At 67.4% G+C, this 57,671-nt stretch carries 48 protein-coding genes and 2 tRNA genes (2 of these 50 only partly in view); 19 read left to right on the forward strand and 31 right to left on the reverse strand.

Features of this window, described 5'->3' with window-relative positions:
* The 3 genes in view from JF543_RS09780 to JF543_RS09790 are tightly spaced (at most 39 nt apart) and all read right to left on the reverse strand, a layout consistent with a single transcriptional unit that may run on beyond the window.
* Positions 1-565, reverse strand: the beginning of a protein-coding gene (locus JF543_RS09780) for a bifunctional 3'-5' exonuclease/DNA polymerase (protein ID WP_206824307.1). The gene continues 1,169 nt to the left of window position 1, outside the view; 565 of the gene's 1,734 nt are visible here — the first part of the coding sequence; it begins with the start codon at positions 563-565; its stop codon lies beyond the left edge, outside the window.
* A 39-nt stretch (positions 566-604) separates the two neighbouring features.
* Positions 605-1,336 (reverse strand): zinc ribbon domain-containing protein, encoded by a 732-nt coding sequence (locus JF543_RS09785; RefSeq protein ID WP_179410720.1) that lies wholly within the window; start codon positions 1,334-1,336, stop codon positions 605-607.
* 10 nt (positions 1,337-1,346) lie between these two features.
* Complete coding sequence (locus tag JF543_RS09790) at positions 1,347-1,754, reverse strand: YchJ family protein (protein WP_179410719.1); 408 nt, start codon at positions 1,752-1,754, stop codon at positions 1,347-1,349.
* A gap of 69 nt (positions 1,755-1,823) precedes the next feature.
* Here JF543_RS09790 and JF543_RS09795 point away from each other — a divergent pair, with 69 nt between their 5' ends.
* Positions 1,824-2,663 carry an aldo/keto reductase gene (locus tag JF543_RS09795; protein WP_206823910.1) on the forward strand — a complete coding sequence of 280 codons (840 nt, stop codon included), beginning with the start codon at positions 1,824-1,826 and terminating at the stop codon, positions 2,661-2,663.
* Between the two features lie 13 nt (positions 2,664-2,676).
* Here JF543_RS09795 and JF543_RS09800 read toward each other — a convergent pair whose 3' ends face one another.
* The 6 genes from JF543_RS09800 to JF543_RS09825 all read right to left on the reverse strand — a co-directional run bounded on the left by JF543_RS09800 (position 2,677) and on the right by JF543_RS09825 (position 8,576).
* The gene (locus JF543_RS09800) at positions 2,677-3,390 is read right to left on the reverse strand and encodes a GAP family protein (RefSeq protein WP_206823916.1); all 714 of its coding nucleotides are present in this window, start codon (positions 3,388-3,390) and stop codon (positions 2,677-2,679) included.
* Positions 3,391-3,406: 16 nt separating this feature from the next.
* Positions 3,407-4,786 carry a hypothetical protein gene (locus JF543_RS09805; protein WP_206823918.1) on the reverse strand — a complete coding sequence of 460 codons (1,380 nt, stop codon included), beginning with the start codon at positions 4,784-4,786 and terminating at the stop codon, positions 3,407-3,409.
* 88 nt (positions 4,787-4,874) lie between these two features.
* Positions 4,875-5,222 carry an SHOCT domain-containing protein gene (locus tag JF543_RS09810; RefSeq protein WP_206820443.1) on the reverse strand — a complete coding sequence of 116 codons (348 nt, stop codon included), beginning with the start codon at positions 5,220-5,222 and terminating at the stop codon, positions 4,875-4,877.
* A gap of 1 nt (position 5,223) precedes the next feature.
* The gene (locus JF543_RS09815; RefSeq protein WP_206823919.1) at positions 5,224-5,655 is read right to left on the reverse strand and encodes a DUF6325 family protein; all 432 of its coding nucleotides are present in this window, start codon (positions 5,653-5,655) and stop codon (positions 5,224-5,226) included.
* A 14-nt stretch (positions 5,656-5,669) separates the two neighbouring features.
* Positions 5,670-7,343, reverse strand: coding sequence for a solute carrier family 23 protein (locus tag JF543_RS09820; protein WP_206823920.1), 1,674 nt, complete (start codon positions 7,341-7,343; stop codon positions 5,670-5,672).
* Between the two features lie 111 nt (positions 7,344-7,454).
* The gene (locus JF543_RS09825) at positions 7,455-8,576 is read right to left on the reverse strand and encodes an AI-2E family transporter (protein WP_179410712.1); all 1,122 of its coding nucleotides are present in this window, start codon (positions 8,574-8,576) and stop codon (positions 7,455-7,457) included.
* Positions 8,577-8,721: 145 nt separating this feature from the next.
* Here JF543_RS09825 and JF543_RS09830 point away from each other — a divergent pair, with 145 nt between their 5' ends.
* Positions 8,722-9,195, forward strand: a complete 474-nt coding sequence (locus tag JF543_RS09830) for a DUF6325 family protein (protein ID WP_179410711.1) — start codon at positions 8,722-8,724, stop codon at positions 9,193-9,195.
* A 28-nt stretch (positions 9,196-9,223) separates the two neighbouring features.
* On the opposite strand, the gene JF543_RS14630 is transcribed toward JF543_RS09830, so the two are convergent.
* Together JF543_RS14630 and JF543_RS09840 are read right to left on the reverse strand one after the other, a co-directional pair.
* Positions 9,224-11,698 (reverse strand): LuxR C-terminal-related transcriptional regulator, encoded by a 2,475-nt coding sequence (locus JF543_RS14630; protein WP_347401133.1) that lies wholly within the window; start codon positions 11,696-11,698, stop codon positions 9,224-9,226.
* 131 nt (positions 11,699-11,829) lie between these two features.
* On the reverse strand, positions 11,830-12,939 hold the full coding sequence (locus JF543_RS09840) for a DUF998 domain-containing protein (RefSeq protein WP_179410710.1): 1,110 nt from the start codon (positions 12,937-12,939) through the stop codon (positions 11,830-11,832).
* Between the two features lie 135 nt (positions 12,940-13,074).
* Here JF543_RS09840 and JF543_RS09845 point away from each other — a divergent pair, with 135 nt between their 5' ends.
* Entirely contained in the window at positions 13,075-14,205 is a 1,131-nt protein-coding gene (locus tag JF543_RS09845) for an AI-2E family transporter (RefSeq protein WP_206824310.1), read from the forward strand.
* Here JF543_RS09845 and JF543_RS09850 read toward each other — a convergent pair.
* Positions 14,165-14,237: transfer RNA gene (locus JF543_RS09850), tRNA-Val, on the reverse strand. The two genes, JF543_RS09845 and JF543_RS09850, sit on opposite strands and share 41 nt — an antisense overlap.
* Positions 14,238-14,391: 154 nt before the next feature.
* On the opposite strand from JF543_RS09850, the gene aceE reads away from it, so the two are divergent.
* The 6 genes from aceE (at position 14,392) to JF543_RS09880 (ending at position 22,005) form a co-directional block, all read left to right on the forward strand.
* Positions 14,392-17,118 (forward strand): pyruvate dehydrogenase (acetyl-transferring), homodimeric type, encoded by a 2,727-nt coding sequence (gene aceE, locus JF543_RS09855; protein ID WP_206549777.1) that lies wholly within the window; start codon positions 14,392-14,394, stop codon positions 17,116-17,118.
* Between the two features lie 27 nt (positions 17,119-17,145).
* Positions 17,146-18,336, forward strand: a complete 1,191-nt coding sequence (locus JF543_RS09860) for a PucR family transcriptional regulator (protein WP_179411836.1) — start codon at positions 17,146-17,148, stop codon at positions 18,334-18,336.
* A 115-nt stretch (positions 18,337-18,451) separates the two neighbouring features.
* Positions 18,452-19,372, forward strand: coding sequence for an ACP S-malonyltransferase (locus tag JF543_RS09865; protein WP_224817899.1), 921 nt, complete (start codon positions 18,452-18,454; stop codon positions 19,370-19,372).
* On the forward strand, positions 19,369-20,370 hold the full coding sequence (locus JF543_RS09870) for a beta-ketoacyl-ACP synthase III (RefSeq protein WP_206823921.1): 1,002 nt from the start codon (positions 19,369-19,371) through the stop codon (positions 20,368-20,370). Before JF543_RS09865 ends, JF543_RS09870 begins: the two co-directional genes overlap by 4 nt.
* Positions 20,371-20,435: 65 nt before the next feature.
* The gene (locus JF543_RS09875; RefSeq protein WP_087130211.1) at positions 20,436-20,684 is read left to right on the forward strand and encodes an acyl carrier protein; all 249 of its coding nucleotides are present in this window, start codon (positions 20,436-20,438) and stop codon (positions 20,682-20,684) included.
* Positions 20,685-20,766: 82 nt separating this feature from the next.
* A complete protein-coding gene (locus JF543_RS09880) occupies positions 20,767-22,005 on the forward strand; it encodes a beta-ketoacyl-[acyl-carrier-protein] synthase family protein (protein ID WP_179410706.1) in 1,239 nt (412 codons plus the stop codon).
* Positions 22,006-22,146: 141 nt separating this feature from the next.
* On the opposite strand, the gene JF543_RS09885 is transcribed toward JF543_RS09880, so the two are convergent.
* Positions 22,147-22,650: a DUF3145 domain-containing protein gene (locus tag JF543_RS09885; RefSeq protein ID WP_179410705.1), complete on the reverse strand. Its 504-nt coding sequence runs from the start codon at positions 22,648-22,650 to the stop codon at positions 22,147-22,149.
* Positions 22,651-22,793: 143 nt separating this feature from the next.
* The gene (locus tag JF543_RS09890; protein WP_179411835.1) at positions 22,794-23,567 is read right to left on the reverse strand and encodes a hypothetical protein; all 774 of its coding nucleotides are present in this window, start codon (positions 23,565-23,567) and stop codon (positions 22,794-22,796) included.
* Between the two features lie 173 nt (positions 23,568-23,740).
* Here JF543_RS09890 and JF543_RS09895 point away from each other — a divergent pair, with 173 nt between their 5' ends.
* Together JF543_RS09895 and JF543_RS09900 are read left to right on the forward strand one after the other, a co-directional pair.
* Complete coding sequence (locus JF543_RS09895) at positions 23,741-25,738, forward strand: DUF262 domain-containing protein (RefSeq protein ID WP_206823922.1); 1,998 nt, start codon at positions 23,741-23,743, stop codon at positions 25,736-25,738.
* 29 nt (positions 25,739-25,767) lie between these two features.
* The gene (locus tag JF543_RS09900) at positions 25,768-26,994 is read left to right on the forward strand and encodes an alpha/beta fold hydrolase (protein WP_242522213.1); all 1,227 of its coding nucleotides are present in this window, start codon (positions 25,768-25,770) and stop codon (positions 26,992-26,994) included.
* 13 nt (positions 26,995-27,007) lie between these two features.
* Here the strand turns inward: JF543_RS09900 and JF543_RS09905 are convergent, their stop codons facing one another.
* The 3 genes from JF543_RS09905 to JF543_RS09915 form a co-directional block, all read right to left on the reverse strand.
* Positions 27,008-28,021 (reverse strand): YihY/virulence factor BrkB family protein, encoded by a 1,014-nt coding sequence (locus JF543_RS09905; RefSeq protein ID WP_206823923.1) that lies wholly within the window; start codon positions 28,019-28,021, stop codon positions 27,008-27,010.
* Positions 28,022-28,099: 78 nt separating this feature from the next.
* A complete protein-coding gene (locus tag JF543_RS09910) occupies positions 28,100-28,708 on the reverse strand; it encodes a hypothetical protein (protein WP_206823925.1) in 609 nt (202 codons plus the stop codon).
* A gap of 65 nt (positions 28,709-28,773) precedes the next feature.
* Positions 28,774-35,193: a DUF7507 domain-containing protein gene (locus JF543_RS09915; RefSeq protein WP_206833849.1), complete on the reverse strand. Its 6,420-nt coding sequence runs from the start codon at positions 35,191-35,193 to the stop codon at positions 28,774-28,776.
* A 658-nt stretch (positions 35,194-35,851) separates the two neighbouring features.
* Between JF543_RS09915 and JF543_RS09920 the strand changes: the two genes are divergently transcribed.
* Both JF543_RS09920 and glpK read left to right on the forward strand, forming a co-directional pair.
* Positions 35,852-36,610: an MIP/aquaporin family protein gene (locus JF543_RS09920; protein ID WP_242519434.1), complete on the forward strand. Its 759-nt coding sequence runs from the start codon at positions 35,852-35,854 to the stop codon at positions 36,608-36,610.
* A 151-nt stretch (positions 36,611-36,761) separates the two neighbouring features.
* Complete coding sequence (gene glpK / locus JF543_RS09925; protein ID WP_206823932.1) at positions 36,762-38,276, forward strand: glycerol kinase GlpK; 1,515 nt, start codon at positions 36,762-36,764, stop codon at positions 38,274-38,276.
* A gap of 109 nt (positions 38,277-38,385) precedes the next feature.
* On the opposite strand, the gene JF543_RS09930 is transcribed toward glpK, so the two are convergent.
* Positions 38,386-38,459 (reverse strand) — tRNA-Ile (locus JF543_RS09930).
* 29 nt (positions 38,460-38,488) lie between these two features.
* Complete coding sequence (locus JF543_RS09935) at positions 38,489-39,028, reverse strand: gamma carbonic anhydrase family protein (protein WP_206549710.1); 540 nt, start codon at positions 39,026-39,028, stop codon at positions 38,489-38,491.
* A gap of 140 nt (positions 39,029-39,168) precedes the next feature.
* Between JF543_RS09935 and JF543_RS09940 the strand changes: the two genes are divergently transcribed.
* Positions 39,169-39,654: a Dps family protein gene (locus JF543_RS09940; RefSeq protein ID WP_179410697.1), complete on the forward strand. Its 486-nt coding sequence runs from the start codon at positions 39,169-39,171 to the stop codon at positions 39,652-39,654.
* Positions 39,655-39,722: 68 nt separating this feature from the next.
* Here JF543_RS09940 and JF543_RS09945 read toward each other — a convergent pair whose 3' ends face one another.
* The 6 genes from JF543_RS09945 to JF543_RS09970 form a co-directional block, all read right to left on the reverse strand.
* Entirely contained in the window at positions 39,723-41,210 is a 1,488-nt protein-coding gene (locus JF543_RS09945) for an amidohydrolase (RefSeq protein ID WP_347401134.1), read from the reverse strand.
* On the reverse strand, positions 41,207-41,848 hold the full coding sequence (locus JF543_RS09950; RefSeq protein WP_206823933.1) for an FMN-binding negative transcriptional regulator: 642 nt from the start codon (positions 41,846-41,848) through the stop codon (positions 41,207-41,209). Before JF543_RS09950 ends, JF543_RS09945 begins: the two co-directional genes overlap by 4 nt.
* Positions 41,849-41,887: 39 nt before the next feature.
* Entirely contained in the window at positions 41,888-43,366 is a 1,479-nt protein-coding gene (locus JF543_RS09955; protein ID WP_179410695.1) for an alanine/glycine:cation symporter family protein, read from the reverse strand.
* Positions 43,367-43,457: 91 nt separating this feature from the next.
* The gene (locus JF543_RS09960; protein WP_206823934.1) at positions 43,458-44,471 is read right to left on the reverse strand and encodes an Fpg/Nei family DNA glycosylase; all 1,014 of its coding nucleotides are present in this window, start codon (positions 44,469-44,471) and stop codon (positions 43,458-43,460) included.
* A gap of 1 nt (position 44,472) precedes the next feature.
* Positions 44,473-44,991, reverse strand: a complete 519-nt coding sequence (locus JF543_RS09965) for a ribose-5-phosphate isomerase (protein ID WP_206549706.1) — start codon at positions 44,989-44,991, stop codon at positions 44,473-44,475.
* 36 nt (positions 44,992-45,027) lie between these two features.
* Positions 45,028-46,221 carry a ferrochelatase gene (locus JF543_RS09970; protein WP_206823935.1) on the reverse strand — a complete coding sequence of 398 codons (1,194 nt, stop codon included), beginning with the start codon at positions 46,219-46,221 and terminating at the stop codon, positions 45,028-45,030.
* A gap of 156 nt (positions 46,222-46,377) precedes the next feature.
* Between JF543_RS09970 and pepN the strand changes: the two genes are divergently transcribed.
* From pepN to JF543_RS09990, 4 genes are all read left to right on the forward strand, one after another.
* Positions 46,378-48,930, forward strand: coding sequence for an aminopeptidase N (gene pepN / locus JF543_RS09975; protein WP_206820430.1), 2,553 nt, complete (start codon positions 46,378-46,380; stop codon positions 48,928-48,930).
* Positions 48,931-49,003: 73 nt separating this feature from the next.
* Positions 49,004-50,086, forward strand: coding sequence for a mechanosensitive ion channel family protein (locus JF543_RS09980; RefSeq protein ID WP_206549703.1), 1,083 nt, complete (start codon positions 49,004-49,006; stop codon positions 50,084-50,086).
* On the forward strand, positions 50,083-50,529 hold the full coding sequence (locus JF543_RS09985) for a globin (protein WP_179410689.1): 447 nt from the start codon (positions 50,083-50,085) through the stop codon (positions 50,527-50,529). Before JF543_RS09980 ends, JF543_RS09985 begins: the two co-directional genes overlap by 4 nt.
* A 2-nt stretch (positions 50,530-50,531) precedes the next feature.
* The gene (locus JF543_RS09990) at positions 50,532-52,193 is read left to right on the forward strand and encodes an FAD-binding dehydrogenase (protein WP_206823936.1); all 1,662 of its coding nucleotides are present in this window, start codon (positions 50,532-50,534) and stop codon (positions 52,191-52,193) included.
* On the opposite strand, the gene JF543_RS09995 is transcribed toward JF543_RS09990, so the two are convergent.
* Positions 52,190-52,891 (reverse strand): hypothetical protein, encoded by a 702-nt coding sequence (locus JF543_RS09995; protein WP_206823938.1) that lies wholly within the window; start codon positions 52,889-52,891, stop codon positions 52,190-52,192. The genes JF543_RS09990 and JF543_RS09995 overlap by 4 nt on opposite strands.
* 18 nt (positions 52,892-52,909) lie before the next feature.
* On the opposite strand from JF543_RS09995, the gene JF543_RS10000 reads away from it, so the two are divergent.
* Positions 52,910-53,782: an acyl-CoA thioesterase gene (locus JF543_RS10000; protein ID WP_179410686.1), complete on the forward strand. Its 873-nt coding sequence runs from the start codon at positions 52,910-52,912 to the stop codon at positions 53,780-53,782.
* 35 nt (positions 53,783-53,817) lie between these two features.
* Here JF543_RS10000 and JF543_RS10005 read toward each other — a convergent pair whose 3' ends face one another.
* The 5 genes from JF543_RS10005 to msrA form a co-directional block, all read right to left on the reverse strand.
* Complete coding sequence (locus JF543_RS10005) at positions 53,818-54,285, reverse strand: acyl-CoA thioesterase (RefSeq protein WP_179410685.1); 468 nt, start codon at positions 54,283-54,285, stop codon at positions 53,818-53,820.
* Positions 54,286-54,378: 93 nt separating this feature from the next.
* The gene (gene ettA / locus JF543_RS10010; protein ID WP_179410684.1) at positions 54,379-56,058 is read right to left on the reverse strand and encodes an energy-dependent translational throttle protein EttA; all 1,680 of its coding nucleotides are present in this window, start codon (positions 56,056-56,058) and stop codon (positions 54,379-54,381) included.
* 108 nt (positions 56,059-56,166) lie between these two features.
* Positions 56,167-56,697: a DUF6993 domain-containing protein gene (locus JF543_RS14420; RefSeq protein ID WP_224817917.1), complete on the reverse strand. Its 531-nt coding sequence runs from the start codon at positions 56,695-56,697 to the stop codon at positions 56,167-56,169.
* Between the two features lie 92 nt (positions 56,698-56,789).
* Positions 56,790-57,341: a single-stranded DNA-binding protein gene (locus JF543_RS10020; protein WP_206823940.1), complete on the reverse strand. Its 552-nt coding sequence runs from the start codon at positions 57,339-57,341 to the stop codon at positions 56,790-56,792.
* A 152-nt stretch (positions 57,342-57,493) separates the two neighbouring features.
* Positions 57,494-57,671: the 3' portion of a peptide-methionine (S)-S-oxide reductase MsrA gene (gene msrA, locus JF543_RS10025; RefSeq protein ID WP_206823942.1), read on the reverse strand. Its footprint extends 344 nt past the window's final position; the window shows 178 of its 522 coding nt (coding positions 345-522); its start codon lies off the right edge, out of view; the stop codon is at positions 57,494-57,496.

A 57,671-nucleotide genomic window follows, 5' to 3' on the forward strand; every position in this document is an offset into this window, starting at 1 on the left:
CGACGCTCCAGGGCAGGCCGGCGGCGGTCATCTCCTCTGCCACCAGCGCACCGGCGGACTCCGCCGCGCACAACAGGCGCAACCGGCCATCGGCGCTTGTGCGCAGAGCCGTGAGCTGGGCGACCCATTGGGCGTGCACCGCATCGAATTGATCGGCCGGCGCGGGTGCGCCGAGATCGACGTCGAACAGGCCGGGTTGGCCGGTCTCGCTCTCCGCCTCGTCGGTACGCATCCACAGCGGCGAAGGCGTCAACGGCGCGTTCAGCGCGGCCGTGTCACGGAGGATCGCATGACACAGCACCAGATCATGAGCTCGTCGCGGGCGCACACCCGCGGCCAGGAGCCGTGGCGCGAAGGAGCGCAGACTGCGCACCGTCCAGCGCGGCGCGAGCTCCGCTTCGATCTGCCGGACGCGCGCAACGAGTTCGGTGTCCGCGACGTGCTCGGGTTGCGCATCCGGGTTCTGTTCAGTGCACAGCGCGATCTGCCATCCACCGTCCGGTGCGCGCCCCACGACCGCATGCACCGGATCGGGGCTCAGGTGCGTCTGCCGGGCATCCGACATCACCGCGTCACGGTCGAACGGCGCGTGCGTGGCGTCGGATCACAGCCCCGACTCGTCCGTACGCACGAGGATGCCACCGCACTCGGGGCACGAGACGACGTCGTCGGAAGCCGCGCGGCGCACCTCGTTCAGATCGGTCCCGGCCAGCATCATCTGACATCCCTCGCAGACGCCCCGGCGCAGCAGACCGACACCCACGCCGCGAGATGCGCGCCGTTCGTAATCGGCGAGCAGCTCCGGTGCAACCGACGCAGCCAATGCCGCACGATCGCGCGACAGATGCTCGCACTCGGTCGCGGCCGCCGCCATCTCGGCCTTGGCCGCGGCGGTCAACTGGGCACCCTCGGACTGCGTCTGGTCGATCAGCGCCTGCTGTGCGTCAACGGCGGCCTGTGCCTCTTCGACTCGCCCCATCACGTCGAGCTCGTCATCCTCGAGCGAACTGATCCGGCGCCCGAGGCTCTCGATCTCGTTCTCAAGCGCCTGCGCCTGCTTGGGGTCGGTCGCCGCCGCCAGACGCTCGGCGTCACGGTCGCGGCGCTGTGCGGCCAACGCGACGTCCGACTCGAGCCGACGCAGATCGGCACGGGCGTCGTCGAGGGTTCCGGTCAGCGCCGTGAGTTCGCCCAGCTGCTGCTTGCGGACCGCCGCGAGCTCATTGATGCGAGCGCCCTGCGCCGGTGTCTTGCTCGCCCGCTCCGCCTGGCCGATCTTACGATCCAGGTCGGCGATGTCGAGCAGGGTGCGCTGGTTCTCAGGGGTGGCCTTCACAGTGTCAAATCTATCTGCTGGCGACGATGCCGTCGACGTAGAACCACGAGCCGTCCTCACGCACGAAGCGGCTGCGCTCACGCATCGACCCGCGTTCGGCGCCCTGACGATAAAACGCCTCGAACTCAACCACGCCCTCAACATCGAATGGCCCGCCGCGTTGCTGATCGAGGATGTCGAGACGGTACCAGCGCACGTCGTCATCCAGCTCGAGGTCATCGGGGCGTGTGCTCGCATGCCAGGTGCGCAGCAGATGACCGGCATCGCCGATCGCGAACGCCGTGAAACGAGAGCGCATCAACCGCAGCGCACCAGGAGCCTCACCCGACTTCAGCACCGGGCCGCAACACGCACCGAAGAGGTTCCCGCTCGTGCACGGGCAACGCTGATCGTCGGTGGGCAGCGAGGATTTCGACATGTGACCATCGTCGCATCCTGCTCTCCCGCTCGGCGCGTAGGCTGACCGAACCCGCCGAAAGGAGCACCCATGACCGAGGTCCCGTTCTTCACCGCCCACAACGGCTTCCGGATGCCGGCGATCGGCCTGGGCACGTACCGCCTCAACGGAGATGCGGGTGCCGCAGCCGTCACCGCCGCGATCGCACTCGGATACCGCTTGATCGATTCGGCGTTCAACTACGAGAACGAAGGCGCCGTCGGCGCCGGCATCGCAGCATCCGATGTGGATCGCTCCGATCTCATCGTCACGACCAAGCTGCCCGGCCGCCACCACGAGAGCGCCCGGGCTCGCGTGAGCATCGAGGAGAGCCGGTACCGCCTCGGCCTCGACGCCACCGACCTGCACCTGATCCACTGGCCCAACCCCGCGCGCGATCTGTATGCACAGGCGTGGCAAGCGCTCGTGGACGCGCAACAGCGCGGCACCGTCCGCCAGATCGGCGTGTCGAACTTCCTCCCCGAGCACCTGGATCGCATCGAGCGCGAGTCCGGCGTGCGGCCGGTGACGAACCAGATCGAGGTGCACCCGTACTTCCCGCAGGAAGACGCCGTGCGACTCCATGCCCAGCGCGGCATACTCACGGTCGCCTGGAGTCCCCTCGGGCGGGCCGGAGAACTACTGGCAGAACCGGTCATCGTCGACATCGCATCCACGCATGGCATCACGCCGGCACAGACCGTGCTCGCGTGGCATGCGGCGAGAGGCACGGTCTCGATCCCGAAGGCCTCGTCAGCCGCCCATCAGCGGGCGAACCTTGCCGCCGCCGCAGTGGTGCTCTCACCCGGCGAAGTCGAGGCCATCACCGGGCTGGGGCGACCCGACGGGCGACTGTTCAACGCAGACCCCGCGCATCACCAGGAACTGTGACGCGTCCCGTCGCTCACACCCAGATCTGCACGGCCTTGACGATCTGCAGCACGCCGACAATCGAGAGCACCCCCGCGCTCAGATAGCCGTTGTGCTTCAGCATCCACCGACGCAGCCCGCGCAGCATCGGTTCGGCGCGCTGGCGCCGAAACAGCACGATCAGCACCGGAACCGCGACCGGCGCCGCCGCGGCGACTACGAACCCCAGACCGAGCATCACCCGTTCGCCGCCACCGGGTGTGGTGTGAATGATCGCCAGTGCCGCCGCGGCGACCAGCGAGATGTTCATCGGGTTCAAGAAGATCGCCGCGCCCAGACCGAAGGACCGTGGTGGCGTGTACCGGGCGACGCTACGAACAAGACGAGGAAGCTGCGGCGCCGCGGCCGCAAGCTCGTCCGGAGTGCGGGCCGCGGCGACGAGCTCGATCACCCGTCGCGCGCGCAGATAGATCCAGCCCGCACCGCCGAGGCAGATCGCGCCGATCACGATGTGCAGCACCGCCACCCAACCCGGTTGGCGATACGGTCCCAAGTCGCCGGCCGCCACCAGCAGCAGGATGCCCGCCGTCAGCAGGAAGGCGATGCTCAGCATCCACCCCGCCAGGTAGGCGATGCCGTTGCGACGAGGACGCCGCGAGAGCAGGATGCCGATCAGCCCCAGCACGGCCAGCGGACTCGCCATCACCCCGAGCGCCACCGGGATCAACTGCCACACCGCGCCGATCATGCGCGACTCCGATCGATCAGCCCATCTTCGCGCTGGGCACGGGCTCCGATTCCGTTTCGTCCTCGTCAGCGTGCGCGACGTCGTCGCCGTCAGCCGCCGCGTCGCCTTCCGGTCCGTCCTCTTCCGGTGTTCCGCTGCGCACCAGTTCCACGATGATCAGCAGCACACCGAATCCAGTTGCCGTCCACAGCACGGTCGCGAACGAGATCGGACGCGCCATCATCAGCACGACCAGTGCGATCACCAGTCCCGCCACCAGGATCGCGCCGCGATAGCGTTCCACCGCCGCACCGAACCTGCCGGTAGAGAGACCTCGGTGCTCGGCAGCCGAGCGCACGGCGGTGAATCCGCTGCCGAGCAACCCGCGCACAGCGACGGCCGGGCGGCTCGTCCCCGCGAACCAGGCCCAGATCGCGACCACGACACCGAAGAACGCGAGCGCCATGATCGTCGACCGCAACAGCACCGTGAGGCCGTCGAACAGCGCATCGGCCGCGTCAAAGGTCATCGTCGACGGTGCGACGGCTCGGGCGAAGAAGCCCCGCCCGATTCCTACCCCGGCCGCGAGCAGCAGGAACATCGCCGCGAACGACGCCGACGTCCACATCAGCGCACGCGTGCGGTCCTTCGCGAGTGCGACGCCGAGCACGAGCAGCCCGAACACGATCCATGGCAGCCAGAACCCGACCGACACGGCGATCTGATACACCGTGCGCACCAGCACGAGGGCATCCGCCTGCGCAATAGGCACGGTGCGGTCGATCACCGGGATCAGCCCTGCGATACCGACCCCACGATCGGTGAGCGTCTGCTTGACCTGAGCCACGAGAACGCCGAGGTCGATGGCCAGCACGCCGTCGTCGGTCAGCTGCAGCGCGGTGCCGGGCTGGTCCTGCATGATCGCGACCGCCCGCTCATGGGCGAGCCGCAGCGACTGCGTCCAGATCACGGCGAACTGTTCAGAAGCCACCAGGTCGTGGACGACCCCGTCGATAAGCGAAACAACTCCACGGGCTGCGGGGGCCTGTAGCAACGTCAGAGCCGACTCCGCGCGCGGCGGCAGGTCGAGTCCCCGAAGGCCGTCGAAGACGTCCTCGACGACGGCATCGACGTCGATGTTGTCGAGGATCGCTGCGTTCACCTGGTCGGCGACAAAGTCCTGCACGTCAGGGTCCGATGCCAGCGGCGCGAACGTGGCCACGAAACGATCCGTGTCCACCAGCTGCACGCGCGCCCAGGTGCCGACCGCGGCAACGGGCGCGAGCAGCACACCAAGGACCAGCGCGATGACGGCGACTATGCTCGTCGCCGCAGGGCGCCGACGCGGGCGCCGCAGTCCCGCGTTCTCCTTTTCGAGTTGTTCAACCCTGGCTCTCAGATCTTCCAGCTCGCCCATCTGATCTCCTCTTTCCGGTGCGGACCGCGCGACGGCATCCACGAAGGCGCCGACCAGGCGAACGACCGGTCGGACGCCTCGCGACGTGTCAGCTCAGCAACTTCTGCTTGGCTGCGGCGAACTCGTCATCTGAGAGCACTCCCGCATCGTGGAGCCCGCTCAGCTGCTGCAGCTTGGCGATCATATCGCCACCCGCGTCAGCGGCCGGGGCCTGCGGGGCGGGGGCCACCGGTGCCGGCGCGTACTGTGCCGCGGCCTGTTGCGCCGCGGCATCGATCTGTGCCTGCTGCGCGGCAGCCTGATACTGCTCCTGCTGGGCGCGCTCCTGCTGTCTGCGTGCGGCGCTGCCCTGCACAGCGCTGGCGGTACCGGCGACGACGGCTGTTCGAGCCGCCAGACCGATCAGACCGGGCCTGCCTACTCTTCTCAATGGCATCTCACTCACCTTCCTGTTCGAGAATGTCGATCATCGCGTTCACGACCGGGGCGGGGACCCGCTCGGTGCGCAGCACCTCACCGCCCGACGCCCGCAGCTTCGCCGCCAAGGTGCGGGCGAAGGCGAGCTCGAGTACGACCACGGCTGCCGAGGTGCCGGCAGGCACGTGCTGGGCCAGCGTCATGATGTCCTCTTCACCGGCCAGTCCGTCGGCGAGCGGGTGTGCTTCACCGAGCAGGTCTGCCTGGTCGACGTCGAGATCGCGCGTCTCGACGTCACCACCGGCGGTCTTCGTCAACAGGACGAAGTCGAGCAGGCGCACGGCGCCTGAGGCGAGCAGATCTCGTAGCGCCTGGAACGTCTCGGGGTCGGGGCCTTCGCCTTCGAACCCGACCAGATAGAACTCGACGGGTCCGTAACGGAAATCGTTCATGTGGTTCTCCTGTCTCACTGCTGTTCGCGGAGCTGATTTCGCGCGTCATCGGTGCGCAAGGCGTCCAGTGCCGCGCGGTTGGTCTCGAAGATGTGTTGGCCGGCGAGGATGCCGAGCCGCTCCAAGCGCGGGCGCGCGGCCGCCCGGAGCCGGCTGAACGACAGCGTCACGCCCTCTGATCGGAGCCAATCCGTCAGCCCCTCAAAGGACTCCGCGGCAGTGACGTCCGCATCGGTCACCGCTTCCATATCGATCACGACGTGCTGCACGACGCCGGCGCCGGGGGCGCGCACGGCGCGGCGTACGGCTCCCGCGAACGCGTCGCCGTTGGCGAAGAACATCGGCGCGGCCATCCTGATCACGACGACCCCGGGGGCCGTCATCGCGCCGGTTGCGGCGGGATCGAGAAGGGATGCCGTGGGCGAACCATCGGCGGCGAGCACATCGATTGCGGGGTTCGACGCCCGCTTGGCGATGTTGACGAGGGCGAGCACGAAGGCGACGAGGATGCCGGCGATCGAACCGACGAACAGCGTGGTCAGGAAGCACACCGCGCCGATGCTGAACTCGAAACGATCCTGGTGCCAGAGTGCGCGGAACTCACGGAATCCCAGCAGCGGCAGGATTGCCACGCCGACGATGGCGCCGATCGCCGGCGACGGGATGTCTTCCAGTAGCCCGGTACCGAAGAGCAACAGCAGCAGCGTGCCGACTGCGAGTACCAGCGAGGGCAACTGCGTGCGCGATCCCGCCTGGTCCATAGCGGCGGTTCGACTTGTCGATGAGCCGACCGCGAAGCTGCCCTGCGCGCCCGCTGCCACGTTCGCGACGCCGAAGGCGAGCAGGTCGCGATTGGGCGAGGTCCGATAGTGCCGCTTCTCTCCGTACGAGCGCGACACGAGCAGTCCTTCTGCCGTGGTGACCATCGTCAGTGCCAGCGCGGATGGGATCAGCAGCAGCCAGGTTTGCCAGTCGAGCATGGGCCAGGTGAGCTGCGGTGCTCCGGCGGGCACCTCACCGAGCACGGCGACGCCTCGGTCGCCGAGGTCGGCGACCAGAACCACGACCGTCGCGACGATCATCACGACGAGGGCCCACGGCACCATCTTCAGGAATCTCTTGCCCGCGAGCAGCACGACGACGGCGAACACCGAGATGGCCAGGGCGTAGAGATTCGTGCTGCCAAGGCCGCCGAACACGCCGACCACCTTGTCGACGAATTCCCCGCCCGAGTCGATCGAGATGCCGAGCATCTTCGCCACCTGCGAGACGAGGATGTCGAGTGCGAGTCCTCCGACGAACCCGATCAGGATCGGCTTCGACAAGAAGTTGGCGAGGAAACCCAGCTTGAACACGGCCAGCAGCACGAACAGGATGCCGCAGATGATCGCCTGTGCCATCGCCATCGCCAGGTAGTCCTCGGAGCCCGCTGCGGCAAGACCGCCGATCGACGACGCCACCAGGGCTGCGGCCGCGGCATCGGGCGACGCCACCAGTTGCCGCGACGAGACCACCAGCGCGTACACGATGGTCGGCACGACCAGCGCATACAGCCCCGCCGTCGCCGGCAGGCCCGCGATCTGTGCATAGCCGATGTTCAACGGAATTGCGATCGCGAGCAGGGTGACGCCGGCGAGCATCTCGCGCACGATGTTCTTCGAGGTCAGTCCGGTCAGTGGTCTGTGCACCCCGTCACCTCTCTACCTCGCCATCGCGCGCCGACTCGATCACGTGCGTGGTGCCATGCTGGCACCGCGGTCGCCCACACGGACGGCGTGCATCACCCTGGCCGGGTGATCTCAGTCCTCGGGGGCGGTGACCTGGCTGTTCTGCCTCGGGATCCAGACCTGGCGGATGATGATGAGCACCGATGCCGTGATCGGAATCGCCACCAGGGCGCCGAGCAGACCCATCAGCGTCGCCCCGATCATCGCTCCGATGATCACGAGCACCCCGGGCACGGCAACCGCCCTGCCCATCACGCGCGGGGTGATCACGTACGCCTCGACCTGGATGTACGCGAGGTAGGCGATCGCGAAGACCACCGCGGCGACGGGGCTGACGAACAGCGTCGCGATGCTCCCGATCACGAGGAAGAGCACAGATCCGATCATCGGCACGAGCGTGATGAAGAACGCGGCGAGCGCCAGCACGACGGGGGCCGACGAACCGAGCGCAAGTTGCAGCACCAGTACGACGACGGCGTTGAGCGACGAGAGCGTGATGGCACCGGCGACGACGCCTCCCACCGAACGGGTGATCTCGTCGAGCAGGTGCGAGAACCTGTCTCGACGGTAGAACGGGACGAGAGCGGCGAGCGCGTTCTTGATGGACTGCAGCGACGAGACGAAGTAAAGCGTGAGGACGACCACCATCATGAAGCTGGAGACGGCGCCGATGACGCCGAACCCGACCCGCAGCACGCCACCCGAGATGGCGAGGAATGAACTCAGCGAGGCGATCGACTGCAGCGCGTCGGCGATGACTGCCTCCAGGTCGACCCCCAGGCTGCGTTCAAGATTCAGGTACCAGTCCGCCTGCTGCATGGCGGCGATCGTCTGCGGTGCCGCGTTGACTGCTGCTGAGATCTGCCGCACGGTCGCGGGAACGACGAGGAAGACGACGATCGCGACGATCCCGAGGAAGAGCACGGCGACGATCGTCACCCCGACAGGTCTGGTTAGTCCGCGACGTTCCAGCGCGCGCACGGCAGGATCCAGCCCGAGCGCGAGGAACAATCCGAGAAAGATCGAGATCAGCACCGTCGAGATGCCGGCGATCGTCGCGGCGAGCGCGATCGCCAGGAGGACGCCCACGGCGACGGTGAACCCCGACAGCAGAGGGTGCGCGGGCAGGAAGCGCAATGCACGGGAGCGCTCGTGCGCGCGTTGCGATGGGACGGCGGTCTTCTTCTGCCTCACGCGCCTCACGCTACTCAGCGGGTGAGACCGTGGATCGTCGCGTCGCCCGATCAGGGTGAGCAGCAGTCGTGTCTGGTTCGGACGGGATGTCACCATCGCAGAATCCTGTGATGCGAGCCCTGTGATGCGGAGGGGGACCCGAGACATGCCGTTGGGACAGACCACGCTGATGCTCGCCGGAGTCGATGATGAACGGCCCGATGCGGCTCTGTTGCGCGCGCTCGTGAGTGGCGCGGTCAGCGGCGAGATCCGCTTGCTGGACTTGGTCATCGTGCGGCGTCGCACCATCAGCAGCGGCGTCCTCTACGAGGTCGACCACGACGACCTCGCGCTGATGGGGCTCCCACTCGCGGTGCCGGGCATGATCGGTGTCGATGATGCTGCCACGCTGTGCGCGCATGTGAGCATCGGTGCTGCCGCGGCGCTCATCCTTGTCGGACATCCCGCCGTTGCACAGCCTGCGGATTGGCCGCCGACCGCGCTGCGTGCTCGGCTCATCGGCGTCTGGCCGGTCCCGGCATCTGCCGCAGACCTTGTGCTGGAGGCAGCGCGGGCCAGGGCGGTGTCCGGCGCTGTGCCCGGCCGGCGTGCGTTCCGATCACGCCGGCCGGTGGCGTGAACGCAACGGTGGGGCGCACCGCAACTGATCAGAGACCGACGCGCACGGCGTCGCGACGCGACGACACGTCGAGTTTGCGGTAGATCGAGCGTTGATGGGTCTTGATGGTGTTGACCGAGACTCCAAGCTCCCGCGCGATCTCCGGCAGAGTGCGCGAGGTCTGCAATTGCCGGTACACCTCTCGCTCCCGATCAGACAAGACCCCGGCAACGGATCCAGCCGCGTCGTCCGCGAGGCACTCGCTGATGAAGTCCTCGTACTGGGTTCCGTGATGCACATGCTCGCCGAGCAGTCGGCGCACGGCGGTCTCCCGCACTCCGAACGGCAGTCGGATGCCCTCGGATGCGGCCACGGCGAGCGCAGCTTCACAGACATCGTGCGCGGCCTCGTGATCGCCCTTGTGTCTTCTCATCACCGCCGCTGTGATGAGCGTGCTGACCTTGATGTACGAGACCTCGGCGAACGTGCGCAGCGAGCGCAGTTGGATGAGCGCCTCACTGTACTCCTCCGCACGACGGAGCACGCCGGACAGTGCGAGCGCGACCAGCGGGAGGTCCGTGCGACGCACGTGTCGACGCGCGATGCGCAGTGCACGATCGCGGTTGCCGATGGCCTCTTCGAGCACAGCTATGGCCGTCTCCCGGATCACACCCCACGGCACACCGTGCAGGGTCTCGACCGGGATCTCCTGCGCTCCGATCGCGGCGCGTCGGCAGGCCGCGACGTCGCCGCCCTCCGCGGCGGCGCACGCGAGCATCAATCGCGCCACGGATGTCACCGACGGGTCGGCATCCCCCGCCGTCAACGCGGCGAACAGCTGCGAGGTCGTCGTGGGATCACCGGAGAGGTGGGCCACGAGTCCTTCCGCCATGATCGAGCTCACATCGAGACCGCCGCGCGCTGAACTGGCATCGATCGAGTCCGACATGGCGTTGATCTCGTCAAGCACATGTCGTGCCCGGCGCAGGTGTCCTGCCCACATATGTCCGAAGGCGACTCCACCGAGCGCACGCGGCCAGAGATCCGGCTCCTGCCCCCGCATCTCCCTCGCCACAGCCGCGAAGTGCTCGGCCGGGAGCACCGGATTGGTGGGGTGACGGATCTCCGCCCATGCGAGGAGGGTGTTCACGGCGACCTGATCTGCGAGTGCGGGGGCGGCCGCACCCGCGAGCATCCTCTCGCGCACCCGTTCGTGCGCAGCGGACACGCGTTCGGGCTCATCCGAGATGACGAGACGTGCGATGTCGAGCACGACGTCGTCGTCTGCCGCGCCGGACGTCGCGATCTGCGCCTGCCCGCGCACGAAGAGGTCGTGTGCCAAATGATGGTCGCCGAGCATGTCGGTGGCGCATGCGCGGATCAGGAGTAGCTCAGCATCCTCGGCCAGGTGCATCATGATCCGCGTCGCGGCGGTCTCAACCTCGGCCGCATTTCCGTTCATGCTCAAGCCGAGCCAGCACCCCAGAAGCGTGCTGCGTGCAGCGCCGATATCAGTGGCGCGCATCGAGTGCGATATCGCGGTGATCGGCTCGGGGCGGCTCAGGTGCGCGGCTGCTCGACGGTGGAGCTCGACCAACCGAGCGGGATCCTCGGCGGCGAGGAGCGATGAACATGTCTTCGAAAAGGTCGCATGCCACCGATAGCGCGTGCCCTCGGGGACCGCGAACCTGTCGAGGAACAGTCCGAGACGCGCGCATTCCTCCAGCAACCGCGCGGCATGCTCCTCGCCCGTGACCTTGGCCGCGAGGTCTGCGTCGAGAACAGCGCAGACGCTGGCATCGAGCATGAACCGAGCCAACGCAGGGGGCAACGAAGCCAGCACGTAGTCGCGCACGTAGTCGGCGAGGAAGGCCGATGCCGACGTGGCGTCCGAGTCCGGCCGTGCTCCGGCGATCATCACCATCGAGACGGCGATCGGCCATCCCTGCGTCTCCTCCAGGATCGCGACGGGGGTGAGCGTATGCGATCCGGCAGCGTGCAGCTCAGCAATCTCGTCCGCTGTGAACCGCAGCACATCCGCGCACAGGAACAGGTCGGGCGCTATGAGCCGTTCGCGAGCGGAGGTGACTTCGAGCAGTGTGGTGCCGACCAGCACGATACGCAGCTTCTCGGGCATCTGCTCCAACAGCATCCCGAGCAGCCCCTCGCGCCACGCTTCCCCGGCACGATGCGCGTCATCGACCACCAACTGCACGACACCCTCTGCAGACTCCAGACTGTCGATGATGGCAGCGTAGGCGCGACGCGGATCGAACCTGGTCGTATGCGAAGGCGCGCCGCCCCGCCCATCCGTGGCGACCGCCAGCGCGTCGAGCACGCCGCGCGCCAGGCGACGTGGATCCGCGTCGAGCGCGTTCAGCGTGAGCCAGGCGAGCCGGTCAGCGTTCGCGCCCCACTCAGCGACTGCGGTGGTCTTGCCGTAGCCGCTCGGCGCACTCACGATGCAGAACGAGTAGCGGGCGAGCGCCGCGTCGATCGTGGCGGTGACGCGTGGGCGGCGCACGTTCTCAGGCCGAGGCATCGGGGCGCGGAATCGCACGTTCGATCCCACCGGAACACTCCCCCGCGCAGGCGCCATGCGAACAACCTACCCAGAAGCGCGTGTCCTGCCCAGAGCACGACGCCCGGTGGCTCTCACGAAGCGGTTCGCTCCGCGGCCTCGCTCGCGTCCGACACGGCATCGGCGGCGCTCGCATCCTGTGCGAGAGCCGCCACGGTGCGGATCAGCAGGATGATCCACGCGAACACGACAACACCGGCGACGAGCTCGACGGCGGTCAACGTGTAGTAGCCGGTCGCGAACAGCACCGCGTGCAGCACGATCACCGCGATGAACAGGTAGCCGATCGACAGGAACGTGCGAGACACACCGGGTAGCCACCATTTCAGTCCGACCACCAGCACACCGAAGGCCACGGCCATGCCCGAAGCCACGCCCGTGTGCAGCGCGAAGTACTGATCCACCGGGAACAGTCCCACCATGCCGAGGAAAACACCCACGATGATGAGGCAGGTGCGCACCGCGACGACTCCGCGCCCGGATTGCCCAGGAATCGCGTTTGTCGCGTAGCGGGCGAGAGTCGTCACCAGAATGCCCGCGATGATCAGCGTCAGGTTGAACGTGCGCGCCGAGAGGTCATCGGTCATACCCAGGGCGCTGAGGTTGTCCTTCCACCACGTCGGGTCGCTCGCGGTGAGCATGCTTGCGAGCACTCCCACCACGAGGAACAGGGCGAGCACGACGGCGAGCAGCTGGAGGTCCAGGTGGGTGGCCGAGACGAAGACGACATAAGCGGTGAGCGCTGCCGCTGCACCCGAAAGCAGCAGCACCGGCAAGGGGAAGACCACCGCTCCGATGAGTCCGGCCTCCAGAATCACCGCCACCAGCGTCCAGCCCAGCAGCGCGATCACCGCGTGTGCGAAGGCCAGCGCGGCGACGTCGACGAGATCCAGCGCCGCTAGCCGTTCGCGTCTCTGCGGTTCCGCCACCACGATCCGTCCGAGCACGAACACCACGGCGGCGGTGGCCGCCGCCGAGACAGCGGCGAACTGGCCGAGCGAGCCCGCTCCGGCGATGGGTGCGGGCCGAAAGCCGAAGACCGGTAGGGCGATCAGCGCCACGAGTACGAAGGCGAAGATCGAGATCTGCAGGCCGATGGCCTCTCGTGCGCGCTCCCTCGTGCCCTCATTGGCGCTCGAACGCGCAACAGTCAGCAGGTCGGGGCGTACGGAGCGAGTCGGCATACCCACATTCTCGCGGGCATCCGATCGCCGTGCGAGACGCGTCATCCCACCCGGGCGAGTGCAGGGCGTTACCCTGACGAGGTGACGACCACCCCCGCACAAGACCCCGCACCGATTCTCTCGCCCGCGACGCGGGTGCTTCTGCTGCTGGCAGCCGCGACCGTCACGCTCGTGGGCGTGCACCTGGCGCAGGATCTGATCACGCCCCTCGCGCTCGCTCTGGTCATCGTGATCATCTGCGAGCCGGTGCGGGGCCCGCTGGAGCGGCGCGGGTGGCCGCGTTGGGCGGCATCGACCACCGTTATTGCCCTCGCCTACCTCGTTCTGGCGCTGATGGGCCTGTTGTTGTGGATCGCCGGGGCGCAGTTCGTGCGCATGATCGAGGATCTCGCGAGCGCCGGGATGCCCCAGCCGCTCGACGAGCTGATCGCCCTGCTGCAGACGGCCGGTCTCGGCGCGGGTCTCGCGGAGGCCGCATCCGGACTGCTGGACCCCTCGCTGCTGCTGGGCATCGCCCGCAGCGCATGGAGCGCGACGCTCGGTACCGCGACGGCGCTGTTCTTCGTCTGCGCGTACGTGATCATGATGGCCGTCGACGGATCGCGGTACCGCGACGCCCCCCGTCTGTTCGGTGCGGCCAAGGGGCCGACCATGGCGCGCATCTCGAACCTCACCTCGGGCATCCGCCGCTACTACGTCGTCAACGCCGTCTTCGGAGCGATCGTGGCGATCATCGACGGTCTCGCCCTGTGGTGGCTCGGGGTGCCCGCGCCCGTGGTCTGGGCGGTTCTCGCGTTCGTGACGAACTTCATCCCCAACATCGGCTTCATCGTCGGGCTCGTGCCGCCGGCTATTCTCGCGTTCCTGGTCGGCGGCTGGCCGCTGATGCTCGGTGTGGTCGCGATCTACTGCATCGTCAACGTCACGCTGCAGGTACTGATCCAGCCGAAGTTCGTCAGTGACGCGGTGGGGCTGAGCCTGACGATCACGTTCTTCTCGGTGGTGTTCTGGACGTTCGTGATCGGCCCGCTGGGTGCGATCCTGTCGATCCCGCTGACCCTGTTCAGCCGGATGCTGCTGCTCGAGTCCGACCCGCGCGCAACGTGGTCGCGCTGGCTCTCCGGGGATCGTGACGCGGTCCCCACCGCGAAGACGTCGGATGCCGCAGGCACGGCTTCCGGCGATGACGCGACCTCCGACAACGACGCGGAGTCCGGTGATGATGTGGGCCCTGCCGGGATCGAACCGACGACATCCACGGTGTAAACGTGGCGCTCTACCAGCTGAGCTAAAGGCCCTGACCCGTTCAGTGTATCGGTGATCGGTTGCGTCGTCGTACGCCCGAACGGATATAGGCTGAGGACAGCGCGCGTTGTGCCGAGCCGACAAGGCTCCCCGTGTCGCTCCCCCGTTTCCTTGGCACGACCTGCCAGATCGACGAAAGGCTCCACCGTGACTGTTCACGATCAGGACCCGTACTCCCAGGCACCACTGGACAGCGACCCGGAGGAGACCGGCGAGTGGCAGCAGTCGCTCGATGAGCTGGTGGATGCCAAGGGGCACGGCCGCGGCCGCGAGATCATGCTCAGCCTGCTGAAGCGCTCGAAGGAGCTGCACCTCGGCGTGCCGATGGTTCCGACCACCGACTACATCAACACGATCGCCCCCGAGAACGAGCCGACCTTCCCCGGTGACGAAGAGGTCGAGCGTCGTTACCGCAGCTGGATCCGCTGGAACGCGGCGGTCACCGTGCACCGTGCGCAGCGCCCCGGCATCGGTGTGGGTGGGCACATCTCGACCTATGCGTCGTCCGCCTCGCTGTACGAGGTGGGCTTCAACCACTTCTTCCGCGGTGCCGACGCTGAGGGCGGCGGAGACCAGATCTTCATCCAGGGCCACGCCTCACCCGGCATCTACGCCCGGTCGTTCCTGGAGGGGCGCCTCGACGAGCAGCAGCTCGACGGGTTCCGGCAGGAGAAGTCGCGCGCGCCGCACGCACTGTCGTCGTACCCGCACCCGCGTCTGATGCCGGAGTACTGGCAGTTCCCGACGGTGTCGATGGGCCTGGGTCCGATCAACGCCATCTATCAGGCGATGTCGAACAAGTACCTCGAGAACCGCGGTATCAAGGACACCTCGGCCTCACACGTCTGGGCCTTCCTCGGCGATGGCGAGATGGACGAGATCGAGAGCCGCGGCCAGCTTCAGGTCGCCGCCAACGAGGGCCTCGACAACCTGACGTTCGTCGTCAACTGCAACCTGCAGCGCCTCGACGGCCCGGTGCGCGGAAACGGCAAGATCGTCCAGGAGTTGGAGTCGTTCTTCCGCGGCGCCGGCTGGAACGTCATCAAGGTCGTCTGGGGCCGGGAGTGGGACGACCTGCTCGCCCGCGACACCGAGGGCGCGCTGCTGAACATCATGAACTCCACGCCCGATGGCGACTACCAGACCTACAAGGCCGAGTCGGGTGCCTACGTGCGTGAGCACTTCTTCGGCAAGGACGAGCGCGCGCTCAACCTGGTCAAGGACCTCAGCGACGACCAGGTGTGGCAGCTGCGCCGCGGCGGTCACGACTACCGCAAGGTGTACGCCGCGTACCAGGCCGCTCTGGCTCACAAGGGTCAGCCCACCGTCATCCTCGCCAAGACCGTCAAGGGTTACGGGCTCGGACCGCACTTCGAGGGTCGCAACGCGACCCACCAGATGAAGAAGATGACGCTGGAGAACCTCAAGACCTTCCGCGACACCATGCACATCCCGATCACGGATGCGCAGCTCGAAGAGAACCCCTACCTGCCCCCGTACTACCACCCGGGTGCGCAGGACGACACGATCCAGTACATGCTCGAGCGCCGCAAGAACCTCGGTGGCTTCCTGCCCGAGCGTCGCGCCACGCACGTGCCGCTGTCGCTGCCCGGAGACAACTCCTACGCGCTGCCCAAGAAGGGCTCCGGTACGCAGGAGATCGCCACGACGATGGCGTTCGTCCGACTGCTCAAGGACCTGCTGCGGTCGAAGGACTTCGGTCACCGCATCGTGCCGATCATCCCCGACGAGGCCCGCACCTTCGGTCTGGACGCATACTTCCCGACGGCGAAGATCTACAACCCGAACGGCCAGCAGTACACCTCGGTCGACCGCGAGCTGCTGCTGGCGTACAAGGAGAGCCCGCAGGGCCAGATCGTGCACGTCGGCATCAACGAGGCGGGGGCCCTCGCGGCGTTCACCGCGGCGGGAACCTCGTACGCGACGCACGGCGAACCGCTGATCCCGATCTACATCTTCTACTCGATGTTCGGCTTCCAGCGCACCGGCGACGCCCAGTGGGCCGCTGGCGACCAGATGGCTCGCGGCTTCATCATCGGCGCCACCGCCGGGCGCACCACGCTCACCGGCGAGGGCCTGCAGCACGCCGACGGCCACTCGCCGTTGCTGGCGTCGTCCAACCCGGCGACGGTGTCGTACGACCCGGCATACGGCTACGAGATCGCCCACATCATGCGCTCGGGCCTGGAGCGCATGTACGGCGGCAACCACCCCGACCCGAACGTGATGTACTACATCACCGTGTACAACGAGCCGCTCGTGCAGCCGGCCGAACCCGAGGATGTCGACGTCGACGGCATCATCCGCGGCATCCACCGCGTCTCCGTCGGCGAAGGCGAGGGTCCGCGCACCCAGCTGCTCGCCTCGGGCGTCGGCCTGCCGTGGGCCTTCGAGGCCCAGCAGCTGCTCAAGCAGGACTGGGGCGTCGCCGCGGATGTGTGGTCGGTGACCTCGTGGAACGAGCTGCGCCGTGACGGCCTCGCCGTCGACGAGCACAACTTCCTGCACCCCGACGAAGAGCCCCGCACCGCGTACGTGACGCAGAAGCTGCAGGGCTCAGAGGGCCCGGTCATCGCCGTCAGCGACTACATGCACGCCGTGCAGGACCAGATCCGTCCGTGGGTGCCCAGCAGCTACTACACCCTGGGCGCCGACGACTTCGGGTTCTCCGACACGCGCGCCGCGGCTCGTCGCTACTTCAAGATCGACGGGCCCTCGATGGTCGTGCGCGCTCTGCAGGCGCTCGCCGACGAGGGCAAGATCGATCGCGCCCGGGTCGGCGAGGCGATCGCGAAGTACCGCCTGTTCGATGTGAACGCCGGATCGAGCGGGAACGCGGGCGGCGAGAGCTGACACGTGACCGGATCCTCGAACCCGGCCATGGATAAGGCCGCCACACTCGCCTGGTTGCGCAAGATCTCGGGCGATATCGCCACGGTCACCATCAAGCGGCTCGAGGACACCCTTCCCTGGTACGCCGACATGCCACCGGCCCGCCGCTCTGCGGTCGGGCTGGTGGCCCAGGCCGGGATCACCTCGTTCATCCAGTGGTACGAGGACCCGACGTCGACGCCGTGGATCGCGGCCGATATCTTCGCCGCGGCTCCCCGTGAGCTGCTGCGCAGCGTGAGCCTGCAGCAGACCCTGCAGTTGATTCGCGTCACCGTCGAGGTCACTGAGGAGCGCGTCGCCGGGCGCGGCGAGGATCTGCGCGAAGCGATCCTGCTGTACTCCCGCGATGTCGCCTTTGCCTCGGCCGACGTGTACGCTCGCGCCGCCGAAGCCCGCGGCCTGTGGGATGCCCGACTCGAAGCGCTGGTCGTGGACTCGATCCTCACCGGCGAGGCCGATGAGGAGTTGCCCAGCCGCATCGCCGCGCTCGGTTGGCACGGTCATGGCGAGGTATGTGTGCTCGTCGGCACGACGCCGCCGCAGTTCGACGTCGATCTGGTGCGCCGCACGGCGCGCCGGCTCTCGGTCGATGTGTTGATCGGGGTTCAGGGCTCCCGATTGGTGCTCGTGATCGGTCGCGCCCGTGTGCCGGGCAAGGAGGTCGACGAGGTCGAGCTGCCGTTCAGTGAGATCGCCCAGCGCCTGGAGCCGTCGTTCGGTCCGGGGTACGTCGTGCTCGGCCCTCCCGTCACCGCTCTGGTTGATGCCGGGCAGAGCGCTCGCGCGGCATTGGCCGGCTTCGCCGTTGCGCGCGCGTGGCGCGGAGCCCCCAGACCCGTCGAGGCCGACGATCTGCTGCCCGAACGCGCACTGGCCGGAGACACGCTGGCGAAGCAGACCCTGATCGAGCGGATCTTCCGCCCGCTTGAGGCGCACTCCCCCGATCTCGTGACGACGTTGTGGAGCTACCTCGACAACGGCCGCTCGCTGGAGGCGACGGCGCGCGAGCTGTTCGTGCATCCGAACACCGTGCGCTACCGGCTCAAGCGGGTCACCGAGGTGATCGGCTGGGATGCCACAGGCCCGCGCGAGGCGTTGATTCTGCAGACAGCGCTGATCCTCGGATCCATCGGCGCCGTCGACCCGGCGCGGCGGCGCGCGACGACGCGTCGGCGCTGATCACACGAACGAGGCGCTGATCGCACGAACGATCTGTGCGCCACGCACAATCGATGCGTCGATTCTTGTGATGGTTCATCCACCGTCTCGCGCGATTCGTTGGCAAACTGGATGGGTGATTGTCGCCGCCTGCCCTGGACAGGGCTCACAGACCCCCGGTTTTCTCGCTCCGTGGTTGGAGCTCGATGGCGTGCCCGCACAGCTGGCTGCCTTCTCGGAGGCGGCTGAGGTCGACCTGATCGCGCATGGCACCGAGTCGGATGCCGATACCATCCGCGACACGCGTATCGCGCAACCGCTGATCGTCGCCGCCTCGATCGTCGCCATGACGCAGCTCGTGCAGCGCGCGGGCCGCACGGCCGATGGTCTGGCGGGGCACTCGGTCGGCGAGATCGCGGCGCTGAACGCGGCGGGTGTGATCGATGCAGACAGCGCAATGCGTCTGGTGGGCATCCGGGGTCGGGCGATGGCGGATGCTGCTGCGCAGACGCCGACCGGCATGAGCGCTGTGCTCGGCGGGGACGCCGATGTCGTGCTCGCCCTGCTGTCCGAGCTCGGTCTGACCCCCGCGAACTACAACGTGGCGGGCCAGATCGTCGCCGCCGGCGAGCTTCCCGCGCTGGCCGAGCTGGCTGAGCGCGCACCGCGCGGCGTGCGGGTCATGCCCCTGCAGGTCGCCGGCGCGTTCCACACCTCGTACATGGCCCCGGCCGTAGACACCCTGCGCGCCGCGGTTGACGATGTCACGCCCCAGAACCCGACGCACACGCTCTGGTCCAACCGAGATGGCGCCGCCGTCTCGTCGGGTCAGGACGCCCTCGACCGGCTCGTCACCCAGGTCTCGTCCCCGGTGCGCTGGGACCTGTGCATGGAGTCGTTCACTGCGGCCGGCATCACGGGCTTCATCGAGCTGGCACCCGCCGGGGCGCTCGTGGGCCTCGCCAAGCGTGGACTGCGCGGCGTTCCCAACGTCGCGGTCAAGACCCCCGAAGACCTCGATGCGGCTGCAGAGCTGCTGAACGGAGCAGCAGCATGACCGGCATCACCGCCCCGCCATCGGGCCCCGCGTACACCCGCATCTACTCGGTCGGCGCGGCCCGGGGCGAGAACGCCGTGCCCAACGACGACTTGGTCGGCCCAATCGACTCCAGCGACGAGTGGATCCGCCAGCGCACCGGCATCATCACCCGCACCCGCGCGATCGCCGAGACATCGGCCGTCGACCTGTCGGCGGCGGCCGCCGCCGAAGCGGTCGCGCGCTCCGGCGTCGACCCCGCCGAGATCGACCTCGTGATCGTGGCGACGATCAGCAACCCGAAGCAGACGCCGTCCGTGGCGGCGATCGTCGCAGACCGGATCGGCGCCACCCCGGCGGCCGCCTACGACATCAACGCTGCCTGCGCCGGTTACGCGTACGCCGTTGCCCAGGCCGATGCTCTGATCCGCACCGGGACGGCCCGCCACGCGGTCGTCATCGGTGCCGAGAAGCTCTCCGACATCGTCGACCCCACCGACCGCAGCATCTCGTTCCTGCTCGGCGACGGCGCGGGTGCTGTCGTGATCGGCCCCAGCGAGACGCCGGGCATCTCGGCGACCGTCTGGGGGTCGGACGGCTCCAAGGCCGACCTGGTGGGCATGAACCACACCCTCGTGGAGTTCCGCGATGGCACCGCGCCATGGCCGACGCTGCGCCAGGAGGGCCCGCGCGTGTTCCGCTGGGCCGTCTGGGAGATGGCGAAGGCCGCGCGCGAAGCGCTCGAGAAGGCCGGTATCGAGGCATCCGACCTCGCCGCCTTCATCCCGCACCAGGCGAATCTGCGGATCATCGAGGAGTTCGCCAAGCAGCTGAAGCTCCCCGAGACGACCGTCATCGCCCGCGACATCGAGACGACGGGCAACACGTCGGCCGCGTCCATCCCGCTCGCGACGCACCGCCTGCTCGAGGAGCACCCCGAGCTCAGCGGCGGGTTGGCACTGCAGATCGGCTTCGGCGCAGGTCTCGTCTTCGGCGCACAGGTCGTCGTGCTGCCCTGACCGGGCGCCCCTTTTCCCTAGACTGTTCACCGGTTCCGAAACCACTCCGAGAAAGAGGAAGAAACATGGCTCTCACCAACGACGAGGTCCTCGCTGGCCTTGCAGAGCTCGTCACCGACGAGACCGGCATCGACGCATCCGAGGTCGCGATGGAGAAGTCGTTCACCGACGACCTCGACATCGACTCGATCTCGATGATGACGATCGTCGTCAACGCCGAGGAGAAGTTCGGCGTCACCATCCCGGACGACGAGGTCAAGAACCTCAAGACCGTCGCCGACGCCGTCAACTTCATCGTCGCCGGCCAGGAGTAAGACCCTGCGGATGCCACCCCCGCGGACCGCGGGGCGTGGCATCCTCCTTCCCTGATCCCTCCCCTCCTCACGAAGGACCCCCATGACCAAGCGCATCGTCGTCACCGGTATCGGCGCCACGTCCGCGTTGGGCGGCACCGCCCCCGAGAACTGGACCAACCTGCTCGCAGGAAAGCCCGGTGCCCGGACGCTGACCCACGAGTGGGTCGACCAGTACGAGATCCCGGTGAAGTTCGCCGCTGAGGCCATCGTGCGCCCCGAGGAGGTCCTGCCGCGCCACGAGGCCAAGCGTCTCGACCCGTCCACGCAGTTCGCACTGATCGCGGCGCGTGAGGCATGGGCGGATGCCGGAGAGCCCGACGTGGCCCCCGAACGTCTCGGCATCGACTGGGCGACCGGCATCGGCGGCGTGTGGACACTGCTCGACGCCTGGGACACCCTCCGCGAGCGCGGCCCGCGGCGTGTCATGCCGCTGACGGTGCCGATGCTGATGCCCAATGCGGGCGCCGGAAATCTCTCGCTGCACTTCGGAGCGAAGGCGTACGCCCGCACCGTCGTCAGTGCGTGCGCGTCGAGCACCGAGTCGCTGGTGAACGCGTACGAGCACCTGCAGGACGGCTTGGCCGATGTCGTGATCGCCGGAGGCGCCGAGTCGGCGATCCACCCGATCACGATGGCGTCGTTTGCTTCGGCCCAGGCGCTCTCGCGCCGCAACGACGACCCCGCCGGTGCCTCACGTCCTGGCGCGATTGACCGCGACGGCTTCGTGATGGGCGAGGGCGGTGCAGCCATGGTCCTCGAGACCGAGGAGCACGCCAAGGCCCGCGGCGCGAAGATCTACGCCTACCTGGTCGGTGGCGGCGTCACGGCCGACTCGTATCACATCACCGGCAACGACCCGGAGGGCGCCGGCGCTGCCCGCGCCGTTGAGCAGGCGCTCGCTCAGGCCGGCGCGACTGCCGACGATGTGGCGCACATCAACGCCCACGCCACCTCCACCCCGGTCGGCGACCCCAACGAGTACGAGGCTCTCAAGCGTGTCTTCGGAGACCGCATCGATGAGATCCCGGTCTCGGCGACCAAGGCATCGACCGGCCATCTGCTGGGTGGTACCGGCGCGCTGGAGGCCGTCTACACGGTGCTCGCCCTGCGCGACCGGGTCGCACCGCCCACCATCAACATGTCTGAGCCCGACCCGGCTGTGCCGTTCAAGCTGTCGGGTGAACCGCAGCCGCTCGGCGACGGCGATCTGCTGGCGATCAGCAACTCGTTCGGCTTCGGCGGGCACAACGCCGTTGTCGCGTTCCGCAGCGCCGACTGAGTCGGCCACGCATGACTGAAGCCCCCTGCTTCCCCGCAGGGGGCTTCAGTCGTCTCACGGAGGATTCGTTTTCTCGGCTTCCGGGAGCGACTCACCGGACCCCGGTACTCGCGCCTCCTCCGCAGGTTTTCATGATCCGACTCAGCCGACTTTGTGCAACCAGACCACGCGTGCATCGTCACCGGCATGCCGGAACGGTTCCAGTTCCTGGTCCCACGCGGAGCCCAGCGCGACGTCGAGTTCACGTTGCAGTTCGATCGCGCTGCCGGCGGCGATCTCCATCGCGTAGCGGATGCGGTCCTCACCGATGACGATGTTGCCGGACGCATCGGTCTGCGCGTAGTGGATGCCCAGATCGGGGGTGTGCAGCCAGCGTCCGCCGTCATTGGCGGGCGTGGGGTCCTCTGAGACCTCGAACCGCAGATGCTCCCACCCGCGGATGGCTGTCGCGAGAGCAGCCCCCGTACCGACCGGACCGTCCCAGTGGAACTCGGCCCGGCGCGTACCCTGTTGCACGGGCTGATCGCTCCAGTCGAAGCTGACGGCGCGCCCGATGGCGCCTCCGACCGCCCATTCGAGGTGCGGGCAGAGCGCGCGTGGCGCGGAGTGGATGAACACCACCCCGCGTGCGTATCCCGTCGCCATGATCTCTCCGTTTCATCAGGTACGTCTTCCCCTACGACCTGAACCGAGAATCCGGCGAACTATGTGGTTGTACGGCGATTATCACCCAGATCCGGGCGAATCACAAGCATGTGATCCGCCCGGATCCTCAGGCGTTCAGAGGCTCAGGCCTCGCTCATCGCGAGCTTGACCTGCTGGCCCTTCGCGGCATAGTAGGCCGCGCGCGCGGCATCCTTGCGAGCCTGCTCGGCGTAGCCCGCCTCGAGCACGTCCTGCGCGACCTCGACCTGGGTGTGCTGGTCGGTGCCGTTGTACTTCTCAATGTAGGCGTCGAGCTCGGGGCCCGACTCCCACGAGGTGATCAGGCAGTAGCGCGGCTCGGTACCGTTGTGCGTCGCGGCGTGCCACAGGCGCTGCGTGTCGACGATCAGCTGGGCGCCGGCGGGCAGGGCGATCCGGTACTCGATGCTCGGGTCGGTGCGGTTCTCACGCAGGACGAAGTAGCTGTCCTTGTCGTCGGTGAGGTTGAAGAAGCCGCGGACGACCCATCCGGTGCCATCCGGGTTCAGACGGTTGTTGTCGTCCTGGTGCAGGTTGTACAGGCACTCGCCGTACGGGGTCGGCTGCAGCTCGATGATGCGGCAGCGGCCGACGTTCGCACCGGGCTCCTGGGCGCGTGCGGTGAGGGTCGGAGCGATCGCGGTCTGCGAGTCGATCCAGACGCCGTCCTTGTCGGTGCGCGGCGGCTTGTGGTTCCAGAAGCCGTTGCACTCGATCTCGCCCTTGGCGCTGGCGAGAGGGGCGAAGCGGGTGTCGCCGGAAGACTTCCAGTCGACGTACTCGATGTCGAGCCATTCCTTGGGGTCCATCTCGGCGCCGTAGCTGTCGAGGATCACGAACCCCTTGTCTTCAAGGGCTGCGGACTTGATGTATCCCATGATCTGAGTCATGTCCTTTCGTAGCGGGCCAGCACGTTTTAACAGGCCCTACTTAGGCAAGCCTACCTGCGCACCCTGGACACTCCCCAGAGCCCGGCCAGGAAAAATCTGGCCACGGCTAGACTCGATGCGGCGGGTTCCGTCACACCGCCGCTCGGAGGAATCACCCAGTCATGGCAACGGCGACGAATGTCGAAGCGACCGCAACCGGCACCATCGAGTGGCTCGCCGCTCCCACGACCAACATCGTCGTCCCGGTGTATCAGCGTCAGTACCGCTGGGACATCGGCGGATGCGAGAAGTTGCTCTCGGACATCCGTGCGGTCGCCGCGCAAGATGACGAGCACCGGCACTTCATCGGCTCCATCCTGTCGGGCCGCGACGCCTCGGGCGGCGACCTGATCCTGATCGACGGGCAGCAGCGCATCACCACGGTCATGCTGCTGATCGCCGCGCTGCACCACGCGGTGCAGGGCAGTGATCCCGCGATGGCCACCGAGCTCGAACGCGTCCTCGTCCGCGCCGATGACGCGTCCCGCACCAAGTTGCGCCCGCACCACGCCTGGGCCGAGTTGTACGAGTCGGTCGTGCTCGACCGGCGCGATGACGCCGACCGCGAGTCGCGCTTCGACGATAACTACGCCTTCTTCCGCAGTCAGGTGCATGCCGATGAAGCCGCTGTGATCTGGCGCGGTCTGCAGAAGCTCGAACACGTCTCGATCACGCTCGGCGCCAGCGCCAGCGCCCAGCAGATCTTCGAGAGCCTGAACTCGACCGGGCAGCCGCTGCGCGACCACGAGCTCATCCACAACTACATCCTGATGGGCCTCTCCCACGCCGAGCAGCTGAGCATCGAGCAGGAGTTCTGGCTGCCCATCGAGCAGGCCACCGGTGAGAGCATCGGCGCGTTCTGGCGTCACTTCCTGGTGATGACACTCGGCCGCGAGATCGACGTCTCGGGCGAGCACGGCGTGTACGCCGCGTTCCGCGGCTCGTTCCCCCGACTCGACGCCGCGCGTCTTCGTGCGGATGCCACCGTCTGGCGCGAGTATGCCGAGATCTACGGCATCCTCCTGGACCCGCAAGGCGAATCGGATGCCGGCATCCGCCGTCATCTGCACCATCTGAACACCTTCGGGCGGGCGACGTACCCCCTCGTGATGAGCGCGTACGGCGACCACCGTCGCGGCGCGATCACGCGCGACGAGCTGATCGAGGTGCTGGAGTGGACGCAGGCGATGTTCCTGCGCCGCGCGATCGTCGGCCTGCCGACCGACCGGCTCATCGCACGGTTGTGCCGCGCCCGTCAGACGGGACGCGATGAGCTGATGCGCGCCGTCGCGCGCATCACGCCGTCGGATGAGCGCGTGAGCGCCGTGCTCAAGTATGGGGAGCTCCCCCACCCCGCGTACGTGCTCGGCCGACTCGAGCAGGTCGATGACCTCGACGCCTACGACATCGAGAGCATCGTGCCGGCGGTCCCCGCCGACGGCTGGAGCGGAGACGGTTCCCGGGTGTGGAAGGACTACAGCGACGACGAGCAGAACAGCCATCGTGCGCTCGCACCGACGCTGGGAAACCTGACGCTGCTGGAGTCCGCGCTGACCGAGCGCGTGTTCGGTGCCTCGTTCCCCACCAAACGCGACGATGCCTATGCGCGCAGTGCGGTGCCCGCCACGCGGGAGCTGGCCGCAGTGGCGAGCTGGAATACCGCGGCGATCACGGCGCGCACCGTCCGCCTGATCGACGAGTTCGTGACGATCTGGGCACGCCCGGCGCTGCCCGAGATCGACGACGACGGACTCACCCCGGTGCTCGATGCCGTGCGGCGGCGCGGGTGGCCGATGGGGTGGGAGCGCGAGTTCGACTACTGCGAGTATCGGGGCGAGCACTGGGAGATCAAGGATGTGCGCGCCCTGTTCAACCGTGTCTTCCGACGCGCATGGACCGATGATCCGTCCGCGGCGCTCGCCTACAGCGCGAAGCACGGCGGGCCGATCTACGACGAGATGGCGTGGAAGGGTCAGTGGGACTCGCTCGATGCCGCGCACCACTTGTACATGGGGTGGGATTCCCACTACATGATGACCGCACTCCAGGGGGTGCTGGAGGAGTCCGGTATCGCCGCCGAGGTGTTCGTGAAGTACTCCTACGTAGGGAACGTGATGTGATGCGCACTGCTCAGACAACTGTCCGCCGGATGCAGGATCTCACCGTCGCCGAGCATCGGTTGACGGTTCCGCTGGTATGGGCGGATGCCGATGACGAGCGCACTCTTGAGGTGTTCGCCGCTGTGATCTCGCGCCCCGGCGGAGAGGACCTGCCGCACCTGGTCTTCCTGCAGGGTGGTCCGGGGCACGAGGCTCCTCGCCCGTTTCACGCACCGTCAGCGCCGGCCTGGTTGGACACAGCGCTGCAGCACTTCCGGGTCGTCATGCTCGATCAGCGCGGCACCGGACGCTCCACGCCGGTCAGCGACGACCTGCTGTCGCTCGGCGATGAGCGCGCGGCCGAATACCTGACCCACCTGCGCGCGGATTCGATCGTGCGCGACGCCGAGGCACTGCGCGAGGCTCTGGGCATCGAGCGGTGGAGCCTGCTCGGCCAGTCATTCGGCGGCTTCACGACGCTGGCGTACCTCTCCACCGATGCGTCGTCGTTGCAGAGCGTGTTCATCACCGGCGGGCTCAGCACCATCGACCGCCACCCCGATGAGGTGTACGCGCTCTGCTACGAGAAGATGCAGACAGCATCCGAGCAGTACTACCGACGCTTTCCCGAGCATCGCGAGCGGATGCGCGCGCTGGTCGATCTCGCCGCCGCAGGCGAACTCGTGCTGCCCGACGGCGAGATCGTCTCGGTCTCGCGGCTGCGCTCGGTCGGTTCGGCGCTGGGCACCAACGATGGCTGGCAGACGCTGTGGTCACTGCTCGAGCTTGACCCGCGCACGAACGCGTTCCGCTACGACCTCGCTGCGGCGATGCCGTACGGCGGCCGCAATCCGCTGTACTACGTGTTCCACGAGTCCAGCTACGCCTCGGGGCAGGCGACGCGGTGGTCGGCAGAGCGCATGACGCCCGTCGCCTTCGATGAGGACCCCACTCTGTTCACCGGCGAGCACATTCAGAGCTCGTGGACCGAGACGGTTCCGGCGTTCCGGCCCTGGCGCGGTGTCGCCATGCGTCTGGCTGAACACGAGTGGCCGAAGATCTACGACGCGGAGGCGATTGCGGCGTCGGGCGTGACCGGGGCTGCCGCTGTGTATCTGAATGACGTCTACGTGCCGTACGAGTTCTCGATGGAGACCGCACGGCTGCTGCCCGGTGTGCACCCGTGGGTGACCAACGAGCACGAGCACAACGGGCTGCGTTCGGGACCCGTGCTGCAACGTCTGATCGACATCGCTGACGGCCGCGCGGTGCGCTGACGCCGCGCGGCCGTCAGCGGCGCGAGCGTCGCAGACGGCGGGCGGCCTGCTCCTCCTCGACGTCGCGGGCCGCGGCTCGTTCGATCCGCTCGGTATCGCGGAGCGCGACCTGCAGGTCGCGCTCCGCGGGAATCCCCGCGCGCAGTTCGCGCACGCGCTCCAGTTCGGCGTCGAACAGCGCTCCGAGTAGGAGCGCCATGTTTCCGATCCAGAGCCACAGCAGAAAGATGATCACGCCGGCGAACGACCCGTAGATGCGGTCGTAGTCGGCGAAGTTGCTGACGTAGAAACCGAGACCGGCGGATGCTACAGCGAACACGGCCACCGCGATGATCGCGCCCACGCTCACCAGCCGGAAGTGCGCGTGGGCGATGTTGGGCGCGAAATAGTACAGAATCGCGATGATCAGTACCACCAGCAGGACGAGAACGGGCCACCGCGCGAAACGCCAGGTTTGGAGTGCCAGGTCGCCGACACCGAAGGTGCGACCGAGCGTTTGCACGAGAGGCCAGCTGAGCGCCGCGACACCGCCCGCGGCCGACACCAGCGCGAATACCGCCGCCGTCACCAGCAGGTGCACGGGCTTGGCCTTCCAGGGCATCCGCCCTTCCGGCACACCGTAGATGCGATTGATCGCCCGTCCGAGCGCTGTGACGTAGCGTGCCACTGACCACAACGCGATCGCCAGTGCCGAGACGAGCACCCACCCCGACCCCGCGGCGGTCGCCGCCTCCTGCAGCGGGCCATCGATACCGGCGTACACATCCGGGGGCAACATCTCGCGTGCGGCATCCAGCGCCGCGCGCATACCGTCATCCTTATCGCCCCCCAGGCTGATCAGTGAGAACACCGCGATGAGCGTCGGCACGATGCTGAGCAGCGCGTAGAAAGTCTGCCCGGCTGCGGCATCCGGCGCGGCCGTGCGGAAGAAGCCGCGCGCGACGCGTCTCAGGATGAGACCGGCCGCGTCACGGCGACCTGCATGGGCTGATCCGGTCGCTCGTCCCGCCTTCTGCTCACGACTCATCTCATCAGTGTGACGTCAGGATCGCGCCTCGCAAAGTAGCACGATGAGCAAGCCCTTGTCTTACGCCCGGCACCCTTCCTATACCTGCACCTCAGCGCGACGCCGCCGCAGCAGCAGAATGAGCGCGATCGCGACCATCGCGAGCACGACCGTCAGCCCGGTGCCACCCCAGAACAGCACGGTCGGCCATGAGCTTGCGACGGTCTGCTCATCATCGACGCCGTCGATCAGGTCAGCAGATGCAGTGCGCACGAGCGGGCGCGTCGAATCACCGAGGTAGACACTCAAGAGCGCGGTCGCACGCCGCTCGCCGACGGGGATGTCGCCGACTGTCACCGGGATCTCGATCGCCGTCGCCTCTGCCGCGGCGAGTGTGAGCAACCAGGTCACCTCGTTGTCCTCGAACTCAGCGCCAGCGAGAGATCCAACCGTCACGAACTCCGGTGGGGTCAGCACCACCCTCACCTGCAGCGCCTCACCCCGGTTCGTGATCTCAGCGCTGTAGGTGAGCTCGTCCCCGGCGCCCAGGGACTCCACGCCGCTGGTCAGCGTCACCGCGATGCTCGGCGTGGCTTGCTCGTCGGCCGCGGCGTGGGCGGCACCGATCCCGGTCGACCCGAGCATCGCGAGCAGGAATGTGAGTACGGCCGCACGGGAGACGACCCTTGAGAGATGTGTGAGTGACATGTCACGGATTCGGTGACGGGTGGATCCTTCGGGTTCCACCCGTCACCTGTCCCTTCGCTTCTCGATTATGCGTTCGTGTTGTGACGGCGACTACCGAGGAGCAGAGAGAGTCCGGCGAGGATCGCAAGCGCCGCGATCCCCAGCCCGCCACCCAGGATCCACGGATTCATGCCCGTGGTCGCCAGGGGCGGTGCGCCAGGAACATCTATCTCCGTCAGCGTCTGGCAGGCATCCAGACAGGACTGTCCGTCACCGGGAACGACCGAGTTGACGAGTTCCCGGTCCCCGGACGCGGCTTCGTTGACCGTGACGCTGTACGAGATCGTGACGACCTCGCCGACGGCGAGCGGACCCGACCAGTTGAGCGCCGGCTCGGCGTAGGTCGCACCGGCCGTCGCGTCGTGGTTGTAGGTCGCGTCGTCGAGCACCTCAGAGAGGTCGTCGGCGAACGACGCGGGCGCCGCCTCGGTGTAATCGACTGCTCCGGTGTTCTCGATCTCGATCGTGTAGCTCACAACCTGGCCGAGCCCCGTCGAGGTCGCGTCGACGGTCTTGGTGACGACGTAACCGCGCACCGGAGTGACAGTAGTGCACGACCCCTCATCGAGGCACGCACCGCCGACACCCGGGACTACCGCATTGACCAACCGGAGATCTCCGCTGCGCTCTTCCGCGACTGTCACTGAGTAGGTGACGATGACGCTCTCCTCCACAGGGATCGTCAGAGCCCACGAAAGAACCGGGTCGGCGTACATCGCGCCGTTGGATGCGTCACCGTTGTACGACGCATCATCGAGGACGTCGGAGAGATCATCGGTCAACTCGGCCGGGTTCTCCGCCGTGAACGGCAGGGCACCCGTGTTCGTCACGACAACCGTGTAGGTGAGCACCTGACCGCTGCCGACCGTGCTGCTCGAGGCCGATTTGTCGACGGTGAAGGAGCGAATCCTGTCCGTGGTCGAGCATTCCTCCGCCGAATCGCAGCCGCCGCCGACACCGGTGGGCACGACCGCGTTCGTGAGCACACCGTCGCCATTCCCGCCGGCGAGAACAGTCACCGAGTAGCTGATCTCGACGGTTGCTCCGGTGGCGAGAGCACCCGACCACGTCAGCGCGTCGCCGACAACGGTCGCGCCGGCGGATGCATCGTCGTTGTACGACGCATCATCCAGTACCGCAGACAGGTCATCGCTGAACGACGCCGGCATCGCATCGGTGTAGTCGACAGCCCCGGTGTTCGTGAGCGTGATCGCATACGTGACCACGTCCCCCTCGGTCACCGCTCCTGCGGCCGAGGACGTCTTCGAAGCCGTGTAGGCCCGCAGCGCATCCACTGTCGAGCACTCGCCGACACAGGTCCCGCCGTTGCCAGGCACGACCGCATTCGTCAGGATGCCATCGCCATCACCAGCCGCGTTGACAGTCACCGAGTAGGTGATCGTCGTCGTGGACCCGGCCGCGAGTGGCCCCTCCCAGCGAAGTGTCGCGGCATCGACCGACGCCCCCTCTGTGGCGTCCTCGTTGTATGTCGCATCATCGAGCACGGCCGACAGGTCATCGCTGAACGAGGCGGGGTCGGCGTCGGTGAAGTCGACGGCGCTGTTGTTGACCACGCTGATCGTGTACGTCAGCACATCCCCCTCAATCACCTCGCCAGAACCCGACGAGGTCTTCGAGACCTGGAACTGACCGATACGAGTTCCGGTGGTGCACGTGCTCTCGGGGTCGCACCCGCCACCCGGAGACGTCGGGACGACGATGTTGCCGAGATTGAGGTCGCCGGCCGCTGTGCCCGGCTCACTCACGGTGACCGAATAGGTGATCTCGATGGTCTGGCCGACGGCAAGCGGCCCCTCCCAGGCGAGCGTCGTACCGGAGACAGTAGCTCCGTTCGAGGCGTCATCGTTGTACGTCGCGTCGTCGAGGACGTTCGCGAGGTTGTCGTCGAACGAAGCCGGCTCGTCGTCGGTGTACGCGATCGCGCCGGTGTTGGTGACGGTGACCGTGTAGACAATGACGTCGCCGGGCAGCGCGGTGACGGCCGAGGACGTCTTCGCGACCGTGAACGACCCCGAGGGCACGTTCTCGACACATGCCGGGTCAGTCGACCCGGACGCGCAGTTTCCACCGTTCTCGGTGACGACGGCATTGTTCAGCTGGCTGTCCCCGGTGATCGGATCGTTGACGGTCACGGAGTACGTGACGGTGACGGCCTCACCGACCGCCAGCGCGCCTTCCCATGACAGCTCGGGTGCGGTGTATGTGGCGCCGCCCGTCGCGTCGCCGTTGTAGGTCGCGTCGTCGAGCACCGCTGACAGGTCATCCGTCAGGGTCGCCGGATCGGCGGCGGTGTAGGCCGTCTGGCCGGTGTTGACGATCTCGAGCGTGTACGTCACCGTGTCACCGGGAGTCACGTCGGTGGCATCCGCGGTCTTCGTCACGGTGAACGACTGCACCGGGGTGATCGCCTCACACACCTCTTCGGGATCGCACGATCCGCCCGGACCAGCCGGGAAGACAACGTTGGTGAGCACGTTGTCTCCGCTGTTCGGGGCGTTGACGGTCACCGAGTACGTGATGTCGATCGACTCGCCGACCGCCAACGCCCCCGACCACGTGAGCGTGTTGCTCGTGATCGTCGCGCCGTTGGTCGCGTCGTCGTTGTACGTCGCGTCGTCGAGCACCGCCGAGAGGTCGTCGGTGAAGGATGCCGGAGCCGCGGCTGTGTAATCGACCGCCCCAGTATTGACGACCGTCACCGTGTAGGTGATGGTTCCGCCCAATTGGACGGACGTCGCCGACGCCGACTTCGCAACGGTGTACGACTGCACATCGGTGGTCGTCGAGCATCCACCCGCTGCGTCACATGATCCGCCGATCCCGGTCGGGACGACCGCGTTCGTGATCTCGTTGTCACCGGTGTTCGGCGCATTGACCGTCACCGAGTACGTGATCGTGATCGCGTCTCCGGCTGCCAGCGCGCCCGACCAGGACAACGTCGGCTCGGCGTAGATCGCACCGTTGTCGGCGTCGTCGTTGTAGGTCGCATCGTCGAGCACCGCGGAGAGATCATCGGCGAACGAGGCCGGATTCTCGGGGGTGTAGTCGACGGTGCCCGTGTTGGTCACCGTCACCCGGTAGGTGATCGTGCCGCCGGGCTCTGCGGTGCCGGCTGAAGCCGTCTTGACCACGGTGTACGCCTGCACCGCTGTGACCGTGTCGCAAGCCTCAGGCTGGCATGCGCCGCCGGGGCTCTCCGGGACGACCGTATTGGTGAGAACGCCGTCGCCGGTCATCGGGTCGTTGATCGTCACCGAGTAGACGATGGTGATCCGCGATCCCGCAGGGAGTGCCCCCTCCCACGAGAGAGTGCTGCCCGCAACCGTCGCACCGTTCGTCGCGTCATCGTTGTAGGTCGCATCGTCGAGCACCTCCGACAGATCGTCGGTGAGCGATACCGGGGCGTCCGCCGTGTAGTCGACCGCACTGTCGTTGTCGACGGTGATCGTGTAGGTGACGGTGTCGCCGGGCACCGCACTCGTCGCAGACGACGACTTCGTCACCGTGTGGAACTGGAGCGGCGTGACGGTGCTGCACTCGCCCGCGGAACACTCGCCACCGGGGCCGGTCGGAATGACCGTGTTCTTGAGCGAGCCATCGCCGCTGCGCGGATCATTCACGGTGACCGAGTATGCGATGGCGACGGTCTGGCCGACGCCGATCGGTCCCGACCAGCTCAGGTTCGGGGTGGTGAAAGCCGGTGTCGGCAGAACGGTTCCGGGCTGGCCGACGACCGAGGCGGTCGGTGTGCCGGTAAGAGTCGCGTCGTCGAGCACCGCCGACAGATCATCGCTCAACGTCGCGGGGGTGGCGGAGGTGTAGGCGGCGGTGCCGTCGTTGGTGATCGTGAGTGTATAGGTGACGATGTCGCCGGGACTCACGGTCTCGGGTGTCGACGCGGCGATACCCTTCGACACTGCGTAGTGCCGCACCGGGTTCTCGGTGGTCTCGCAACCGGTGGGCGGGCAGGTTCCGTCACCCGTGCTGAGAACGTTGCTGAGCATGTGGTCGCCCTGCTCATCGAACGCCTTGACCGTCACGGTGTAGCGGACCGTCAGCGTCTCACCGACCGGCACCTCTCCTGTGATCGCAAGCTCATCGTCGGCGAGTGCGGCAGTCAGACCGTCATCGGCGATCGGCCCTGCGGTCATCTCGGCATCGTCGAGCACATCGGTGAGTGTGTCGAGCGCGTCGACAGCTGCAGGAGCCTGGCCGACGTTGGTGAACGACAGGGTGTATGTGAGCTCCTGACCCGCGACGACGGCCGTACCGCTCGCCGGGTCGACCGTCTTGCCCGTCTCGAGCGCGGCTGCGGGGATCTGCACGACGTCACACGCGGCAGCCGGCTCGAGGGCATCGCTCTCGGGCACGCACACGGTGTTGACGAGCACGTTGTCACCCGCCGATGCATCGTACGTCACCGTGTATCTGATCGTCGCTGCGTCACCGGCGCCGAGTGCTCCTTCCCATCTGAGCTCGGGCGCCGAGAACGAGACGTCGCCCGACGTCGCCGAGGCGTCAGCGTTGTACGCCGCATCATCGAGTACAGCCGACAGATCATCGACGAAGGTCGCCGGGCGAGCATCGGTGAAGGCACCGGGGCCCTCGTTCGTCACGACGATCTCGTAGGTGACGCTCGTCCCGTCCGTCGGCAGATCAACCGTGTCGGCCGACTTCTCGACTGTGAGGCGCGGCAGAAGGTTCTCGGTGGCCGCGCAGCGCTCACCGGTCGCCTCGTCGTTGCCGTCGCCGTCTGTGGATTCACAGGTCGGGACGTCCGTCGGCGGTGTTCCCGGGGTCGGAGGTGTCTCGGGCTGCCAGGCGACGTTGCGCACAATGCCGTCGCCGCCGCCCGCAAAGGTCACCGTATAGGTGATGGCAACCGACGCACCCGCCGGCAGTGCCCCGCTCCACGACAGGAAGCCGGGATCGAGGTACGACGGTGTGCCTGCAACGGACACCGTGGCGTCATTGTTGTACACCGCGTCATCGAGAACGCCCCGGATGTCGTCGATCACAACGGCGGGGTTGAGAGCGGTGAAGGCCGCAGTGCCCGTGTTCGTCGCCGTGATCGTGTACTCGATCACGTCGCCCGGGCGACTGGTTGTCGTCTGACTCGTGGTCTTCTCGATCTCAAGGGCTCGGTCTGCGAAGCCGACCGTGTAGTCCTCGACCTCTCCGGCGGCGGCGGCGCCGCTCGGCAGCGGAGCGGCGATGGCGCCGGTGAACAAGCGGAAGCGGGCGAAGGTCTCGCCGGAGGGTGCCCCCGCGGGGAACGTGAGGGTGTGCTCGGCCGTGCCGCTGCCGGCGGGGATGCCGATCGTCGCGAGCTCGCTCGAATCGAACGTGCCGCTGTTGTCGAGGTCTATCCAGCCGGCGAGCGTAGCCACCTCGTCGGTGTCGTTCGTCACGATGAGGCTGACGTCGGTCGGCTCGCCGGGAACGACCCCGACCGAGCCGACGAGGCCGTCCTCGTCCGCGATACCCGTGGTGTCATCGCCATCGGCGCCGGGACCGGGGCGTCCGTCGAGTTCGGCGTCGATCGTGGTGCCGAGGGTGAGGCCGTCCAGCAGCGCGTGGTTCGGGCCATCCTGCTCGACGGTTGTTCCGTAGCTGTCGGGGGCGTCGCCCCAGTCCGCGCAGAGCGGAGTCGGCACGACCTGGGCGTTGAAGCCCTCGGCGGTCCAGTAGCTCTTGATCTGCACGATGATCGTGTTCGCACCGGTCAGCCAGCTGTTGTCGAGCACGGTGGTGGCTTCGTTGCCCGCACGGAAACCGGGGTGAAAGTAGGGATTCGTCGGGCTCTGGGGCAGGTTCGCGCCCGTCTGCGAAATGCCATTCACCCAGACACCCGCGACGCTGTTGTCGGCGAACCACTTCATCGTGAGCGCGAACGCGTCGGGGTTCACCGTGTCGTCGAGAGCGAACTGGAATCGGTAGTACCAGTCGCCATTGCCCTGTGTCTGGTTCCCCCCGCCAACGCCGTTGAAGTTCGCGCTGATCCACTGCGCGTTGGCGCTCGGGCTCTGTACCCATGCGTGCGGAACGACGTTTCCGACTTCAGCGTCAGCCCAGAGCGCATCGGACGGAGGCAATGACGTCGCCGAGGGCGGGACGGTGCCGTCCGGGTGGAAGAAGCCCTCCTCACCGCCGGCGACCTGCCAGTTCGCGTCCATGGCGCCGGCCGGCAGCGCGCCACCGGTCGCAGCGTCGTACCCGGTATTGAAAATGTTGGGATCCGAGGTGCAGGTCACGACCGGAAGCGCATCCTCGGCGGCCCGAGCCGGCGAGGCGACGGCAAACGACGCGGCCGAGGTCATCCCGACGACGAGCGTTCCGACGACGACTTGTGCGAGCGCACGAACCAGATTGGTGCGTCGTTCCTCGCCGACATGCCCGGATCGATCCGGACGGGTCCCCCACATTCGAGACACGATGCTCCCTCTTCATTCTCACGCAGACCGCGCGTCGGATGACCAGCCCGCAAGCAGGGAGAATCCCCGCCCCCGATTTCCGACAGCGCCTCCCATCCAACCGAAATATCGGTGCAGTACTGCGCTGATCCCGCAAAATACCCCTCGAGATACCCACTCGTCGCTTCCGATGATCATCCGCACCGTTCCGGCGCCTGCGACCCAGGTTCGATCCCGGTCCGCGCATCGCAGACGAAGCCCGCGAGCGTGGCGATAGCTGGTGCACGAATGTGCCCGTTCCGCGTCGAAATGACGGCGCGTTCAGCGCCGAACGGGCGCCGCACCGTCGCACAAAGGCGTGTCGTGCACGTTCGTGCATCAGAATTGCGGTTCTGTGCAGCGGCGCGGCATGGTTTCGAGAACAGTCTCGAAAGGTCCGGAATGAACGAGCATTCAACGACGACACGCTCCGCCGCACAGCAGTTCCGCGACCGCACGGTCACCCTCCGCGGCGAAGCGCATCGCGCCGCCCCAGCGAAGGGAGGTGCGGTCATCTCCGCGTGAGCGGTTGCTCACACCGGAGCCTCGTCGTGCGGGCTCCTGCACTACTCATTTTTCTGCCTCTTCGACGTGCCCTGACGGCATCGGGGAGGTCAAACTCGAAAGGTCAATGACGACAGCTATGGACGTCAATCTCGGACTGTACTTCCTATCCGAAATGGTGGGCACGGGCATGCTCGTGCTGCTCGGTTGTGGTGTTGTGGCGAACGTCGCCCTCGCCAAGACGAAGGGCAACGCCGGCGGCTTCTTGATGGTGAACTGGGGCTGGGGCCTCGCCGTGTTCGCGGGTGTTCTCGTTTCGGCGTACTCCGGCGCAATCCTCAACCCCGCCGTCGGGATCGGTCTGCTCATCGCCGGCACGATCGACACGACGATGTTCTTCGTCGCCTTCGCCGCTGAGATGGTCGGCGCGATCATCGGCGCGATCCTGTGCTGGGCGGCTTACAGGCAGCACTTCGACGAGGAACCGGAGGCGGCGAACAAGCTCGGAGTCTTCTCGACCGGACCGGCGATCCGCTCTTACGGCGCCAACTTCCTCACCGAGGTGATCGCGACGTTCGTGCTGGTGTTCGTCATCCTCGCGTTCGCGGACTACGGCGACGTCAACGTCGGCGTGCCCGGCGGCCTCGGCCCGCTGACCGCTCTGCCCGTGGCGCTTCTCGTCGTCGGTATCGGTGCTTCGCTCGGTGGACCGACCGGCTACGCCATCAACCCCGCTCGCGACCTCGGTCCGCGTATCGCCCACGCGATCCTGCCGATCAAGGGCAAGGGCGGAAGCGACTGGGGCTACGCATGGGTCCCCGTGGTCGGGCCGCTCGTCGGTGGTGCAATCGCCGCGTTCGCCGCTCCCGCGCTACTCTCCCTGTAATCCTCAGGTTGGCTGGAGGACGACCTCGTGCTCCAGCCAACCTCACGCCCCCGCGTGGGGCAGAGACAGTTGCTCGGCCGACACGTGCCGAGTCCGATCCAACTCTCCACACGGCGACGCAGAGAGGCGCCGCCACATCGAAAGGAACTCCATGTCCAAGTACGTCATCGCCATCGACCAGGGCACAACGTCCAGTCGTGCGATCATCTTCGATCGCGCCGGCTCGATCATCTCGGTCGGCCAGAAGGAACACGAGCAGATCATGCCCCAGGCGGGCTGGGTCGAGCACGACGCGGCAGAGATCTGGCACAACGTCCAGGAGGTGATCGGGGTCGCCCTCGCACGGGCTGATCTCACGCGTCACGACATCGCCACGGTCGGCATCACCAACCAGCGTGAGACCGCAGTGGTGTGGAACAAGAAGACCGGCGTACCGGTCTACAACGCCATCGTCTGGCAGGACACCCGCACCCAGGACATCGTCGACCGCCTTGCCGCTGACGGTGGAACCGACCGGTTCAAGGACGTCGTCGGACTTCCGTTGGCGACGTACTTCTCGGGCACGAAGATCGCCTGGATCCTCGAGAACGTCGAAGGAGCCCGCGAGGCTGCCGAGGCCGGAGACCTTCTCTTCGGTACCACGGACTGCTGGGTGCTGTGGAACCTCACCGGTGGCGTCGACGGCGGCGTTCACGCGACCGATGTGACCAACGCCTCGCGCACGCTCTTCATGGACCTCGAGACGCTGCAGTGGCGCGACGACATCCTCGAGGTGTTCGGGGTTCCGCGCTCGATGCTGCCCGAGATCAAGTCGTCGTCCGAGGTCTATGGCTACGCCGAAGACTCGTCCCTGCTGCGTGAGACGCCGATCTCGGGCATCCTCGGCGATCAGCAGGCAGCCACCTTCGGACAGGCCGCCTTCCAGGCCGGTGAGTCCAAGAACACCTACGGCACCGGTTGCTTCCTGATCTTCAACACCGGAGAAGAGATCGTTCACTCCAAGAACGGACTCCTCACCACGGTCGGTTACAAGCTCGGCGACGCCCCGGCGCACTACGCGCTCGAAGGGTCGATCGCTGTCACCGGATCTCTGATCCAGTGGCTCCGCGACCAGCTCGGCATCATCGACGAAGCACCTCAGGTGGAAGAGCTGGCCGCCAGCGTTCCCGACAACGGTGGTGTGTACATCGTTCCGGCGTTCTCGGGCCTGTTCGCCCCCTACTGGCGCCCCGATGCGCGCGGCGCCATCGTCGGACTGACGCGCTACGTCAACAAGAATCACATCGCCCGTGCGGCCCTCGAAGCGGTCGCCTTCCAGACCCGGGATGTCCTCGACGCGGTCAACGCCGACGCCGGCGTTGACCTCACCGAGCTGAAGGTCGACGGCGGAATGGTCGCCAACAACGCCCTCATGCAGTTCCAGGCAGACGTGCTCGGCGTTCCGGTGGTTCGCCCGGTCGTCGCGGAGACCACCGCACTCGGCGCGGCCTACGCGGCTGGACTCGCGGTCGGCTTCTGGGAGGGCCTCGACGACCTCTCCGCCAACTGGCAGGAAGACCGTCGATGGGAGCCCGCCATGGACACCGACGAACGCGACCGCCAACTGCGCAACTGGCGCAAGGCCGTCACGAAGTCGATGGACTGGGTCGACGAAGACAGCAAGTAATCCCGACCGCAGAGGAACGGAGCCCCGCGGACACCATGCCGCGGGGCTCCGTTCTTCTGTGCGGAAGGTCTCTGCGCGGGCAGAAGGCACCCGGGCGAGACGAGTTATGTAGGGCGGGCGGGACTTGAACCCGCGATCGTTGGGTTATGAGCCCACTGCCTTCACCAGCTTGGCCACCGCCCCGAGATCTTCCAGCCTAGCGGTGCCGACGGTCAGTGCGGTGCGACGGCGGTGGCGTGAGTCGTGGTGTGCGTGAGATAGATCTCGGCGTTGCGGATCAGCCCGGCGCGCTCGTCGTCAGTCAGGGCACGACGCACCTTTGCGGGCACGCCGGCGACCAGGGAACCGTCTGGCACTTCCGTGCCGCCGAGCACGACCGCTCCTCCGGCGATCAGGCACCCTTTGCCGATCACGGCGCCACTGAGCACGACGGCTCCCATGCCGATCAGTGATCCGTCGCCGATCGTGCAACCGTGCACGACGGCGTTGTGGCCGATGGAGACGTTGTCGCCGATGACGGCCGGATGCCCGGAGTCGACGTGCACAGAGACGTTGTCTTGCACATTGCTGTCGGCGCCGACCGTGATCGGTGCCGAGTCGGCGCGCAGGACGGCGTTGTACCAGACGCTGGCGCGCGGCCCCAGGGTGACCGCGCCGACGATACGCGCACCGTCAGCGACGAAGGCATCGTCAGCGAGAGCGGGTGTGCGGTCGGCGAGAGCGATGACGGAGGCTGCGGCTGAGATGGTCATGTAGGTGAGACTACCCTCAGAACCGCGGAATTCCGCGGCTGAACAGGCGTGTAAGCCTTGCCTAGGCTTGCTTGCGGAATGGTTCAGGGTGAGTAGCGTTGTCTTCAGTGGACACCGGAAACCCACGCAGGAGGAACACGATGACCGATTCGAAGACCATCCCCGCCACCGCCGTCGACCCCACCGTCGCAGCGGCAGCCGCCCAGTTCCTGTCGCCGATCGTGCACAGCATGCAGGCTCTCGTGGTCAACGGCAAGCAGGCGCACTGGCACGTGCGCGGTGCGAACTTCGTCGGCGTGCACGAGTTCCTCGACACGCTCGTCGCGCACGCGATGGACTTCGCCGACACGGCCGCGGAGCGCATCGTCGCCCTCGGCCTGCCCATCGACGCCCGCGTCGCGACGGTCGCCGCCAAGGCAGCGCCGACGCAGGTCTCGGCCGGATTCGCTGGCTCGGACGACCTCGTCCGCGCGGTGATCGCCGACATCGATGCCGCCCTGGTCGAGATCAAGGCCGCTGTCGAGGGCCTCGACGAGGTCGATCTGACCAGCCAGGACGTCGCGATCGAGATCCAGCGCGGTCTGGAGAAGGACCGCTGGTTCCTCATCTCGCACATCGCCGCCTGACACACTCAGACGCCGACGCCCGCCTCGTGGTTCCACGAGGCGGGCGTTCGCGTCTCTGGGGCCGCCCCTCAGCCCAGGTGCGTCAGGCGTCCGCCCAGCAGCGTGGCTGCGACGGGCATCCGACGCAGGCTCTCCCGGTCGGCCGTGAGCGGGTCCTCGGAGCAGACGACGAGATCCGCGGTACCGCCGATCTCGAGGTCCGTGATGCCATGGCGACTACTGGCGCGCAACGCCGTCCCGATCGGTACCTGTTCCTCGGGATGCCACGGAGCGCGCTCGTCCCCCGTGCGGTGCACGGCGGCGGCGATCGTGACCCACGGGTCCAGCGGTGCCACGGGGGCATCCGACCCGAATCGCACCGCGACATCCGCACTCAACAGCGAGGCGACCGGATGGCTGATCGCGCTCTGGTGCTGCCACAGCGAGCCGACGAGGTCGCGGTCATCGACCGCGTGCGTCGGCTGCACGCTCGCCACGACGCCCAGTCGCGCGAAGCGCGCCAGATCGGCGTGACGCACGAGCTGCGCATGCTCGATCGTGCCGCGCGCCTGCGTGTAGGTGAACGCGTCGAGGGCGGATGCCACCGCACGGTCGCCGATGGCGTGCACGGCCACCTCGATTCCGGCGCCGGTCGCCGTCGTCAGATAGTCGCGCAGTTGCTCGGGGTCGATCGTGAACTCCCCGAAGTTCTGCGGGTCGTCACCGTACGCATGTGAGCAGGCCGCGGTGCGGGTGCCGAGCGACCCGTCCGTGATGAGCTTGAGCGGCCCGACGTGCACCAGATCATCGGTACCGCCGAGGATGTTCCCCGTGCGCAGCCCGGCGTCGATCGCGCGCTGCAGGTTGGCCGCGTAGAAGGCGAACTCCACCCGGTGTGCATCGAATCCGGCATCCGCCCGCCGCTGCCACGCGTCGGCGTTCCACGCCATGTCGAAGTCGACGATGCCGGTGACTCCGCGGCTCGCGGCGCGCTCTCCGGCGCGGCGCACGGCGGCATCCGCCACCGCGTCATCTGCCGTGTTCAATCGGCGCGAGATCTCGAACGCGTCCTCTTCACGCAGCATCCCGTCGGGTGTCGGGGCGAAGCCCTCCCGGCGGAATGCGGCGGAGTTGAGCCAGACGCTGTGCACGTCCATGTTGATGAGGTAGGTCGGCCGGTCGCCGCATGCCGCGTCGATCACCGCCAACGAGGGCGCATCGAGCCACAGCGCATCACGCATGCCGGCTCCGACGACCCGACCATCCGACAGCGGCGCGGCCGCGCCCATCAGACGGGCGGCCTCCGCCGCGCTTCGCACCTCGCCGAGCTGCACCCGTTCCGCATCGAGCGCCCACTGCACCGTGTGCACATGGTGGTCCCACAGACCGGGCAGCACCCGGCTCCCGTGGCCGTCCAGCACGACGCCATGGGCCGCCAGGTCACCGGTCGGGGCGATATCGGCGATGCGCCCGCGCTCGATCATCAGGTCGACGGGCTCGTCGCCGAACGCGACCGCCGCGGGGCCGGTCAGCCGCACGGCACGCACGACGTCGACCCGGTCTCCGCGCGCCGTCACGAACGGTGCTCCACGCGCGCGATGTGCGCCCGACGCATCTCGGCGGCCAACGCGGCGTCTGCGTAGGGCCCGTCGCCCTCCAATTGCTCCAGCACCCGCTCGACCGTCTCAGGCGGACGGTTCTGACTGAGCTTTCGCTTGGCGACAACCTTCGTGGGTGTGAGCCGGAAACCCACCGTCCCTGCGGCCAGCCGCTGCACGTACGCTTCGTCGTTGGGCGGCGTCCACATACCGCGCGGATCGGCCAGGCGGCTCTCGAACAGGGCGGTCATGCGCTCCAGCACCCGCAGGTTCTCTTCGTCCGAGAGGATCTCGGGGACCCCACTCAGATGCACCGAGACGAAGTTCCACGTGGGGACACCCGCAACATCGCCGTACCAGCCCGGCGAGATGTAGCCGTGCGGGCCCTGGAACATCACCAGCAGCTCGCGGGAACCCAGCCCATGAATCAGGTCGTCCGGGCGCCCGACATGACCGACGATCGTCAGGTCGTCGCGATCCTCATCGAGAAGGATCGCGTAATGCGAGGCGACGAGCCCGTCATCGCCGTCACTGACGATCGTCGCCCACGGGTGGCGCTGGATCACCCGACGGATCTCGGTCGGGTCGGTCATAGCGAAACTGGGATTCTGGCGCACCGTCCCAGCCTATGACCGACCCGACCGATCGGGATCCGACTACTTGCCGCCGACGACCCGGATCGCCTGCGTCTTCCAGTTCTCGTACGAAGGATCGCCCTGCATGAACGCCGCAACCTGCTCGGGCGTGGCCGTCAGCTTCGGGTCGTTGTCGAGATACTTCTTCGTCTCGCGTGCCACCAGCCCCGACAGCACCAGCAAGCCGATGAGGTTCGGCAGCGCCATCAGGCCGTTCATCACGTCCGAGAACGCCCACACGACACCGAGCTGCACGGTGCAGCCGATGAACACAACGAGCGAGAAGATGATGCGGAACGGGATCACCGCGCGACGCCCGAGCAGACGCTCGATACTGCGCTCGCCGTAGTACGACCATCCGAGGATCGTCGAGCTCGCGAACAGCACGAGACCGACCGTCACGATGTAGTGCCCCCACTCGCCCGGCAGACCGTGCGAGAACGCCTCACCCGTCATCAGAGCGGGGCTCATCTGCTCACCGGTCTCAGGATCGGTCATGTTCCACACGCCGGTGGTGATGATGACCAGGCCGGTGAAGGTGACGACGATGATCGTGTCGATGAAGGTCTGCGTCATCGACACGAGGCCCTGACGCACCGGGTGGCTGGTCTTCGCCGCTGCAGCCGCGATGGCCGCCGACCCCATGCCCGACTCGTTCGAGAAGATACCGCGCGCGACACCGAACTGCACCGCGATGATGATCGCCGAACCGGCGAAGCCGCCGACGGCGCTGGTACCGGTGAAGGCATCGGTGAAGATCTGCGCGAACGCCGCGGGCACACCGCTGATGTTGGCGATCAGGATGTACAGGGCGCCGAGTACATAGAAGATGATCATCACGGGCACGAGTCCGGCGGTCACGCGACCGATCGACTTGATGCCGCCGACCAGCACCAGCAGCGCGAAGATCGTCAACGCCAGACCGGTCACCCAGGTGGGAACGCTGAAGCTGTTCTCGAGGTTCGCCGAGATCGAGTTGCCCTGCGTCATGTTGCCGATACCGAAACTGGCGATCACGGCGGCGACGGCGAAGAAGATCGCGAGGAACTTGCCGAAGCCGTTCGGGATGCCGCGCTCAAGGTAGTACTGCGGACCGCCGTTCTTCTCGCCGGCGGAGTCGGTGGTGCGGAACCGCACGCCCAAGAACGACTCGGAGTACTTCGACGCCATACCGACGAGCCCAGTGATCCACATCCAGAACAGCGCACCGGGGCCACCGATTCCGATCGCGGTCGCCACGCCGACAATGTTGCCGGTGCCGACCGTCGCTGCCAGCGCGGTCGTCAGCGCCTGGAACTGCGAGATGTCGCCGTCGGCTCCGGGGTCGCGGCGTGTGAAGAGCCCCAGCCGCAGTGCTGCGCCGAGTCGCAGGAATTGGATGCCACCCAGGCGGATGGTGAGGTAGAGCCCGGTGCCGAGCAGCAGCGGGATGAGCACCCAGGGTCCCCAGATGACACCGCTGAGCCATCCGAGGAAACCCTCGATTTCTGACAGGTCCATGTATTCTCCTGACGCGTCGTTGCGAGTGGATGACGCCATCCTATTCACAGCCGACGCCCAGGCCTACTCACAGACGACGATCAGGTTCCCGTCACCGCTGACAGGACGGACACCAGTAGAGCTTGCGCGCTCCGATCTCTTCCAGCGCGATCTCGGTACCGCAGACCCGACAGGGCAGGCCCGCCCGATGATAAACCCAGTGACGGTCGTCACGACTCGCCATCGCGGCGCGGTAGTCATCGCCCGTCAGACCATCCATGGTCATCATCTGGCCGGTCTCGACGCCGATCGCCAGCAGCCTCACCCAATCGCGCCACAGTTCGCGCACGACCTCCTCGGGCACCTCGCGCCCGGGTGTGTGCGGGTCCAGGCGCGCGCGGAAGAGCATCTCGGCGCGGTACACGTTGCCAATCCCGCTCACCACCGCCTGGTCCATCAGCATTAGGGCGATCGGTGTGGGCTTGCGTCGCACCACGCGCACGAAACGCTCTTCTCCCTCGGCCGGGTCACCGACCAGCGGGTCGGGACCGAGCTTGGCCACCGTCGCCAGCATCTCATCCGGGGTCTGCAGTACGCACGCCGTCGGCCCACGCAGGTCGGCGCAGGTGCTCTTCGTCAGCAAGCGCAACCGCACTTGTCCCACCACGGGCGGCGGCCACTCGTCGCCGTCGTCGGCGAGCCCACGCGTCTGCTCCGACATGCGAACATGCACACGGGCCTTGCGCGGAGCCCCGATGGATCGCAACGAGTTCTCACCGGCGTCGTCGAAGATCGCGTCTTCGGCCGGCTCCGCGTCGAGTTCGGTGCCGCGCTGGTTGGTCTGCCCCATGCGGCCGTTCGCCGATGCAATGGTGGCATCCGCAACGATCTCACCGGCGAAGTCCCACGCTCCGTACAGTCCCAGGTGCACCCGCAACCACACGGCATCCTCGAACTCGAGAAACATCTGCTTGCCGACGGCCATCGCCTGCAGCATCTCGCGACCGTCGAGCACACTCGCGCCCTCGGCGAATCGCCCCTGGGGGCTGGACGCACCCACCGGCAGGTTCACGAAGTTGCGGCTGAACTGCCGAGCGATGCGATGGACGGAATGCCCCTCAGGCATGTCAGGCGCGCGGCCCGTCGGCGGCGCCGGCCTCTCCTCGACGAGGATCGGGCAGCAGCGACCCGTCCTTCTCGAAGTCGGCGATCTGGCCGATGCGTCGCACGTGGCGCTCATCACCCGTGAACGGGGTCGCGATGAACAGATCGATGAACGACGTCACCTCGTCGAACGTGTGCTGGCGCGCGCCGATCGAGATGACATTGGCGTCATTGTGCTCGCGTGCCAGCTCCGCCGTCGATTCGTTCCACACCAGGGCGGCGCGGATGCCCTGCACCTTGTTCGCCGCGATCTGCTCACCGTTGCCGGATCCGCCGAACACCACGCCGAGCGCCTCGACACCCGCCGACTGATCGGCGATGACGGCCTGCGCCGCACGAATGCAGAATGAGGGATAGTCATCGAGCGCGTCGTACTCCACCGGGCCGTGGTCGATCACATCGTGCCCAGCGGCGCTCAGGTGCTGCTGCAGGCGGGTCGAGAAGTCGAGTCCGGCGTGGTCGGTGGCGATATGGATGCGCATACCGTCCATCCTACGTACGCCGGACTCTCCCACCGCCTACGGGGCGAGCCCGGCGGCAGCCGGCTTGAAGCCCGCCCGAATGTTCTCACAGCATCCGGGGCGACACACGTCGTACCAGGGTCCAAGACCCGTGACATGGGCGCGCTCGCCAGCCGGCCGGCCTTCCAGGCGCTCCTGCACCAGGTCGACGATTCCCGCAACGAACGCCGGCGAGACGCCGGGCGTCGGCGTACGGGCGAACAGCAGTCCCGCCTCGTCAGCGGCCTCCTTCGCCTCGGTGTCGAGATCCCACAGCACCTCCATGTGGTCGCTCATGAACCCGACCGGCACGACCACGACCGCACTGCGACCGCGCTGCGGGAGCTCGGAGATCACATCGCACACATCCGGTTCGAGCCACGGCTGGGTCGGCGGGCCGGAACGCGACTGGTAGACGAGCTCCCACGGCACATCCGCCGCGGCCGGTGTGAGCCGAGCCACCTGCTCCATCACCCAGGCGGCGACCGCCTCGTGCTGCGCGGCGTATGCGCCGCCGTCGCCCCAGTCCACATCGCGCGGCCCCGAGCGCTGGGCATCCGCGGTGGGGATGCTGTGCGTCGAGAACAGCACGTGAATCGCCTCGGCCGCGATGCCTTCATCCAGACGCGCGCGGACGGCATCGTCGACTCCCTCGACGAACGCCTGCACGAACCCGGGGTGATCGAAGAACGGGCGGATCTTGTCGATCGTGACCACACCGTCGTACTCGGTGCCATCGAGCACACGCGAGAAGTCCTCGCGGTACTGCCGGCAACTCGAGAACGAGCTGTAGGCACTCGTCGCGAACGCGATCAGTGAGGTGTGCCCGTTGCCTGCGGCCTCGGCGACAGCGTCCTCCAGATAAGGCGCCCAGTTGCGGTTGCCCCAGTACACCGGAAGGTCGATGGCACGGGCCGCGAGCTCGGCTTCCAACGCTGCCTTCAGCGATCGGTTCTGCGCATTGATCGGGCTGATGCCGCCAAACGCGCGGTAGTGGTGCGCGACCTCTTCCAACCGCTCATCGGGAATGCCTCTCCCCCGCGTCACATTGCGCAGGAAGGGAATGACATCCTCTTGACCCTCCGGCCCGCCGAAGCCCGCGAGCAGGATCGCGTCGTAGGCGACAGGGGTCTCGATGTGCGGAGCGCCCGCGGCCGCAGCCGGGGACGCATGGGAAACGGCATCCGATTCTGGGGAGTTCACGGGCGCCATGATGGCACCCGCTCCTATGAAACAGCGCGGAACACCGGCGCGCGCGAGCGTCCCTACTGGCGCAACCACGCCGCTGGCGTAGGCTGTCATGGTTGCCGTCGGCGCCAGCAGTGCCGACGCACGCCGACACCCCTCCACCCATGGGAGATAACAGCAGTGCCTGGAGAAAACCTCACTCGTAGCGAGGCGCAGGAGCGCCGTTCCGTCATCGACACGCAGTCTTACGAGGTCTCGCTCGACCTCACGAAGGGCGCCGAGGTGTTCGGCTCCCGCAGCGTCGTGCGCTTCACCGCGACCCCCGGAAGCTACACCTTCATCGACCTGATCGCGAAGGACGTGCGCGAGATCACGCTCAACGGCGAGCAGATCGACCCCGGCCAGGCTTTCGCCGACTCGCGCATCGCCCTCGGCGACCTGCAGGCCGAGAACGTGCTGATCGTCGACGCCGACTGCCTGTACACCAACACCGGTGAGGGTCTGCACCGCTTCGTCGACCCGGTCGACGGCGAGGTCTACCTGTACTCGCAGTTCGAGGTGCCCGACTCACGCCGCGTCTTCGCTGTGTTCGAGCAGCCCGACCTCAAGGCGACGTTCCAGTTCACCGTCACCGCGCCGTCGGCGTGGAAGGTCGTGTCGAACTCGCCCACCCCCGAGCCGATCGTGCATGACGACCCGGCGACCGCGACGTGGGGCTTCGAGCCGACGCCGCGCATCTCGTCGTATATCACCGCGCTGGTCGCGGGCCCTTACGAGTCCACGTTCTCCGAGCTGACCAGCTCGTCGGGCAAGGTCATCCCGCTGGGCGTGTACGGCCGCAAGAGCCTGTGGGAGCACCTCGACGCCGACTACATCTTCGACAAGACCCGCCAGGGCTTCGCCTACTTCGAGGAGAAGTTCGGCGTCGCCTACCCGTTCGAGAAGTACGACCAGCTGTTCGTACCGGAATTCAACGCCGGTGCGATGGAGAACGCCGGCGCCGTCACCTTCACCGAGACCTACGTCTTCCGCAGCAAGGTGACCGACGCCGTCAAGGAGCGTCGCGTCGTGACGATCCTGCACGAACTGGCACACATGTGGTTCGGTGACCTGGTCACGATGAAGTGGTGGAACGACCTCTGGCTGAACGAGTCGTTCGCCGAGTGGGCGTCGACCATCGCCACGGCCGAGGCCACCGAGTGGACTGAGGCGTGGACCACCTTCAACGCCATGGAGAAGACCTGGGCCTACCGTCAGGACCAGCTGCCCTCCACGCACCCGATCGTCGCCGAGATCAATGATCTGCAGGACGTGCAGGTCAACTTCGACGGCATCACCTATGCCAAGGGCGGCTCCGTACTCAAGCAGCTCACCGCCTGGGTGGGCATCGAGGCGTTCTTCGCCGGTGTGTCGCAGTACTTCCAGAAGCACTCCTGGGGCAACACCGAGCTCAGCGACCTGCTCGTCGAACTCGAGCAGACCAGCGGCCGCGAGCTGACCGGCTGGGCCGAGAAGTGGCTCGAGACCGCCGGCGTGAACACGCTCAGCCCGGTCATCGCCGAGGACGCCTCGGGCACGATCACGCGCTTCGCCGTCACCCAGACGGCACCGGCCGACTACCCGACGATCCGACCGCACCGCCTCGGCATCGGCTTCTACGACCTCGACGGCGGCGCGCTCGTGCGCAGCCACTACGTCGAGGTCGACATCGACGGCGACCGCACCGAGATCCCCGAGCTGCAGGGCCTCAAGCGTCCGGCCATGGTGCTGCTGAACGACAAGGACCTCGCCTACGCGAAGATCCGCCTCGACGAGCAGTCGCTGGCCACGGCGATCGAGCACCTCGCCGACATCAGCGACCCGCTCGCGCGCTCGCTCGTGTGGGGCGCCGCCTGGGATCAGACCCGCGACGCCGAGACCGCGGCACGCGACTACATCGACCTCGTCCTGGGCAACATCGGCCGCGAGAGCGAATCGACCACGGTGCGCACCACGCTCGCCCAGTTGCAGCTCGCCGCTGGATCGTACGTCGACCCGGCCACGCGTTCGGCGGCCCGTGAGAAGGTGGCCGACGGACTGTGGGCGCTTGCTCAGCAGGCAGAGTCCGGCAGCGACAGCCAGCTGCAGCTGGTGATGGCCTTCGCGAACTCCGCCACCACTGCCGAGCACGCTGGCATCATCGGACGCCTGCGCTCGGGTGAGGACACCCTGCCGGGGCTCGACGTCGACGCAGACCTCTCATGGCAGCTGCTCATCGGTCTGGCCGCGGCGGGCGCCACCGACGCCACGACGATCGATGCGGCCCTCGCCGCCGACAACACGTCCAAGGGCGCCGAACTGGCCGCACAGGCTCGCGCGACCCTGCCGACGACGGCCGACAAGAAGGCCGCCTGGGCGTCGCTGATCGACAACGCCGACCAGCCCAACACGATCGTGCGCTCCACGGCATTCGGCTTCGTGCACCCCTCGGGTGTCGACGTGCTCGGCGATTTCATCCAGCCGTACTTCGACATGCTGCTGCCGATCTGGGAGGGCCGCACCTACCAGATCGCCGATTACCTGGTCGTGGGTCTGTACCCGCGCTCGCTCGCCAGCGTCGAGCTGCGTGACGCCACGCGTGCGTGGCTGTCCGACAACCAGGACGCCGCGCCCGCGCTGCGTCGACTGGTGCACGAGAACCTCGCCGACGTCGAGCGTGCTCTCGCCGCGCAGAAGCGCGACGCCGACAGCTGACAGCTGACATCGACTCTGAGGGGCTCTTTCCGCGTCCAGCGCGCGGAAAGAGCCCCTCACTAGACTCAGGGACATGCTGCCCTTCCCCTTCACGACGGACCCCGAGGCGCCCGTCGACCTGGGCTTCTGGAACGATCTGTGGGAGTCGTCCGTTGCCGCGCTGAGCACGATCGGCGGAAAGCTGGCGCAGATCGCGATCATCATCGCCATCTGCGTCGCGTTGTCGTTCGTGCTGCGCCTGGTGATCAGACGCATCGTTCATCGGATCGTCAGCAACGCCAAGTCAAAAGCCGACGTCGCCGACACCGTGGCGCTGGAACGCTCACCGCTGGCAGATATGCGTCTGGTGCAGCGCACGCGCACCCTCGGCACGATCCTGCAGAACATGGTCAACGTGATTCTGGTGATCGTCGCCCTGATCCTGATCGTCAGGGCCATCGATCAGGACATCCTCGGTTCGCTGACGCTGATCACGGCCGCTATCGGTGCCGGTCTCGGCTTCGGCGCCCAGAACATCGTCAAGGATGTCCTCAACGGCATGTTCATCGTCGCCGAGGATCAGATCGGCATCGGCGACGTCGTCGATCTCGGCCTGGCCTCGGGCGTCGTCGAGTATGTCAGCGTGCGCATCACCCAGGTGCGCGATGTCAATGGCACGCTCTGGTACGTGCGCAACGGCGAGGTCACCCGCATCGGCAACATGTCGCAGGGCTGGGCACGCGCGATCGTCGACCTGGGTGTCGCCGCCGATGCCGATCTCGATCAGGTCGAGCAGACACTGCTGCACACCGCCGAAGAGCTCGCGAAGGACCCGAAGTGGCGCACCCGCGTGATCGAGGCGCCCGAGGTCTGGGGGCTGGAGTCGATCGACGGGGACGCACTGGTGGTGCGCGTCGTGCTGAAGACCAGGGCAAACGCCCGCGACGACGTCTCGCAGGAACTCCGCCGACGGTTGCGCACCGCGTTGCTGGCGCAGGAGGTCGCTGTACCGAGCATGGCCGCGGTCACCGTCACGGGGCCCGACAGTGCCCGCCGCGTAAGGGGAGCGAACCCGCCGATGACACGCCCCAACGCCATCACCGGCGTACCGCCGGTCGCCGAACGCGGCATCTGGCGTCGCAAGAAGTCCACTCCGCAGGAAGGCGAAACGCAATGACGTTCTACGACGAAGTCGGCGGCCACGACACGTTCCGACGCATCGTCGATGTGTTCTACCGCGAGGTCGCTCTCGATCCGGTACTCAAACCGATGTACCCCGAAGAGGACCTCGGCCCCGCCGCCGAACGACTCACGATGTTCCTGGAGCAGTACTGGGGTGGGCCGACGACGTACGGCGAGCGACGCGGGCATCCTCGGTTGCGGATGCGGCACGCGGCGTTCCACGTCGACCCGGATGCCCGTGATCGATGGCTCGCACATATGCGCACCGCTCTGGACGAGGTGAAGTTGTCGCCTCTGCACGAAGCGACGCTGTGGGACTACCTGGAGCGGGCGGCGTATGCCATGGTGAACACGTTCGAGCCATCCGGCATCGGACGCGGCCCGGCGGGCCGGACCACGCTTGAGCACCGCATCCCCACGGAGTCGACGGAGACCTGAAGATGACTGCAGCCAGTTCCCCAGCCACCGATGTACTCGTGATCGGATGGGGGCTGGCAGGCCTCACCGCGGCCAGCGAGGCGATCGCCGCGGGCAGACGCGTGACGATCATCGATCAGGAGGCGCGCGTCGACCTGGGTGGGCAGGCCTGGTGGTCGTTCGGTGGGCTGTTCCTGGTCGACTCACCCGAGCAGCGTCGCATGGGCATCAAGGATTCCCTGGATCTGGCACGGCAGGACTGGTTCGGCAACGCCGGGTTCGACCGCCCCGAGGACGCATGGCCGCGGCGCTGGGCAGAGGCCTATCTGCAGTTCGCCGCGGGCGAGAAACGCAGCTGGTTGCGCGAGCGCGGAGTGGGGTTGTTCCCCGTGGTCGGCTGGGCCGAACGCGGCGGGAGCGGAGCGATCGGTCCCGGCAACTCCGTGCCACGGTTCCACATCACGTGGGGAACCGGCCCCGGCATCGTCGCGCCCTTCGCGGCGGCTGTCGAAGCGGGCGAGGCTGCTGGAAGGGTGACGGTTCTCCCCCGCCACCGCGTCACCGAGTTGCTCGTCGACGGCGGCGCGGTCGTCGGCGCACGCGGGTCAGTGCTCGCGCCGAGCGACACCCCGCGCGGGGTCGCATCGTCGCGCGAGCCGGTGGGCGAGTTCATGATCCGAGCGGATGCAACCATCGTGGCATCCGGTGGTATCGGCGGCGATCACGATCTGGTGCGCGCCGCGTGGCCCGCACGTCTGGGCACGCCGCCCGCCCACATGCTCACCGGGGTGCCGGCGTACGTCGACGGCTCGATGCACGCGGTATCGTCCGCGGCAGGCGCACGGCTGATCAATGGTGACCGGATGTGGCACTACGTCGAGGGGATCGAGAACTGGGATCCGGTGTGGCCGGGCCATGGCATCCGCATCCTGCCCGGTCCGTCCTCGCTGTGGCTCGATGCCACCGGCCGCAGACTGCCCGTCCCGCTGTACCCGGGCTTCGACACGCTGGGCACGCTCGCGCACCTGCGCACGACCGGGCACGACCACTCCTGGTTCGTCACGTCGTTGAAGGTGATCGAGAAGGAGTTCGCGCTCTCGGGCAGTGAGCAGAACCCCGACCTCACCGGCCGGGATCTGAAGCTGCTGGTGAAGTCCCGGCTGGCGAAGGGGCCCACCGGCCCGGTGCGGGCGTTCCTCGACGAGGGCGCCGATTTCATCGTCGAGGACGACCTCGAGGCGTTGCTCGCTCGCATGCGATCAACGCCCGGTGGCGACGTCCTCGATGTGGATCGTGCGCGCGACGAGGTCACGGCGCGTGACCGCGAGATCGACAACGACTTCACCAAAGACGCCCAGATCGCCATGCTGCGCTCCATGCGCGGATATCGCGGCGACCGGCTGATCCGCACCGCGGCACCGCACCGTCTGCAAGATCCCGCGGCCGGGCCGATGGTCGCCGTGCGCCTGCATGTGCTGACCCGTAAATCGCTCGGCGGGATCGAGACCGACCTGGAGGGACGCGCCCTCGGCGCCGATGGCGTGCCGGTCCCCGGCCTGTACGCGGCGGGCGAGGCCGCCGGTTTCGGTGGCGGCGGCGTGCACGGCTATCGCGCGCTGGAAGGAACGTTCCTGGGCGGATGCTTGTTCTCGGGCCGGCAGGCGGGGCGTGCGGCCTCGCGTTAGGCTCCCACCGCAGTACCGGTCCCCCGGACAGCGGTCAGGCCCGTCACGGCCGGCCCTCGGCTGAGAATGTGCCCGCGCGCGAAGGCCAGGCGTGTCCAGCGGCCCGAGCGCGTGACGCGCACCTGCTCACCCTCCCGTGTGACGGCCGTGCCCATGCGGTCGGAGGCGATGAACCCGAACGCGTGGGCGGCGAAGGCCACACCGCGCGGCAGGCCCAGGAGGTCCTCATCGGGCTCTCCCCATACCCGCGAACGCAGCGCGCGCACGGCGTCCTCCCCGGCGCCCGGTGTGGTGCCGCGAGCGACGGCCGAAATGCCCCACTGCGCGCGGTCGCCGATGATGCGGTCGGACAGCTCTCCGATCAGCTCCCAGCCGTCGCGCGGCGGTGAGACGCCCGCCCAAGCCGGCGCCCTGCCGGTCTCGGGCAATGCGACCTCGGCGGGCGACGCTCCCGGTGAGAGCTCGTCGACGACGATGTCGCAGCGCAGCTCGGGGTCGGCACGCACGATGCGCATCGCCAGAACCGTCGGCGTCTGATCGAGGAATCCCTGCGGTGCCAGCGCGGCGGCCGTCACCACGAGGATGCCGTCGGCGGCCTGAAGGCGCACTCCTTCCGCGGATGCCGTGGCGGCGCGCCCGGCGAAGGTCAGCACATCACGTGCCGTGTCGGCATCGGAGAGAACGAGAGGTCTGGTCACTCCTTCTAAACTAGTCGGATGACCGCCGACGAGCCCGCCCGCAGATCCGTCGACGCGCTGTTATCGGTGCTCGACCTGACCTCGTCCGGTGCCCGCACCACGGAAGACATCTTCACCGGCAGCTCGCAGCCGATGCCGACCGGTCGCGTGTATGGCGGTCAGGTGCTGGCACAATCACTCATCGCGACCGAACGGACGCTCCCCGAAGAGCGCGCGGTCCACTCGATGCACGGCTACTTCCTGCGCCCCGGCGACGCCACCCAAGGCATCACGTTCTCGGTCGATCGCATTCACGACGGCCGCTCATTCTCGACACGGCGGGCGCAGGCGTTCCAGGGCGGTCTGCCGATCTTCTCGATGATCGCCTCATTCCAGGACGCCGGTCCCGGCATCGAGCACGCCGAGCCCATGCCCACCGGCATCCCGGCACCCGAGGACGTCGAGTCGAGCGATGCCATCCTCGACGCCGGCGCACTGCTCGGGGTGCGCCCCGTCGACATCCGGCATGTCGAGGGCCCCATCTACCAGCAGGCGGCGCAGGCGCACGTGGCGCAGCAGGCGGTCTGGGTGCGTATGCGCGCGCCGCTGCCCGATGACCCACGTGTGCACCGGGCAGCACTCGCGTACCTCAGCGACTTGACGATCCAGGAGTCGATCCTGCGACGTCACGGCGTCAGCTGGAATCTGAAGGGGCTGAAGGTCGCGAGCCTCGACCACGCAATGTGGTGGCACCGCCCCGGCCGAGCCGACGATTGGCTGCTCTACGTGCAGTCATCCCCCAACGCGCGCGGCGGACGCGGACTCGCTCAGGGACGCATCTACAGCCGTGACGGCGTACTGGTGGCGACGGTCGCGCAAGAGATCATGGTGCGGGTGCCGCAGAGCGACTGAGTCACCGCCGCCAGCACATGCCCGTGCAGGCGGTGTCAGCGGTGCTGGTATGCGATGGGCTCGCCGACGTACGGCTCCCACGCGGCGCGCATCTCAGGGCTCAGCCGCACCGGACGGCCGGTGACGGCATCCACGAGCACGATCACCGCAGTCGACCGGGCGTACAACACGCGCTCGTCGCTCTCGGCGTGACTGAACACGTCATAGCAGACCTGCAGGCTCGAACCGCCGAGCTTGCCGAACCACATCTCGACATCCAACGGACGCCGCTGGTACGGCACCGGCGCGAGGTACTCGATCTCCTGCCGGGCGATCAGGGTGAGCACACCCTGATCGACCCCGGTGGAGAGTACGGCGGTGTCGGGGGCCTGCTCCCCCGGCTCGGGCTGCCAGAAGGCGCGCACGCGCGCCTCTTCGAGCAGCTTGAGCATGGAGGTGTTGTTGACGTGGTTGAACGCGTCGAGGTCTCCCCACCGCAGGTGGATGGGAATGTGCAGGCGCATGGGGTTCGCTTTCTCAGAACGTCAGTCGGCGGCGGGCCCCACGCCCCCGAGGCTCCGGGGAGCGCGAAGCGATGCCCGGAGTGGGGCGAGGGATCAGTCGCGCGTGAGCTTGCGGTGGGTCGTGCGGTGCGGGCGCGCAGCCTCGGGGCCCATGCGCTCGATCTTGTTCGCCTCGTAGGCCTCGAAGTTACCCTCGAACCAGTGCCACTGAGCAGGGTTCTCATCGGTGCCCTCGTAGGCGAGGATGTGCGTGGCAATGCGGTCGAGGAACCACCGGTCGTGGGTGATGACCACGGCGCAACCGGGGAACTCCAGCAACGCGTTCTCCAGCGAGCTGAGGGTCTCGACGTCGAGGTCGTTGGTCGGCTCGTCGAGCAGCAGCAGGTTGCCACCCTCCTTGAGGGTCAGCGCGAGGTTCAGTCGGTTGCGCTCTCCACCCGAGAGCACGCCGGCCTTCTTCTGCTGGTCCGGTCCCTTGAAGCCGAACTTCGACACGTAGGCGCGCGAGGGGATCTCAGTCTTGCCGACGGTGATGAAGTCGAGTCCGTCCGAGACGACCTCCCACAGCGTCTTGTTGGGGTCGATGTTCCCGCGCGACTGGTCGACGTAGCTGATCTTGACCGTCTCACCGATCTTCAGGTCGCCGCCGTCGAGCGGCTCCAGTCCGACGATTGTCTTGAACAGGGTCGTCTTTCCGACACCGTTGGGACCGATGACGCCGACGATGCCGTTCGGGGGCAGGCTGAAGCCCAAACCGTCGATCAGCTTGCGGTCGCCGAAGCCCTTCTGCAGGTTCTTCGCCTCGATGACGACGTTGCCCAGTCGCGGCCCTGCCGGGATCTGGATCTCTTCGAAATCAAGCTTGCGGGTGCGCTCGGCCTCGGCCGCCATCTCTTCGTAGCGGGCCAGACGTGCCTTCGACTTCGTCTGACGGCCCTTCGCGCTGGAGCGGACCCACTCCAGCTCGTCCTTGAGGCGCTTGGCAAGCTTGGCGTCCTTCTTGCCCTGGATGTCGAGGCGCTCGGCCTTCTTCTCCAGGTAGGTCGAGTAGTTACCCTCGTAGCCGATCAGGCGGCCGCGGTCGACCTCGGCGATCCACTCGGCCACGTTGTCGAGGAAGTACCGGTCGTGGGTGATCGCGATAACGGCGCCCTTGTAGTCCTTGAGGTGCTGCTCGAGCCACAGCACGCTCTCGGCGTCGAGGTGGTTGGTGGGCTCATCGAGCAACAGCAGGTCGGGCTTCTGCAGCAGCAGCTTCGCCAGTGCGACACGACGCTTCTCACCACCCGAGAGCGGACCGATCGGCGCGTCCGCCGGCGGGGTGCGCAGGGCATCCATCGCCTGCTCGAGCTGCGAGTCGAGGTCCCAGCCGTCGGCGGCGTCGATCTCTTCCTGCAGCACACCCATCTCGGCCAGCAGCGAGTCGAAGTCGGCGTCGGGATCGGCCATCAGCGCCGAGATCTCGTTGAACCGGTCGACCTTGGCCTTGATGGCCACGCCGTCCTGAATGTTCTCGATCACGGTCTTGGTCTCGTCGAGCTCGGGCTCCTGCATCAGGATGCCGACGCTGAAGCCGGGGGTGAGCTTGGCCTCACCGTTGGAGGGCGTGTCGAGGCCCGCCATGATCTTGAGGATCGTCGACTTACCGGCACCGTTCGGGCCCACCATGCCGATCTTCGCTCCGGGCAGGAACGCCATGGTCACGTCGTCCAGGATGAGCTTGTCGCCCACAGCCTTGCGGGCTCGCACCATGGAATAGATGTACTCGGCCACGAAGCAGCTCTCCTTCTGTCAGCAGGCACGCGGAAAAGACCCCCGGGAGGATCGACTCTCCAGCCTACCGGTCTTCGCGGGCGCTCGAGGCAGAGACGAGGTACGCGATCACCAGTCGATCGGCCGCGTCTGCCCGATCAGGCAGCGCCCCTCGGCGAGTTGCGGCATGACCGCGGTCACCGGTTCACCTGTGGACGGCCCGACCTGGCCGATGAGGCACTCGCTCTCACCCCACGCGACTGAGAACTGCAGGCTCTCCGCGGGGTTGCCGACCGTACTCATGTCAGCGGTCACCTGCATGTGCTCGCGCAGGAACCCGACTGCCACCAGTGCGTCGATGTACGCTCGCCCCGACGAACGCTGGTCGCTGGCCCACACCTGGGCCGTGACCTGCGCGAACAGCGGCAGGTTATCGGCGGCGGTCCCGTCCGGAACCGGCTGCGACGCCTGAGCGTCCGACTCGTCGCCCTCAACGGGCGGGCTCGGCACGGACGTCGCCACCGGTGCCGGTTCGGAAGCGGTCAGCCAGGGCAGAGCGCCGCACCCGACGAGAAGACCGCTGAGCGCGACGATGCTCACCGCGAACGACACGACCGAACGTCGCGGACGGGCGGCGGAAGCAGTTGACCCTCGGAGCACGCTCTGAAGTCTAGGCGCGTTCACGGGACCGACCGCTTCCGCGATGCGCCGACTCGCACTGCACACGGGCCGGCGCACCCGCGTCGCCGCATTCAGGCCATCGCCGGTTCCGAGTGATCGGAGCGGGCGGCGTCAGCGTCTACGCCGCCGGCGTCCGGCGCATGCAGACCATGCTCGCCCCATGCCGCCAGGTGCTCGTCGGACACCACGTCGGCGTGGGAATCGACCTCCTGCGGAGCCACCTCCTCGGGCTGCGGTCGATCGGTGTTCGCGGCATGCCGCGCCCGTCGGACGAACGCACTGGTGCCCTGGTTGAGGTCGTGTCCGATCGCCTCGGCGACGATGTCGGCGCTGATGCCCTTGCGCGTGTCGTTCTCCCACTCACGGATCTTCAGCGCACCCGTCACGACAACCGGATCGCCCCGATGCAGCGACGCCCGGGCGTGCTCGGCGAGGGCGCGGAACGCCGACACGGCATACCAGCTCGTCCCCTCGTCCACCCACGCTCCTGTCGCGCGGTTCCAGTAGCCCGTGCTCGATCCCACACGGAAGTTCACCACTGCGTCACCGTTGCGCGTGGTGTTGTACGTCGGCTCGCTACCGATGTTCCCGGTGATCGTCACGACGTCGTTTCTCATCGCCATGTCCTGCTCCTCTGTCTTCCCGGGACGTGGCCCGGCTGATGACAGCGTGCACGGTGGCATCCGACGCTCCAGGCGGGATTCCCACGGGTCGTGGAGAACTCACGTCGATCAGAAGTCTGTGGAGAACAAGCGGACAACGCCGCTGTGTGAGCTCAGCGCAGGTACTGCGCGAACCGCGCACGCACCTTGTTCACCTTCGGGACGGCGACGGCCAAGCAGTACCCCTGGGTCGGATTCTTCGCGAAGAAGTCCTGGTGATACTCCTCGGCGTCGTAGAAGTCGCCGAGCGGCTCGATCGTCGTGACCGGGTCGGCGTCCCACATCGTCGCC

The organism is Microbacterium esteraromaticum (assembly GCF_017303215.1).
GTDB lineage: Bacteria > Actinomycetota > Actinomycetes > Actinomycetales > Microbacteriaceae > Microbacterium > Microbacterium esteraromaticum_C.

Coding starts and splice junctions, on each gene's coding strand:
- JF543_RS09830 (WP_179410711.1), top strand. CDS start 8,722: ATGCCGTTGGGACAGACCACGCTGATGCTCGCCGGAGTCGATGATGAA.
- JF543_RS09860 (WP_179411836.1), top strand. CDS start 17,146: ATGGATAAGGCCGCCACACTCGCCTGGTTGCGCAAGATCTCGGGCGAT.
- JF543_RS10020 (WP_206823940.1), bottom strand. CDS start 57,341: ATGGCGATGAGAAACGACGTCGTGACGATCACCGGGAACATCGGTAGC.
- JF543_RS09795 (WP_206823910.1), top strand. CDS start 1,824: ATGACCGAGGTCCCGTTCTTCACCGCCCACAACGGCTTCCGGATGCCG.
- glpK (WP_206823932.1), top strand. CDS start 36,762: ATGTCCAAGTACGTCATCGCCATCGACCAGGGCACAACGTCCAGTCGT.
- JF543_RS09970 (WP_206823935.1), bottom strand. CDS start 46,221: ATGGCGCCCGTGAACTCCCCAGAATCGGATGCCGTTTCCCATGCGTCC.
- JF543_RS09985 (WP_179410689.1), top strand. CDS start 50,083: ATGACGTTCTACGACGAAGTCGGCGGCCACGACACGTTCCGACGCATC.
- JF543_RS09870 (WP_206823921.1), top strand. CDS start 19,369: ATGACCGGCATCACCGCCCCGCCATCGGGCCCCGCGTACACCCGCATC.
- JF543_RS09810 (WP_206820443.1), bottom strand. CDS start 5,222: ATGCCATTGAGAAGAGTAGGCAGGCCCGGTCTGATCGGTCTGGCGGCT.
- JF543_RS09815 (WP_206823919.1), bottom strand. CDS start 5,655: ATGAACGATTTCCGTTACGGACCCGTCGAGTTCTATCTGGTCGGGTTC.
- JF543_RS09965 (WP_206549706.1), bottom strand. CDS start 44,991: ATGCGCATCCATATCGCCACCGACCACGCCGGACTCGACTTCTCGACC.
- JF543_RS09895 (WP_206823922.1), top strand. CDS start 23,741: ATGGCAACGGCGACGAATGTCGAAGCGACCGCAACCGGCACCATCGAG.
- JF543_RS09890 (WP_179411835.1), bottom strand. CDS start 23,567: ATGGGATACATCAAGTCCGCAGCCCTTGAAGACAAGGGGTTCGTGATC.
- JF543_RS10005 (WP_179410685.1), bottom strand. CDS start 54,285: ATGCGCCTGCACATTCCCATCCACCTGCGGTGGGGAGACCTCGACGCG.
- JF543_RS09805 (WP_206823918.1), bottom strand. CDS start 4,786: ATGGGCGAGCTGGAAGATCTGAGAGCCAGGGTTGAACAACTCGAAAAG.
- JF543_RS09990 (WP_206823936.1), top strand. CDS start 50,532: ATGACTGCAGCCAGTTCCCCAGCCACCGATGTACTCGTGATCGGATGG.
- JF543_RS09980 (WP_206549703.1), top strand. CDS start 49,004: ATGCTGCCCTTCCCCTTCACGACGGACCCCGAGGCGCCCGTCGACCTG.
- JF543_RS09840 (WP_179410710.1), bottom strand. CDS start 12,939: ATGCCGACTCGCTCCGTACGCCCCGACCTGCTGACTGTTGCGCGTTCG.
- JF543_RS09935 (WP_206549710.1), bottom strand. CDS start 39,028: ATGACCATCTCAGCCGCAGCCTCCGTCATCGCTCTCGCCGACCGCACA.
- JF543_RS09910 (WP_206823925.1), bottom strand. CDS start 28,708: ATGTCACTCACACATCTCTCAAGGGTCGTCTCCCGTGCGGCCGTACTC.
- JF543_RS09790 (WP_179410719.1), bottom strand. CDS start 1,754: ATGTCGAAATCCTCGCTGCCCACCGACGATCAGCGTTGCCCGTGCACG.
- JF543_RS09900 (WP_242522213.1), top strand. CDS start 25,768: ATGCAGGATCTCACCGTCGCCGAGCATCGGTTGACGGTTCCGCTGGTA.
- JF543_RS09885 (WP_179410705.1), bottom strand. CDS start 22,650: ATGGCGACGGGATACGCACGCGGGGTGGTGTTCATCCACTCCGCGCCA.
- JF543_RS09875 (WP_087130211.1), top strand. CDS start 20,436: ATGGCTCTCACCAACGACGAGGTCCTCGCTGGCCTTGCAGAGCTCGTC.
- JF543_RS09905 (WP_206823923.1), bottom strand. CDS start 28,021: ATGAGTCGTGAGCAGAAGGCGGGACGAGCGACCGGATCAGCCCATGCA.
- JF543_RS09960 (WP_206823934.1), bottom strand. CDS start 44,471: ATGCCTGAGGGGCATTCCGTCCATCGCATCGCTCGGCAGTTCAGCCGC.
- JF543_RS09920 (WP_242519434.1), top strand. CDS start 35,852: ATGACGACAGCTATGGACGTCAATCTCGGACTGTACTTCCTATCCGAA.
- JF543_RS09955 (WP_179410695.1), bottom strand. CDS start 43,366: ATGGACCTGTCAGAAATCGAGGGTTTCCTCGGATGGCTCAGCGGTGTC.
- JF543_RS09915 (WP_206833849.1), bottom strand. CDS start 35,193: ATGTGGGGGACCCGTCCGGATCGATCCGGGCATGTCGGCGAGGAACGA.
- JF543_RS09880 (WP_179410706.1), top strand. CDS start 20,767: ATGACCAAGCGCATCGTCGTCACCGGTATCGGCGCCACGTCCGCGTTG.
- JF543_RS09800 (WP_206823916.1), bottom strand. CDS start 3,390: ATGATCGGCGCGGTGTGGCAGTTGATCCCGGTGGCGCTCGGGGTGATG.
- JF543_RS10000 (WP_179410686.1), top strand. CDS start 52,910: ATGACCGCCGACGAGCCCGCCCGCAGATCCGTCGACGCGCTGTTATCG.
- JF543_RS09940 (WP_179410697.1), top strand. CDS start 39,169: ATGACCGATTCGAAGACCATCCCCGCCACCGCCGTCGACCCCACCGTC.